At 72.2% G+C, this 56830-nt stretch carries 51 protein-coding genes and 1 pseudogene (1 of these 52 only partly in view); 20 read left to right on the forward strand and 32 right to left on the reverse strand.

Annotation, left to right across the window (positions count from 1 at the left end; all coding sequences use genetic code 11):
* Positions 1–44 precede the first annotated feature (44 nt).
* Positions 45–1712 carry an esterase/lipase family protein gene (locus ACQEVC_RS28280; protein WP_432883316.1) on the reverse strand — a complete coding sequence of 556 codons (1668 nt, stop codon included), beginning with the start codon at positions 1710–1712 and terminating at the stop codon, positions 45–47.
* Between the two features lie 225 nt (positions 1713–1937).
* Here ACQEVC_RS28280 and ACQEVC_RS28285 point away from each other — a divergent pair, with 225 nt between their 5' ends.
* Positions 1938–2930 (forward strand): DMT family transporter, encoded by a 993-nt coding sequence (locus ACQEVC_RS28285; RefSeq protein WP_432883318.1) that lies wholly within the window; start codon positions 1938–1940, stop codon positions 2928–2930.
* A gap of 251 nt (positions 2931–3181) precedes the next feature.
* Here the strand turns inward: ACQEVC_RS28285 and ACQEVC_RS28290 are convergent, their stop codons facing one another.
* Entirely contained in the window at positions 3182–8680 is a 5499-nt protein-coding gene (locus tag ACQEVC_RS28290; RefSeq protein WP_432883320.1) for a carboxyl transferase domain-containing protein, read from the reverse strand.
* Positions 8681–8984: 304 nt separating this feature from the next.
* The gene (locus ACQEVC_RS28295; RefSeq protein WP_432883323.1) at positions 8985–9173 is read right to left on the reverse strand and encodes a hypothetical protein; all 189 of its coding nucleotides are present in this window, start codon (positions 9171–9173) and stop codon (positions 8985–8987) included.
* 387 nt (positions 9174–9560) lie between these two features.
* On the opposite strand from ACQEVC_RS28295, the gene ACQEVC_RS28300 reads away from it, so the two are divergent.
* On the forward strand, positions 9561–9953 hold the full coding sequence (locus ACQEVC_RS28300) for an SCO5389 family protein (RefSeq protein ID WP_432883326.1): 393 nt from the start codon (positions 9561–9563) through the stop codon (positions 9951–9953).
* Between the two features lie 154 nt (positions 9954–10107).
* Here the strand turns inward: ACQEVC_RS28300 and ACQEVC_RS28305 are convergent, their stop codons facing one another.
* The 3 genes from ACQEVC_RS28305 to ACQEVC_RS28315 form a co-directional block, all read right to left on the reverse strand.
* Positions 10108–10878: a TIGR03943 family putative permease subunit gene (locus ACQEVC_RS28305; RefSeq protein WP_432883329.1), complete on the reverse strand. Its 771-nt coding sequence runs from the start codon at positions 10876–10878 to the stop codon at positions 10108–10110.
* Between the two features lie 25 nt (positions 10879–10903).
* Entirely contained in the window at positions 10904–11857 is a 954-nt protein-coding gene (locus ACQEVC_RS28310) for a permease (RefSeq protein WP_432891736.1), read from the reverse strand.
* 187 nt (positions 11858–12044) lie between these two features.
* On the reverse strand, positions 12045–12737 hold the full coding sequence (locus ACQEVC_RS28315) for a hypothetical protein (protein WP_432883332.1): 693 nt from the start codon (positions 12735–12737) through the stop codon (positions 12045–12047).
* 384 nt (positions 12738–13121) lie between these two features.
* Between ACQEVC_RS28315 and ACQEVC_RS28320 the strand changes: the two genes are divergently transcribed.
* Positions 13122–13874: a hypothetical protein gene (locus ACQEVC_RS28320; protein ID WP_432883334.1), complete on the forward strand. Its 753-nt coding sequence runs from the start codon at positions 13122–13124 to the stop codon at positions 13872–13874.
* A 126-nt stretch (positions 13875–14000) separates the two neighbouring features.
* On the forward strand, positions 14001–14231 hold the full coding sequence (locus ACQEVC_RS28325; RefSeq protein ID WP_432883337.1) for a hypothetical protein: 231 nt from the start codon (positions 14001–14003) through the stop codon (positions 14229–14231).
* Between the two features lie 6 nt (positions 14232–14237).
* On the opposite strand, the gene ACQEVC_RS28330 is transcribed toward ACQEVC_RS28325, so the two are convergent.
* Together ACQEVC_RS28330 and ACQEVC_RS28335 are read right to left on the reverse strand one after the other, a co-directional pair.
* Entirely contained in the window at positions 14238–16046 is a 1809-nt protein-coding gene (locus ACQEVC_RS28330) for an Hsp70 family protein (RefSeq protein WP_432883339.1), read from the reverse strand.
* Between the two features lie 78 nt (positions 16047–16124).
* On the reverse strand, positions 16125–16856 hold the full coding sequence (locus ACQEVC_RS28335; protein WP_432883342.1) for a DUF6766 family protein: 732 nt from the start codon (positions 16854–16856) through the stop codon (positions 16125–16127).
* Positions 16857–17190: 334 nt separating this feature from the next.
* Here ACQEVC_RS28335 and ACQEVC_RS28340 point away from each other — a divergent pair, with 334 nt between their 5' ends.
* Positions 17191–18168, forward strand: coding sequence for a DNA topoisomerase IB (locus ACQEVC_RS28340; protein WP_432883345.1), 978 nt, complete (start codon positions 17191–17193; stop codon positions 18166–18168).
* Positions 18169–18273: 105 nt separating this feature from the next.
* Here ACQEVC_RS28340 and ACQEVC_RS28345 read toward each other — a convergent pair whose 3' ends face one another.
* The 7 genes from ACQEVC_RS28345 to ACQEVC_RS28375 form a co-directional block, all read right to left on the reverse strand.
* Positions 18274–18927: a DUF3618 domain-containing protein gene (locus ACQEVC_RS28345; protein ID WP_432883347.1), complete on the reverse strand. Its 654-nt coding sequence runs from the start codon at positions 18925–18927 to the stop codon at positions 18274–18276.
* Positions 18924–19367, reverse strand: coding sequence for a phage holin family protein (locus ACQEVC_RS28350; protein WP_432883350.1), 444 nt, complete (start codon positions 19365–19367; stop codon positions 18924–18926). Before ACQEVC_RS28350 ends, ACQEVC_RS28345 begins: the two co-directional genes overlap by 4 nt.
* Entirely contained in the window at positions 19364–19951 is a 588-nt protein-coding gene (locus tag ACQEVC_RS28355) for a hypothetical protein (RefSeq protein WP_432883352.1), read from the reverse strand. The genes ACQEVC_RS28350 and ACQEVC_RS28355 overlap by 4 nt, the downstream gene beginning before the upstream one ends.
* A gap of 336 nt (positions 19952–20287) precedes the next feature.
* The gene (locus ACQEVC_RS28360) at positions 20288–20896 is read right to left on the reverse strand and encodes a flavodoxin family protein (protein WP_432883354.1); all 609 of its coding nucleotides are present in this window, start codon (positions 20894–20896) and stop codon (positions 20288–20290) included.
* Positions 20897–21055: 159 nt separating this feature from the next.
* Positions 21056–22039, reverse strand: coding sequence for a molybdopterin-dependent oxidoreductase (locus tag ACQEVC_RS28365; RefSeq protein ID WP_432883357.1), 984 nt, complete (start codon positions 22037–22039; stop codon positions 21056–21058).
* A gap of 233 nt (positions 22040–22272) precedes the next feature.
* Entirely contained in the window at positions 22273–23073 is an 801-nt protein-coding gene (locus ACQEVC_RS28370) for an SDR family NAD(P)-dependent oxidoreductase (protein ID WP_432883359.1), read from the reverse strand.
* A 191-nt stretch (positions 23074–23264) separates the two neighbouring features.
* Entirely contained in the window at positions 23265–24449 is a 1185-nt protein-coding gene (locus ACQEVC_RS28375) for a zinc-dependent alcohol dehydrogenase (protein ID WP_432883361.1), read from the reverse strand.
* 298 nt (positions 24450–24747) lie between these two features.
* On the opposite strand from ACQEVC_RS28375, the gene ACQEVC_RS28380 reads away from it, so the two are divergent.
* From ACQEVC_RS28380 to ACQEVC_RS28395, 4 genes are all read left to right on the forward strand, one after another.
* Positions 24748–26091, forward strand: a complete 1344-nt coding sequence (locus ACQEVC_RS28380) for an extracellular solute-binding protein (protein ID WP_432883364.1) — start codon at positions 24748–24750, stop codon at positions 26089–26091.
* A 7-nt stretch (positions 26092–26098) separates the two neighbouring features.
* Positions 26099–27082, forward strand: coding sequence for a carbohydrate ABC transporter permease (locus tag ACQEVC_RS28385; protein ID WP_432883366.1), 984 nt, complete (start codon positions 26099–26101; stop codon positions 27080–27082).
* Positions 27079–28014, forward strand: a complete 936-nt coding sequence (locus ACQEVC_RS28390) for a carbohydrate ABC transporter permease (protein ID WP_432883368.1) — start codon at positions 27079–27081, stop codon at positions 28012–28014. Before ACQEVC_RS28385 ends, ACQEVC_RS28390 begins: the two co-directional genes overlap by 4 nt.
* Positions 28015–28116: 102 nt before the next feature.
* On the forward strand, positions 28117–28533 hold the full coding sequence (locus ACQEVC_RS28395; protein ID WP_432883371.1) for a CBS domain-containing protein: 417 nt from the start codon (positions 28117–28119) through the stop codon (positions 28531–28533).
* A gap of 223 nt (positions 28534–28756) precedes the next feature.
* Here the strand turns inward: ACQEVC_RS28395 and ACQEVC_RS28400 are convergent, their stop codons facing one another.
* Positions 28757–30289, reverse strand: a complete 1533-nt coding sequence (locus ACQEVC_RS28400; protein ID WP_432883373.1) for an FAD-dependent oxidoreductase — start codon at positions 30287–30289, stop codon at positions 28757–28759.
* Positions 30290–30324: 35 nt separating this feature from the next.
* Entirely contained in the window at positions 30325–30852 is a 528-nt protein-coding gene (locus ACQEVC_RS28405; protein WP_432883375.1) for a DUF6098 family protein, read from the reverse strand.
* A 159-nt stretch (positions 30853–31011) separates the two neighbouring features.
* Between ACQEVC_RS28405 and ACQEVC_RS28410 the strand changes: the two genes are divergently transcribed.
* A complete protein-coding gene (locus ACQEVC_RS28410; protein ID WP_432883378.1) occupies positions 31012–31317 on the forward strand; it encodes a hypothetical protein in 306 nt (101 codons plus the stop codon).
* 238 nt (positions 31318–31555) lie between these two features.
* On the opposite strand, the gene ACQEVC_RS28415 is transcribed toward ACQEVC_RS28410, so the two are convergent.
* The 4 genes from ACQEVC_RS28415 to ACQEVC_RS28430 form a co-directional block, all read right to left on the reverse strand.
* Positions 31556–34117, reverse strand: coding sequence for a glycoside hydrolase family 65 protein (locus tag ACQEVC_RS28415; protein ID WP_432883380.1), 2562 nt, complete (start codon positions 34115–34117; stop codon positions 31556–31558).
* Positions 34114–35094, reverse strand: coding sequence for a PfkB family carbohydrate kinase (locus ACQEVC_RS28420; RefSeq protein ID WP_432883383.1), 981 nt, complete (start codon positions 35092–35094; stop codon positions 34114–34116). Before ACQEVC_RS28420 ends, ACQEVC_RS28415 begins: the two co-directional genes overlap by 4 nt.
* A 201-nt stretch (positions 35095–35295) precedes the next feature.
* A complete protein-coding gene (locus tag ACQEVC_RS28425; protein WP_432883384.1) occupies positions 35296–35634 on the reverse strand; it encodes an STAS domain-containing protein in 339 nt (112 codons plus the stop codon).
* A 130-nt stretch (positions 35635–35764) separates the two neighbouring features.
* Positions 35765–36961: an MFS transporter gene (locus ACQEVC_RS28430; RefSeq protein WP_432883386.1), complete on the reverse strand. Its 1197-nt coding sequence runs from the start codon at positions 36959–36961 to the stop codon at positions 35765–35767.
* Between the two features lie 5 nt (positions 36962–36966).
* Here ACQEVC_RS28430 and ACQEVC_RS28435 point away from each other — a divergent pair, with 5 nt between their 5' ends.
* On the forward strand, positions 36967–37497 hold the full coding sequence (locus ACQEVC_RS28435) for a MarR family winged helix-turn-helix transcriptional regulator (protein ID WP_432883388.1): 531 nt from the start codon (positions 36967–36969) through the stop codon (positions 37495–37497).
* A gap of 76 nt (positions 37498–37573) precedes the next feature.
* The gene (locus tag ACQEVC_RS28440) at positions 37574–39349 is read left to right on the forward strand and encodes a glycoside hydrolase family 15 protein (protein ID WP_432883390.1); all 1776 of its coding nucleotides are present in this window, start codon (positions 37574–37576) and stop codon (positions 39347–39349) included.
* Positions 39350–39535: 186 nt separating this feature from the next.
* On the opposite strand, the gene ACQEVC_RS28445 is transcribed toward ACQEVC_RS28440, so the two are convergent.
* The 3 genes from ACQEVC_RS28445 to ACQEVC_RS28455 all read right to left on the reverse strand — a co-directional run bounded on the left by ACQEVC_RS28445 (position 39536) and on the right by ACQEVC_RS28455 (position 41925).
* On the reverse strand, positions 39536–40498 hold the full coding sequence (locus ACQEVC_RS28445) for a nucleoside hydrolase (RefSeq protein ID WP_432883392.1): 963 nt from the start codon (positions 40496–40498) through the stop codon (positions 39536–39538).
* Between the two features lie 248 nt (positions 40499–40746).
* Positions 40747–41589 (reverse strand): S1 family peptidase, encoded by an 843-nt coding sequence (locus ACQEVC_RS28450; RefSeq protein WP_432883394.1) that lies wholly within the window; start codon positions 41587–41589, stop codon positions 40747–40749.
* A 183-nt stretch (positions 41590–41772) separates the two neighbouring features.
* Entirely contained in the window at positions 41773–41925 is a 153-nt protein-coding gene (locus tag ACQEVC_RS28455) for a hypothetical protein (protein ID WP_432883396.1), read from the reverse strand.
* A 67-nt stretch (positions 41926–41992) separates the two neighbouring features.
* Here ACQEVC_RS28455 and ACQEVC_RS28460 point away from each other — a divergent pair, with 67 nt between their 5' ends.
* The 3 genes from ACQEVC_RS28460 to ACQEVC_RS28470 all read left to right on the forward strand — a co-directional run bounded on the left by ACQEVC_RS28460 (position 41993) and on the right by ACQEVC_RS28470 (position 43784).
* The gene (locus ACQEVC_RS28460) at positions 41993–42160 is read left to right on the forward strand and encodes a hypothetical protein (protein ID WP_432883398.1); all 168 of its coding nucleotides are present in this window, start codon (positions 41993–41995) and stop codon (positions 42158–42160) included.
* A gap of 134 nt (positions 42161–42294) precedes the next feature.
* Positions 42295–42828: a chloramphenicol phosphotransferase CPT gene (gene cpt, locus ACQEVC_RS28465; protein WP_432883401.1), complete on the forward strand. Its 534-nt coding sequence runs from the start codon at positions 42295–42297 to the stop codon at positions 42826–42828.
* A gap of 59 nt (positions 42829–42887) precedes the next feature.
* Entirely contained in the window at positions 42888–43784 is an 897-nt protein-coding gene (locus tag ACQEVC_RS28470; RefSeq protein WP_432883404.1) for a LysR family transcriptional regulator, read from the forward strand.
* A 527-nt stretch (positions 43785–44311) separates the two neighbouring features.
* Here the strand turns inward: ACQEVC_RS28470 and ACQEVC_RS28475 are convergent.
* Genes ACQEVC_RS28475 through ACQEVC_RS28490 form a run of 4 tightly spaced genes read right to left on the reverse strand, consistent with a single transcriptional unit; the run spans position 44312 to position 49422 of the window.
* Complete coding sequence (locus tag ACQEVC_RS28475) at positions 44312–45709, reverse strand: XdhC family protein (protein WP_432883406.1); 1398 nt, start codon at positions 45707–45709, stop codon at positions 44312–44314.
* 40 nt (positions 45710–45749) lie between these two features.
* On the reverse strand, positions 45750–47948 hold the full coding sequence (locus ACQEVC_RS28480; RefSeq protein WP_432883409.1) for a xanthine dehydrogenase family protein molybdopterin-binding subunit: 2199 nt from the start codon (positions 47946–47948) through the stop codon (positions 45750–45752).
* Entirely contained in the window at positions 47945–48928 is a 984-nt protein-coding gene (locus ACQEVC_RS28485; RefSeq protein WP_432883412.1) for an FAD binding domain-containing protein, read from the reverse strand. The genes ACQEVC_RS28480 and ACQEVC_RS28485 overlap by 4 nt, the downstream gene beginning before the upstream one ends.
* Positions 48925–49422, reverse strand: a complete 498-nt coding sequence (locus ACQEVC_RS28490; RefSeq protein WP_432891738.1) for a (2Fe-2S)-binding protein — start codon at positions 49420–49422, stop codon at positions 48925–48927. Before ACQEVC_RS28490 ends, ACQEVC_RS28485 begins: the two co-directional genes overlap by 4 nt.
* A gap of 727 nt (positions 49423–50149) precedes the next feature.
* On the opposite strand from ACQEVC_RS28490, the pseudogene ACQEVC_RS28495 reads away from it, so the two are divergent.
* Positions 50150–50854 (forward strand): annotated as a pseudogene (locus tag ACQEVC_RS28495) (AfsR/SARP family transcriptional regulator); the annotation flags it as partial.
* A gap of 287 nt (positions 50855–51141) precedes the next feature.
* Here the strand turns inward: ACQEVC_RS28495 and ACQEVC_RS28500 are convergent.
* On the reverse strand, positions 51142–51942 hold the full coding sequence (locus ACQEVC_RS28500) for a TetR/AcrR family transcriptional regulator (protein ID WP_432883415.1): 801 nt from the start codon (positions 51940–51942) through the stop codon (positions 51142–51144).
* Between the two features lie 86 nt (positions 51943–52028).
* On the opposite strand from ACQEVC_RS28500, the gene ACQEVC_RS28505 reads away from it, so the two are divergent.
* Complete coding sequence (locus ACQEVC_RS28505) at positions 52029–53039, forward strand: ATP-binding cassette domain-containing protein (protein ID WP_432883418.1); 1011 nt, start codon at positions 52029–52031, stop codon at positions 53037–53039.
* Positions 53036–53878 (forward strand): ABC transporter permease, encoded by an 843-nt coding sequence (locus ACQEVC_RS28510; RefSeq protein WP_432883420.1) that lies wholly within the window; start codon positions 53036–53038, stop codon positions 53876–53878. The genes ACQEVC_RS28505 and ACQEVC_RS28510 overlap by 4 nt, the downstream gene beginning before the upstream one ends.
* A gap of 58 nt (positions 53879–53936) precedes the next feature.
* Here ACQEVC_RS28510 and ACQEVC_RS28515 read toward each other — a convergent pair whose 3' ends face one another.
* Positions 53937–54284 (reverse strand): nitroreductase family deazaflavin-dependent oxidoreductase, encoded by a 348-nt coding sequence (locus tag ACQEVC_RS28515; protein ID WP_432883423.1) that lies wholly within the window; start codon positions 54282–54284, stop codon positions 53937–53939.
* 227 nt (positions 54285–54511) lie between these two features.
* Between ACQEVC_RS28515 and ACQEVC_RS28520 the strand changes: the two genes are divergently transcribed.
* Together ACQEVC_RS28520 and ACQEVC_RS28525 are read left to right on the forward strand one after the other, a co-directional pair.
* On the forward strand, positions 54512–55126 hold the full coding sequence (locus ACQEVC_RS28520; RefSeq protein WP_432883425.1) for a TetR/AcrR family transcriptional regulator: 615 nt from the start codon (positions 54512–54514) through the stop codon (positions 55124–55126).
* A gap of 285 nt (positions 55127–55411) precedes the next feature.
* The gene (locus ACQEVC_RS28525; RefSeq protein WP_432883428.1) at positions 55412–55819 is read left to right on the forward strand and encodes a GntR family transcriptional regulator; all 408 of its coding nucleotides are present in this window, start codon (positions 55412–55414) and stop codon (positions 55817–55819) included.
* 39 nt (positions 55820–55858) lie between these two features.
* On the opposite strand, the gene ACQEVC_RS28530 is transcribed toward ACQEVC_RS28525, so the two are convergent.
* Positions 55859–56587, reverse strand: coding sequence for a GntR family transcriptional regulator (locus ACQEVC_RS28530; protein ID WP_432883431.1), 729 nt, complete (start codon positions 56585–56587; stop codon positions 55859–55861).
* A 98-nt stretch (positions 56588–56685) separates the two neighbouring features.
* Positions 56686–56830, reverse strand: the 3' end of a protein-coding gene (locus tag ACQEVC_RS28535; RefSeq protein WP_432883433.1) for a dipeptidase. 1058 nt of this gene lie beyond the right edge of the window; 145 of the gene's 1203 nt are visible here — the last part of the coding sequence; its start codon lies beyond the right edge, outside the window; it ends in the stop codon at positions 56686–56688.

Consider the following 56830-nt stretch of genomic DNA (forward strand, 5'->3'; position numbering starts at 1 on the left):
TCGCCCTGGGCGCGGCGGGACTTCCGTCGTCCATGCTCAGATTGTCACGACGGGGACGGACGGGTCTGCCAGACCGGGTTGAGCGAGAAAGCCAGGCTCGGCGCCTGCCAGGCGGCACCGGCGGCGCGCAGCGCCCGGTACCCGCCGTCCCCACCCGGATCGGGTGAGTGGCCGTCGAGAAACGCGATCAGGAGCCGCTGCGTCCTCGCCCTGCCGTAGTCCATGGCGTGCCGCTCGGGAACGACGACGACCGGGATCCGCGGGTCGGGGCCTGGCGGGTTCGTGAGGGCGTCGACCAGGGGCAGGAACGCGATCATCCGTACGTCGGCCACCGGCTGGAGCATCCGGTCCCGGTACCGCGGCGCCTCGTCCAGCAGTGACCGGGCGAAGGGGTTGTCGCTGCCGAGGTCCGAGCCGCCGGTCGTGGCGACCACCCCGAAGATGATCCGTAACTGCCAGCCGGTCGCGATGCCCCACCCGGCCCGTGCCCGCGCCGGCGGATAGTAGACGCGGGCGGGTTGCGGAAGTGGGCTCAGCAGGGCGACAGCGTCGACGTCGGGGTGCGGGCCGTCGTCCAGGTAGGCACGCACCACCAGGGTCCCCTCGCTGTGCGCGAGCAGCGCCACCGGGCGGTCGGTCCGCCGACGTACCTCGATCACCTGGGCGGCGAGGAGTTTCGCGCTGCGGGTGAGCGGCTGGTGCGTGTCGGCGGGGGAGTAGGGCAACGGCTCACCCTGCCGGTCGAGCCCGGCATAGGAGAACCTGCGTACCGGCAGCGACGCCCGGCCCGCCGGGTCGGGGAGGTGTCCGGTCGAGCCGTCGTAGCGGGAGTCGTACCCGCCGACGTAGAGCAGCGCCTGCTCCGGGGTGACGTCACCGTCCCGCTGCACCAACGCCGGTGGCGGTCGGGCCGCGGCACGGGAGCCCGACCGGGCCAGCAGCCCGCTGCCGGCGAGGGCGAGCAGTAGCACCACCACGACGACCGGTACCGTCGGCAGCCGTGGCAGGCGCGATCGGCCCAGCACCGCGCTTCTGACCAGCGCCTGCCACAGCGGTGCGTTGACCGCGCCGGCGGCGGCGGCCAACGGCACCGCCGCCCAACCGGGGCCGAGGCCGACGACCAGGGCCCCGACGGTGAGCGCCCCGAACGTGGCCGCCGCCCAGAGCACCGCCCCCGGCGGCGGCAGCCCACGCCACCACGCTCCCGTCATCGGCCCCCGTTGCAGCAGCAGGGCCAGGACGAGCAGCGCGAGTACCGCACCGATCGAGAACCACGACAGCGCGGTGGCACCGGCGGCCACGGTGATCGACGTCCACGGCGCGAGCGCGAGCGCGGTCGCCGCGGTGACGGCCAGACCGGTACCGGCCAGCCGGCGTACCGATGGACGGGGTCGTTCCGGCGGCCACGCGACGATCACGATCGCGACCGTGAGCAGCGTCCGGACCACGATCGCGGCGAGCAGCGCGACGGCGAAGGAGAGCCACGAGTCGTGGTACACGAAAACCCAGCGCAGATCGTGGAAGACGCCGAACGGGTTGGCCGCGGCGGCCTGTGGGGCCATCCCGAGCGCGGACCGGTTCGCGGTCCAGCTCAGGACCGCCGCCTCGACCGCGGCGGGACCAGCGGTCAGGGCGAGCAGGAGCGGCACCCGACTCCGCAGCCCGCGCCGCCCGACCACGCTCGCCTCGACCACCCGCTCACGTCCGTCCACCCCACGCCTCCGCCCGGCGAGCCGGCTACCCGCGGCCCGGACGGGTAAACCCGGCGCCGGCCGTGCCGGTCGTGCGAAGGTTTGCCGGCGCTGCGACGGGGAACGCCCCGGGTCGGCCAGCCCGGCGCCGGCGGCGGCCCGGTCGCGTCGGCGTCGTCGGCCGGCCCGGACCATGGCGCGGACACCCGGCCGAGGAGACGCGATGATGCCCGGATCTACCCGTCGGTGAACCAGGGCGCGCAGCTGGCGCTCGGTACGACGCTCGCGGTGGCCGCCGCCGCCGCGTTCGGCACGTCCTCGGTCCTCCAGTACCGGGCGAACCAGGGGGTACCACAGGAGCGGGTGGCCCGACCGAAGCTGCTGTGGCGGCTGCTGCACCGGCGCAACTGGCGGTGGTCCGTCCTGCTGGCAGCGGCGGCCTTCGGCCTACAGGCGGCAGCGCTCACCCTCGTTCCGTTGATACTGGTGCAATCGGTACTGGTGACCGGCCTGCTGTGGTATGTTCTCCTGCTCGCCGCAGTGGAACGCCACCGCCCGGACGGACCCATCGTGCTGGAGTCGCTCCTCTGCCTCGTCGGCCTCTCCGCCTTCCTGCTGATCGCCGCTCCTGCCGCGAACCGCGGCCATGGCCTGGACTCGATCCAGGACGGGGCGTGGCTGGTAGCCGGCCTCGTCGGCGCCGTCGCCGGCTGCCTGCTGCTCGCGGCCCGACTGGGCCGTCGTTGGCGCCCACTTCCCCTGGCGGCCGCCGCCGGCACCTGCTACGGCGTCACGGCCGGTCTGATCAGCAGCCTCGCGCACACCTTCGACGACGGACCCATCGCCGTGCTGGGGCACTGGCAGACGTATGGCATCGTGGTGCTCGGCCCGATCGGCGTGCTGCTGAGCCAGAACGCGTACCAGGCGGGACCCCTCGGCGCGCCGGCACTGGCGACGTTCACCGTCACGGATCCCCTGGTCTCCATGGCAATCGGGCTGCTCTGGCTGGACGAGCGGATCCGGACCGGTGCCTGGAGCCTGGTCGGCGAACTCGCCGCGCTCGGCGGACTCGTCGTGGGCGTCTTTCTGCTCGCCCGACGTGCCCCGCGGGCGAGTGATCGCGCCGCGGCCGCGCGTGGGTCGCCGAAGGCCGTGGATGCCGGTCCGGGGGAGAGCCCGGGCGCACCGGGCGGGGACGTCACCGGTGCCGGTGACCGGGAACGGCGGACCGGAGAGTAGTCCCCGGCGGTCGACGGTCCCGGGCGGCGGCCGTGGCGACATCGACCGGGAAGCGGACGCCAGCAGGCCCAGTGGGGCGTGGCCGATCCCCAGGTCGGCGTCGAGTTGCGCGGCGGCGCGCCGACGGTGCCGGTGTCGGCGCTGTCGAGCGCGAGTACCGCGCCGAGCAGCCGGACGACACGCAGGCGTTCCCGGCCGCCCAGGATCCGATGGTTTCGGTACGCCTGCGCCTCGGAGCCGCCGTCGCCGGTTTACCCGGCTACCGCCGCGCTGTGCCGCTCGCCCTCGACCGGTTGACGCAGACGCGACTCGATGGCCTCGATGACGCGGGGGCGGAGGTCGGCCGCCCGGATGACGGCGTCGACGGAGCCGACCTCGACCGCGCGCTGGATGTTGTGCACGCGGTCGAACTCCGCCGCCACCTCGCCGAGCTTCTCCGTCCGGACCGACGTGCGGAGTTCGTCGAGTTCCGCGGTCAACGCGGCACGGTCGGCACCGGAGGCGGACGCGACCCGGGTCTCCAGGTCCCGTACCCGTGGGTCGGCGGCGGTGCGGGCGTCGACGTCGCCGGCGAACACCACGGCGGCGGCCGGAGCGCCGCCGAGCACCGAGGCGAACGAGCCTTCCAGGGCCAGCACGGTCATCCCGGGGTTCAGCGCCTTCGAGAAGACCACGAACGCGCCGCCGTGGTATCGCGAGATCACGCAGAACACGATCGGTCCGCGGAAGTTGACGATCGCCCGACCGATCTCGGCGCCGTACTCCAGTTGCAGCTTCCGCATCGACTCGGGCGAGCCGTCGAAGCCGGAGAGGTTCGCCAGCACCACCAGCGGGCGGTTGCCGCTGGCCGCGTTGATCGCCCGCGCGGCCTTCTTCGAGGAGGCCGGGAACAGCGTGCCCGCGGTGTAGGTGTCCGGGCCGTCGGTGGGCGGGAAGCCGCGCCGCGGTACCGTCCGGGACTCGATGCCGAGCAGGCACACCGGGATGCCGCCGAGATGCACGTCCTGCACCACCGCGGTCTCCGCGTCGGCCATGCCCGCCCAGCGTTCCAGCACGGGGTGGTCCTGGTCGGCCAGCGCCCGCATCACGGTGCGGATGTCGAACGGCTTCTTGCGGTCCGGGTTGGCCGCCGCGGAGAAGATCTCGCCGACCGTGCCGAAGTCGCTGCCGGGTACGGCATGCGGGAAGTCGGAGATGTCGCGGTCGGTGGGGTCGGTGGTGGTCGCCCGGCGCGGCGCCGCCTCGCCCGGGGCGACGTACGTGTGCTCGTAGTGCGACATCAGCACGTCCCGGGCGGCGGTGAGGTTCGGTGCCCAGTACTGCGCCTGTCCGTTCGGGCCCATCACCCGGTCGTAGCCGCCGATGCCGAAGTTGTCCTCGGCGGAGACGCCGCCGGAGAAGTCGAGGGCCTGCTTGCCGGTGAGCACCATCGCCGAGTCCGGCGTCATCACCAGGATGCCCCTGGTGTGCATGAGCATCGTCGCCTCGGCGTTCCAGTACGGCTGCGCACCGACGTTGATGCCGGTGACGACAATGTTGATCTCACCGCCCTGCTGGGTGAACTCGACGATCCGCTTGAGCGCGGCCGCCACCCAGTCCATGTTCTCGGTGCCCGACGTCATGGAGATCCGGGCGCCGGAGGAGAGCGTGTACCACTCCAGCGGCACCCGCATCCGCTCGGCCAGGTCCAGCGCGGCGATCACGCGACGGCACTCCGGCTCCGACAGCGCACCCAGCGACTTGGTGGGGTCGCCGAGCAGCACGACCCGGGTGACGCCCTGCGGGTGCCGTGCGGTCGGTGTGCTGACCACGCCGGCGACGATCGCCGCGGCGTTGCGCCCCTTCGGCCGGTCGACCGGCACCAGCGTGTGGTCGCCGTCGAGGTCGTACTCGACGAAGTCGCCGAGCAGGCCGGTCAGCTCGTACGGGTACACCGTGTTGCGGCTGCTTGCCCGCAGCACCTTCAGCCGGTAGTCGTCGAGCGGTTCGACCGGCTCGACCGGCGGCTCCCCGACGGTCAGCTCGGCACCGCCCGTGACGTCGAAGGAGATCCGTACGGCGATCTTGGCCAGCTCGCCGGTCCGGCGGTCGCGCTGCCGGGCGATGAACAGGATCTCCTCAAGCCCGGCGCCGGCGGTCGTCGGGCGTACCCGCCCGGCGATCATCTCCATCTCCTCGCGGGTCAGGCCGCTCGGCGGCCAGACGTAGATCACGATCCGGTTGGTGTTGAAGCGGGTCTTCGACGGCCGCCGCGACTGTGCGCGGCGGATCGAGTCGAGGCAGGCCGCCACGGTGTCCTCGGTTGTCGGCAGCGCGACCAGCCGGCCGTCGTGCTCGCGCAGCTCGGTCAGGTCGCGCACCTGCGCGAACGCGACGAGGCGCTGGTCGGACGGGTTCTCCCGGGCCACACACTGGAAGAGGTAGACCTCCTCGTCCGACGACGGCAGTCGGGTCAGGTCGAACTTGTGCAGCCGCTCCAACTGCATCCGCTGCGCGATGTACGGGTGCAGGCCGCGGATCAGCCGCTCCTCGGTCATCCCGCTGCCCGACGGCCGGAACGTGAAGTGATGGTGCATCACCGCCCCGCGCCGCCCCGCCACGGTGGTGGTGAGCCGGCGAACCTGCGGCGGCAGCGGGTGCGCGCCGATGACCTTGAGCAGCTCGGCGACCATCGCGTCGAAGTCCTCCGGCTGGTTCTCCCAGCCGAGGTAGAGGTCGGCGTCGACGGCGTCCCCGCCGGCCGCCAGTTCGGCGAGCCCGCGCAGGGCGCCCCCCAGCGCGTCGAAGCGCACCGCGGTGGAGACCAGGCGCGAACCCGCGCGCTCGGCGACCACGAACGTGCAGCCCGCGACCTCGCGGGTGTTGACGCCGGTGAGCCCCTTGTTGCCGTAGTACCGCCGGGTCAGCACTTCCAGCATGACCGCGTGGTCGAGGTGATCGCGGTGCAGCCGCCGGCCGAGCAGCCGCACGAGTGGCTCGGTGCTGCGTACCATCTCCGCGATCCGCTCGGCGCGGTCCGGCGAGTCCGGCTGCGCGTCCAGGTGCCGCAGGTGGGTGCGGACCCGGTCGTAGACCAGGGCGCGGTTGCGCCGCAGCAGCGGCTGGGCGAACCAGGCGAAGACCACGCCGCGGGCGAGGTCGGCGACCACCGGGAAGCGGACCTGCGTCGCGGCCACCAGCCGCTCGAGCGCGAGACCGGCCGGTTCGCGCAGGGTCTCGTTCGGCGGCGGCTCCCGCAGCCACGCGCGCAGCAGCGTCGCGATCACGGTCGCGTCGGCGGACGCGCGCTGCTGGGCGAGGAAGATCCGGAACACGGCGGCTTCGAGCGCGGGGGAGCGCTCCAGTTCGCTGACGCCGTAGTGTCCGAGCGCCCGGGCGAGCTTGGCCTGGAAGGCGGTCGGCAGTCCGGCCCGCTCGACGTCGAGGCTCCGCAGATAGGCGTGGAAGTACTCGCGGGCGCTGTGCACGTGGGCCTCGCCGCCGCCGTCCTCGCCCGAGGGTCGGTTGCGGCTCAGCTCGGCGAGGTTGGCGAACACGTCGACGAGGTCGAGTTCCTCGGCCAGGGGCCGGTGGCCCTCCTCGATGGCCGCCTGCCGGGTGGCGAGGTAGTCGTCGAGTACCCGGCGGTCGTCGTGCGGGTCGACGTCGAAGCCGAGCAGCAGGCCGCGCAGGTCCTCCTGGCCGCGCCGGGTGCGCTGACGCGCCGGGATCTGCTCGGGCGCGGCCGGCAGGTCCAGCTCGACGGTGGCGGCGGCCGGCGCGTCGTCGGCCCCGTCACCGAGTGGCTCCAGCCGCAGCAGCGGTGCGCCGGCCTGCACCTGGCTGCCCACGGAGACGGCGCACTCCTTCAGCCGCGCCTTGAACGGTGATCGCAGCACCGTCTCCATCTTCATCGCTTCCAGCACCAGCACCGGGGCGCCCGCCTCGACTTCGGCGCCGACCGGCAGCGGCGTGGCGACGACCAGCGCGGGCATCGGGGAGCGGACGACACCGCCCTCGTCCCGGCTGACCCGGTGCGTCACGCCGTCCACCTCGACCAGGTGGATCGGCCCGTGCGTCCCGGTCAGCAGGCGGTACCGGTTGCCGTTGACGACGATCTGTCCGCTGTGCCGGTCGAACCGGTCGAGTTCCACGTCGGCGGTGCGTACGCCGCCGCCCGACTCGATGCCGACCCGGAACCGGTGCGGGCCGATCCGCGCCACGCGCAGGCGGTAGCCGGCGCCGCGCAGCTTGAGGTCCAACGGTCGACCGCCGGAGTGCTGCACCTGCGGGCGTCCGCCGGACGCGGTCTCCAGCAGTCGCCGCCGCTCGGCGCGTTCCTCCTCCTCGTACGTCTCGATGGCGGCCGCCGACAGCGCGACGGCGGAGTGCCGGTGCGCGACCAGCCTGCCCTCACCCCGGACCCGGTCGATCCAGCCGGTGTCCGCGCTCGCGTCGATCACCTCGGGCTGGTCGAGCAGGTCGAGTACGAAGCTCTTGTTCGTCGCGCCGCCCTCGATGACCACCGTGGTCTCCGCCATCGCCCGGCGCAGCCTGCCGAGCGCCTCGCCGCGGTCACGGCCGTAGGCGATGATCTTCGCGATCATCGAGTCGAAGTCGGCCGGGATGGTGTCACCCTCGCTGACGCCGGTGTCCACCCGGATGCCCGGCCCGGCGGGCAGGTCCAGCCGCACGATCCGGCCCGGCGAAGGCGCGAAGTCGCGATCCGGGTCCTCGGCGTTCAGCCGGGCCTCGATGGCGTGCCCGCGCTCCACCGGCGGCGCGCCATCGAGCCGACCGCCCGAGGCAACGTGCAGTTGCGCCTTGACCAGGTCGAACCCGGTGGTCGCCTCGGTGATCGGATGCTCGACCTGGAGGCGGGTGTTGACCTCGAGGAACGCGAACAGGCGGTCGCCAGGGTGATAGAGGAACTCGACGGTTGCCGCACCCCGGTAACCGACCGCCACGGCCAGCCGTTCGGCCGAGGCCTTCAGCTCGGCGGCCTGCGCGGGGCTGAGTACCGGCGACGCCGACTCCTCGACGACCTTCTGGTTGCGCCGCTGCACCGAACAGTCGCGGACACCGAGCGCCCAGGCGGTGCCCTGACCGTCGGCGATCACCTGGACCTCCACGTGCCGGGCACCGGTGACCAGGCGCTCCAGGAACACGACGCCGCTGCCGAACGCCCGCGCCGCCTCCTGACGGGTCCGCTCGAAGGCGTCGGAAAGCTCGGAATCGTTCGTGATTACGCGGATGCCGCGTCCGCCGCCGCCCGCGGTCGCCTTCAGCATCAGCGGGTAGCCGATCTTGGCCGCCGCTGCCAGAGCGGCGTCCAGGGTCTCGACCGCGCCGCGGCTCCACGGCGCGACCGGCACGCCGACCTCCTCGGCGATCAGCTTCGCGCCGATCTTGTCGCCCAGTTGGCGCATGGCGTCCGCGTTCGGCCCGACGAAGGTGATCCCGAGCTTCTCGCACAGCTCCGCGAACGCCGGGTCCTCGGCGACGAAGCCCCAACCGACCCACGCCGCGTCGGCCCCGGACCGCACGAGCGCCCGCTCCAGCGCCGCCATGTCGAGGTACGGACGCGTGGACGCGGGACCGAGGTAGTGGCCGAGATCCGCCTCCCGCACGAACGTGGCGGTGCGGTCGACGTCGGTGTAGAGGGCGACGGTCTCGATCCGCGTCCCGGTCTCCGCAGCCAGCTCTCGGACCGCGTGGATGAGCCGCATCGCGGCCTCACCACGGTTGACGATGGCGATACGGCTGAACACCCGACCGACCCCTCTGGTAGACCCATCCGAACCCGCCGCGGGACGGCTGTCCCCGGCAGTGATCACCCTTCTGCCTGCGGACCGGCAGCGCCATGTCGTACGCACCGAACAGTACGCGGCCCGGTTTGTAGGAACCCGACAAAAGCTTTTGGCTGTCCTCGCCGCAGTCGAGGCTGCGGTCGAGAGCACTGGTGCCGCCCGGCCGCAGATGTGATCATGCTCTCCCGACCCGACCCCGGTGCTCACGCCATGACCGGACACCCCCGTCGCCCGGGTCACGGCGTCAACCGTGGTCAGCCGGACTCTACGCTGACGGACGGGACCGCTCGGCCCGCTCCGGTGGCCGGTGTGGGGTCGGGACGCGGCGGAGGTCGCGGACCGCCGGGGCGGGCGGCAGGGCGGTGCGGCGGAGTGCGCTGACCGCCACCGAGATGACGAGTACCCGTTCGGCGCCGACGAGGGCCGGCCGTCGGGCCGGACAGTGCCTGGCCATCGGCAGGCTTCCGTTCGAGCCCACGACCTCGCGCGAGGTGACCGTACCGCGCCGAGCGGGACCAGCGGGCCGGACGGCATGATCCCGTAGACCCTCCAGACCAGGATGAGGTGCCACATCCAGGTGCGGGACCGGTATTCGCGCCAGCCGTCGGCGAGGTCGCGCAGCATGGACGTCGGTGTGGTCGTGACCCGAGGCCGGAGACCCGCCGACACGAGTTGGCGGTGGACGGGCGGGCCGCGATCAGGCAAGGTGAGAGTCACGAATCGTAGGGCACTGCACGCGAAGCGTAGCGATCGGGGTGGTGCGGCTGGTGCCGAGCGCGAAGAGACGTTGGCATCTGCCCGTGACCGATCCACCGGTTCCGACGACCACGAAGGAGAGTCCATGTCCCTCGACGTACCCACCGCCCTGCTGGAGCGGGCCGAGACCGGCCCGGTCGACGACGCCGAGTTCGTCGCCTGCGTACGCGATTCCCTGCCGTACGCCTGGGCCGTCGTCAGCGAGGTCGCCGGTGACCTCCAGCGTGCCGGCGGGGAGTTCGCCGACCATGCCGTACCGCCGCCGAGCGAGGCGGAGCGGGGCCAGTTGCTCCGAGCCCTGGCCAGCGACGCGATCCGGGGGGCGCTGGAGCGCCACTTCGGGGTGAAGCTGGCATTCCAGAACTGCCACCGGGTCGCCGCGTTCGATCTGTCCGCGGTCGGCGGAGAGCGGTACCGCGCCTTCGTCTCCACCCAGGGGCAACTGCTCAACCAGTCACCCGAGCTGCGTGACTGCTGACCCGCCCGGCGACGCGCGGCCGCCCCAGGCCGCGCGTCGACCTCTTCCTGCCCGCCGGCCAGTTCCCCGGCACCGGTCGCCCTCGCCGGAGAGGCGGCGCTGCTCGACGCAGTCTCCGCCGGACGCTCCGACCTGGACGTGGCCCGATGACGGACTACTCGTACGGTTGCTTCGGCGGGTCTATCCGCCGCCACGACTCGACCTCGACATAGGGAATGTCCACATCGCTCACCGGATCCTTGCCGAGTCGTGTGGTGTACCGGCCGACCACCTCCACCCAGCTGTCCGGTGGCAGCCAGGTCGGCGCGTCCCCGGACATGCCGAGTTTGATCGGGCGGCCGTCCGCGGCGCAGCAGGAGAGGGTCATCCGGGCCAGGATCGCTTCCCCGTCCGGGCCGGGCGCGGTGAACCCGGTGAGCTGGATCCGCCGATTGCCGAGGGTGGTGCCCTCGTCGAGGATGGCGCGACCGGCATAGTCCAGCAGCGTGAGCGGCACCGGGTCGCCGTCCGGCAGCGGCGGGAACTCGTCGATCTCCTGGCCGGTCAACGCGGTGCCGGCCTGCCCGGCCGCGAAGGATCCCAGCGCCGGTGGGGAGATCAGCAGCAACCCGAGCGCGGGCAGGATGAGCAGCCAGCCCACCCACGGCTCGCGGTGGCCGTGCCCGCCGCCGTCCGGTCCCGGCCCGCCGCCGTGCTGGTCCTGGCTGTCGTGGCCGTGCCCGGCGTGCGCGTCGGCATCGTCGCCTCCGCCCCTCAGGTCGTACCAGAGCGTGGTCAGCGCGGCGGCCACCAGCAGGACCCCGGCGGCGATCAGGAACGGGCGCAGCCCCTCCTTGACGTACCGCAGGTAGACGTCGGTGACGCTGGCCTTGAGCACCGAGCCACCGAGCAGCAGCAGCACGACCGCCTGCGCCTGCCGGTTCACCTCGGCACTCCACTTCGACTACCGGTCACAGGATCACCGCTCCCACTCCGACGCTCACCAACACCGCGACGACGAACGTCGCCGGGGCGAACCGGGCCGCGAACCGGCGGCCGAAGACGCCGGTCTGCATCGAGATCAGTTTGAGGTCGACCATCGGGCCGACGACCAGGAACGTCAGCCGGGCCGAGAGCGAGAACTGCGACAGCGAGGCGGCCACGAAGGCGTCGGCCTCGGAACAGATCGAGAGCAGGACCGCCAGTACGGCGAGCGCGAGCACGGACAGCACCGCGTTGTCGGCCAGGCTCTGCAACCACCGCTCGGGCACCAGCACGTTGATGCAGGCCGCCGCCATCGCGCCGATCACCAGGAACCCGCCCGCGTGCACGACGTCGTGCCGGATCGCCGCCCAGAACGCCCGGCCCTTCGACAGGTCCTCCAGCTCCGGGCGGTACGGCAGCCGGATCCAGTCGGCCCGACCCAGCCGCAACCAGAGCCAACCCATGATCATCGCGACGACCAGGCTGGCCACCGCCCGCCCGACCACCATCTCCGGATTGCCCGGAAAGGCGACCGCGGTGGCGGCCAGCACGATCGGGTTGACCGCCGGAGCGGCGAGCAGAAACGCCAGCGCGGCGGCCGGGGTGACCCCGCGCCGGATCAACGAGCCCGCGATCGGCACCGACCCGCACTCGCAGCCGGGCAGCACCACCCCGGCCGCGCTCGCCACCGGTACGGCCAGCGCCGGATGGCGGGGCAACGCCCGGGCCCAGAACGACCGGGGCACGAAGACCGCGATCACCGCGGAGAGCACCACCCCGAAGACCAGGAACGGCACCGCCTGGACCATCACCGAGACGAAGACCGTGGTCCAGGTCTGCAACCGCGGAGTGGACAGCGCCGACGCCACCGGCCCGGAGAACACCACCAGCAGGATCAGCAGCAGGGCGAGTATCTCGATCGAACCCACCCGGTCGCCCAGCCGGCGTCTCCGAGGGCGGTCGGGTTCCTCCGTCCCGTCTGCCGATCCGGCACGCCGAGCGCCCACCTGATCCGGCACGGTCACGGCAACAACATCCCTTCGGCGGGTGGAAACCGGCCACTCACCCTAACCGGCAGCAGGGTGTCCGTCACGGTGTTCGATGCCGGGTCGCCCGGGGTCGTCGAGGCTATCTGCCTTCCGGAGCGCCGTCGGCGGTCAACGCACCCTGACCCGGCGCCGCGGGCAGGAAGACGTGGGCGTGCCCGTGCCCGGCATCGATGTTGAGGACGTCGAGTTGGGTGGCGGCGGTCGACCAGGTGGCGACGGCGATGTCCCGCTGGCGCCCGGCCAGCTCCAGCAGCGCCGGACGGCCGGCCGCCGGCGCGGCCAGCGCGGCCGCGTAGGTGTCGACGGCGAGGTCGAGCGCCCGGACGGCCGCCGTGAGACCGGAACGGGCGATGTTGACACCGGTACCGGCCGACGGCGGATCGGCGAAGCCGTCGACCGCCTTGCCGGTGACCGCCTGCCAGCCGGTCACCGCGGCCGGGGCGGCGAGTGGTCCGGCCGCCGCGCCGACCGGCACCGCCGTGGCCAGCCCGTCGAGGACGGGTACGAGGCTCTGCTGAACCTGTCTGGCCTGGGCGGTGAGGTCGACGATCTGCGCGACGTCCCGCCGGGCCTCCTCGGCGCGTAACTGCGCCACCGGGTCGGCCGAGGACGGGTCGTCGCCCGCCGTGACGGCGCCGATCGGGCCGGCGAGCAGCGCCCCGAGCGCGAACGCCAGGGCGAGCAGCAGCAGTAGCCGGCGTCCGGCGGGTGCCCGGGCGACGGGCGCTGCGGATCCACGCGGTCCCGAACGCAGTTTGGTCCGGTTGCTCATCTCTCTCCCCGACGGTGTGCTGGGGACGCTCGCCGACGCGCACTCCGCGGTGGACGATCGGAGCCCGCCGTCCGAAGCTGGCTCGGGTCCCGGTCGAGGGCAGTCGGCTTGGCTCGACCCGGCCCGGGCTGGGCCGATCGCTCGCCCCTGGCGGCCGCAACCGGGCGGTCCGGGCCGCGCGTCCGGTCGTACATGGCTGGCAGCGTACCGGTCCGGTACGCCGTGCGGTCCAGTTCGTCCTCCACGATCGACGACGGCGCCGACCGGGGACGACCTGACGGCTGCACGGCTCGGACTCGCTCGCCCCGCTGACGACGCCGCCAGGGCGCGCGAGCTGCCCGGGCGGCGGCACCGAGCTGTCGACGGCGTGGCAGGATCGCCGCCATGACCTCACCGCGGTGGCTCGACCGTTATCTCGCCGGGCGGCGGGACCAGGTTTGGCATGAACTGCGCCAGGCCGGTCGCGCCGTTCGACAGGATCCGGACCTTGCCGGCGAAGCGCGGCTGGTCTGCGACGAGATGGCCCGGCGGGCCCGGCAGAACGTCGAGGTACTCGTCGAACGGCTCACCGCCGACGGTTACCGGTTCCACACCAACGACGACGAACAGAACCCGGTGACGCCACACGTCGCCCCGACCGCGACGGCGGCAGAGCACGCGGATTGGCTTGCGGAACGGTTCGGCGACGTCCCCATGACGGTCCTTTCCTGGACCCGGTTGGTCGGAGACGTCTGGCTGGTAGGAAGCCACCCGCAGTGGGACACGTCGGCATCCGGCGACCCCCTGGTCGTCGAACTGGAGGGGGCGCGTCACCCCGACCACCCGCCGATCCGGCACTACTTCGATGCGGAATGGAATGGTTGGCGGGAACATTCCGAGGAGGACCCGGAGGCCGGTCTGTTCGTGCTTCCCCTCGCGCCCGACCGGCTGCACAAGGAGAACGTCAGTGGCGGTCCGCCCTATGGGATCGTGCTTCCCGACGGCTGTGTGGACGGGCTCTTCGCGGGCGAGACGACCATGCCGTTCGTCTGCTATCTGAACCAGGTCTTCAGCCACGGCGGTTTCCCGCGGTGGACGGGATCGCAGGACGAATGGCGCATCAGGCGGGCCCTGGCCAGAGACCTGCTACCGCTCTGATCCGGTCGGCTGTCGCCCGCCGTCGACGCCGCCTCGGAATCGGTCAGGAATCGAGAAGCTCGGGTCGGGAGGCCGCGGCTAGCCTGACCTCATCGGGGTTGCCCGTCGTCGTCCGAGGAGGTCCCGTTGACCTGGAACACGTGGATTCGGCAGATCCACCGCTGGCTCGCCGTCGCCTTCACGCTCTCCGTCATCGTTGTCGTCGTCGCCGTCGGGGCACAGCAGGAACCCGCCGCCTGGGTGTTCTACCTGCCGCTGCTCCCGCTCGTCCTGCTCATGTTCACCGGTCTGTACCTGTTCGTGCTGCCGTACATCACCAGGTGGCGCGGCGGACGGCGCGCCGTCCGCGGGACCTGACCCGGGTCAGCGCGGGACCGGCAATGCCTGGTCCGAGATCCGCCGGTACTCCATCGTGGAGCTTTCCCCGGCGACCCTCAGCAGCTCGGCGGTGCAGTCGTAGGTGCTCGGCGGTCCCGAGTCGTCCCAGCCCATCGCCTTCCGGTCGCGTTGCGAACCGTTGATCTTCCACACCGTCGTGCCGCGCGGGCGGCCGTCCGTGTGGGTGAGCTTGTCGCCGATCGTCAGGTAGCTGAACCGGATCGTCCCGGTGTGGGTCACCCGGTAGCTGCGCCCGCGCGCGGTGCCGCCGGTGGTGACGCCCCTGCGGTGGTCGGTCCACCCGGTGCCGGTCGGGCCGTAGTTGACCTCACCCCGACCCGGGGTCAGCAGCTTCAGGTCGACGTCGGTACCGAAGAGCCCGACGTTGCGCTCGTCCCAGCGGGTCATCCGCCAGCGGCCGACCACGCAGGGGTCGACGCCGGGCGCGACGCTCTTCGACGGTGTCGGGACCGGCGTCGGCGCGGCGGTCGGCGCCGAGGGCACCGCCCCGGCGGTCACCGCTCCGGCACCGGCCAGCAGCCGGTCGCCCCCGCCGGCACGGTTCGGTTCGCCGACCGGATTGAACACGAGCGCCATCGCGGCCGACACCAGTACGACCGCGACCCCGGCGGCGAGGGTGGTCGCCCGGCGCGACATCCGGGGGAGCCGGCGATATCGGGTCCTGACCGGTGTCGGTGGCTCGCCGGCCGGCAGGTCGGCGAGCTGCCCGGTGGGCCGGATCGCGCCTTCGGCGACCGCGAGCTCGGGTTGTTCGATCGCGGTGGGTGTCAGGCCGAAGGACTGGTGCAGCAGGGTGGCGACCAGCGGATAGCGGCTGGCGCCGCCGACCAGGTAGACGCCGGCCAGGTCGGCGGGCGTGACGCCGGCCCCGCCGAGCGCGGCCCGTGAGGCGGTGATCGTACGTTCGAGCAGCGGCCGGGCCAGTGCGTCGAGCTGTTCACGGCCCAGCGGGACGTCCTCGTCGACCAGCGGCAGCGTGATGCGGGCCGACGTCCGTCGGGACAGTGACTCCTTGGCGGTCCGCACGTCGTCCCAGAGCTGCCGCCGCGACCGCAGGTCGGGCTCTGACCCGGGGTGGGTGAGGCGGCGCCACGTGCCGGGGTCGCGGCTGCCGAACACCGCGGTCAGGTAGGCGACGATCGCGGCGTCGAGGTCGAGTCCGCCGGCGCCGACCAGGCCTTCGGTGCCGAGCACGTCGAAGCCCTCGGCGGTGCGCCGGACGACCGAGGCGTCGAAGGTGCCGGCCCCGAGGTCGTAGACCAGCGCGACCGACCCGGCGGGCAGGCGGCTGCCGGCCACGCCGACGAAGTAGGCGGCCGCGGCCACCGGCTCCACGACGAGGTCGACCGAGGGTACGCCGGCCGCGACCGCCGCGCTGCGGAGGATCTCCCGGCGCCGGTTGCCCCAGCCGGCGGGATGCGCGAGCACCATCCGGCCGGGTGGACCGCCGACGATCCGCCTCGCCTCGTCGACGACGCGGCCGAGCACGGCGGCGATCAGGTCCACCACCGGGTACTCCACGTCGGAGAGCAGCACGCTGCCGTCGTCGATCCGCTGTTTCGGGTAGGGCTCGGCGCCGGCCGGGTTGGCGCGGGCGGCCTGCAACGCGTCCCGACCGACCAGCAGGGTGCCGCCGTCGGCGCAGACCGCCGAGGGCAGCAGGGGAGAGCCGTCGAAGAGCACCGGCCGGACCCGGCCGTCGGGCCAGAGCAGTGTCGCGGCCGTGTTGGAGGTGCCGAAGTCCACACCCAGCACGATCCCGTCCGCGCTCATGGACACCACCGTATCCGGGCGGCGCCGGTCGTTCGTGCTTCGACCCCGGCGATCCCGACGGTCGTTCCTGCCGAGCTGTCACGCCCCGGTTTCGCGGTGCGGGGTGTTGACCGGCTTCGACTCCGGTGACCCGTGCTGGCGCAGGAAGACACTGAGCACGATCAGTGTGCCGACGGCGAGGAATTCGCTCTGCCAGTTCTGCATCGACTGGAACCAGAACTCGCTGCTGCCGAGGAACTGCCACGCGGTGATCGGCGGTGCTCCGGTTTCCAGCGCCTGCTGTTCGTTGTACTCGGCGGTGCCGCTGACCAGGTGCAGGACGAAGGAGGCGCCGAAGAGCAGGAAGAGCGCGATGGACAGGCTGTTGCGGTACAGCGCCAGTAGCAGGCCACCGGCACGTACCGGCCAGGGGGAGTTCGACTTCGCCTTGACCGGGTTGTCGCCTGGCCGGTCCTGGTCCGGCTCGGGCTTGGACTCCGCCGACCCGCGTTGCACCAGATAGACCGTGAGCAGCACGTACGCGCCCATCTGGAGGAATTCCGACTCCCAGTTCTCGAACACGGCTTCGGCGAAGTGCCCCGTGCCGAGGTAGTCGAGATAGCCCTCGGGACGCACGCCGGCCTGGACCAGTTCGTCGTTGTGGGTCTGCCAGCCGAAGAGGCTCTGCAGCGCGAGGAAGATCAGGAACGCGCCGAACATCGTCACGGCCAACCCGTGGTCGCGCAGCCAGTGCCGGGCCCGGGTGGCGGGCTGCGGGCCCGCCTGGCGCCGCGCTGTGGTCCGCCCTGGTGTGACGGTCTGTTGTCCCATGCCGGGACCTCCTTTCCCCCCGGAGGTGCCCTTTCCTGGGTCAGGGAAGCCCTCCTGCCCGGGCCTTGCTTCCCTGCACGGGGTCGCGGAAAACCTGGTCACGGCGTGTCGCGGCCGGGGCGGGCGCGGAGGTCGGCCGGGCGGCGCGCCCGGGTGATCGGCGTCGGGTGTCAGCCGCCCGGCGGAAATGGAAGCTATCCAGCAGGCGATACGGGAAAACGGCGATCCATGCTGATAGATATATGTCACCGTACGGGTGAGCGGTCCCGACGGACCTTGGAGTGCCCGAGCGGGTCCGGGGGTAGAAGGGCGGGCATGACAGCGACGGTGAGACATGCGGTTGCGTCGCTCTGACCCCAGCGCCCCCGGTTACCGCCGCCGACGACGGGGACGTGGAGTGACGTTTCTCGACTCCGCAGGGCGGCCGATCACCGACTCGGCACGGCTGCGCCGGCTGCGTGATCTCGCCATCCCGCCGGCCTGGCGGGAGGTGTGGATCTCGCCCGATCCCCGGGGCCACATCCAGGCCACCGGCATCGACGAGGCCGGGCGCAAGCAGTACCTCTACCACCCGGTGTGGCGACAGCGGCGCGATCGCGAGAAGTTCGCGCACGTCCTGGAGGTGGCCGGACACCTCGGCCAGTTGCGGAAGCAGGTCGAGAACGATCTGCGCGAGCGCGGCCTGACCCGGTCGCGGGTACTGGCCGTCATCGCCCGCCTGTTGGACCTCGGGATGTTCCGGATCGGCGGCGACCAGTACGCGGCCGGGGAGGCGCCGACGTTCGGTGTCGCGACGCTGCGCCCGGAGCATGCCCGGGGGGCCGCCGGCTGTGTGGTGTTGGAGTTCCCGGCCAAGGGCGGAGTGGAGCAGAGCCGGCGGGTGACCGATCCGGACCTCTGTCGGGTACTGCGGGACCTGCGGCGCCGTCGTCGGGGTCGGGACCGTCTGTTCGGCTACTGGGCGCGGCGGCGCTGGTGGGACGTACGTGCCGAGGACGTCAACGACTACCTCCGTGAGGCGAGCGGCACCGACATGACGGCGAAGGACTTCCGCACCTGGCACGCGACCGTGCTCGCGGCCACCCGCCTGGCCGCGGCCGGGCCCCGGAACTCGGAGGCGAAGCGGCGACGGGTCGTGGCCGGGGTGATGCGGGAGGTGGCCGAGCTACTCGGCAACACCCCGGCGGTGGCCCGGGCCTCGTACGTCGACCCCCGCCTTCTCGACCTCTACCGGGACGGCCGGCTCGGGCCGCTGGAGGGAACGTCCGGCCAAGCCGCCGAGCAGGCCGTCCTCGGCCTGCTCGGCGACTGATCCCGGCACCCCAGCCATGCGACGCCAGCGGAGGAATCCCACCCGGGCGAGCAACCCCGTCCTGGTGCCCGCTCGACGGGCCGCCCGGAGCGCTCGCCGGCCCGATCAGCGTCGGCGTACCTCGCCCATCGTCTCCTGGGTCTGCCCCCGCAGCTCCTCCGCCGACGAGCGGGCGTGCTCGCGCATCTCGCCCGCGTGCTGACCGGTCCGGGAACGGACCGACTCGACGGCGTGCTGGGCCGGTTCCCGCAGATTCTGCTGTGTCTGCCGGGCCATGCCGCTGGCCTGCTGCTTGAGCTGGTCGGAATGCTCGGCGACCTCGTCCCGGAGCCGGCCGACCACCCGCCGCTCCGCCGGACTGGCCGGCAGTAGCGCGGAGGCGAGCACACCGAGCCCGAACGCGACCAGGCCGGCGGCCAGCGGATGCCCTTCCGGCATCTGCCGGGTCTGCTGTCCCAGCGCCTGAGCCCGATGGCCGGCCGAGGAGAGCCCGGCCTGTGACGCCTCACGAGCCCGCTGCATGCCGCCGCGCGCCTGCTGGGCACCGCCTTGTGCCTGGCCGGCGATGTTCTGGCGGGCGTTCTCGGCGCTACCCATCACCGTCTCCCGCGCCCGCCGCCAGGCGTTCCGGGCCCGGCCCGCCTGGTGCTGCGCCATGTTGCGCGGGTTCATCCGGTCGCCGAGCGCGTTCAGGTTCTCACCCAGGCGATCCTGGGTACGGTCGGCGTCGGCCCGGATCGAGCCTGGGTCCGTACTCATCCTTGTCCCCCCGATCGATGCTGTGTCCGGTCACGCATGGCGGAAGGCATCCGCCGGATCGACTCGGACGTCTGCGGCAGCGGCCGGAGGCTGCGCGCCTGACGCCTGGCCACCCCGACGAGAATCGCGGCGACCACGGCCCAGACTCCCGCGACGACCAGTGCCCCCCAGCCCTGGTCCATCACGTTCGACAACCCCCACCACAGGGCGTACGACAGGAAGAGCAGCACCATCAACGCGCCGATCGCGGCGCCGCCGAACATCCCGGCGACCCGGCCGGCGGTACGCATCTCCTGCCGTAGCTCCAGTTTCGCCAACTGGATCTCCTGGCGGACCAGGGTCGACGTGTCGCGGGTGACGGCACCGAGCAGTTCGCCGATCGAGGCGCGGCTGGGGTCCTGCTCCCGGTCCGCGCCGAGCCCACCCGCCGAGACGCTCATCGCCGTACCTCGCTGGTCCGTCCGTCACCGGACCCGCCACGCTGTCCGGCCCCCGCCTCCGGGAGCGGGTTGCCGTGCGGCTGGCCACCCATCCCGGACGGCTGCCCGAGCATCCCGTCGGGCCGGACATCCGGCTCCGTCCCCCTCCCGTCAGGATGGGGACCGGACGGACCGCCCTGCAACGCGTCCCGGGTCCGGGTCAGTCGGCCCGCGAGCACCCCGGCGACGGCTGCCCCGGCGAGGAAGAGTCCGGGATTGCGGCGGGCGTAGTCGCGCACGTCGTTGAGTACCATCCCGGGTTCGCGCTGGTCGAGCCACTGAGCGGCCTGCTGGACGCGTTCGGCCGCGTGGCGGACCAGGTCCGTGCCGACCCCTGGGCGGTCGCTGCGCTCGGACATGGCCCGCAGTTCGTCGCCGAGGGCCCGCAGGCCGGAGGCGGCCCGCTGCTGCTGCGCGCCCGCCTGTTCCTTGAGCTGGCCCGACGCCTGCCCCATCAGATCCTTGGCCTGGCGGCCCGCCTCGGCTGCGACGTCCCGGCCCCGGTCGGCGGCGTTGTGTGCCAGGCCGCCTCCGGTCTGTGCCAACCGCTGTCCAGTCTCCGTGGCGCCCTGCCGGGCAACCTGGGTCTTCGACCGGTGACCGTCACCAGACGGGTCAGCAATCCTGTCCTGTGTCATCTCCGCCCCCAGCTTCGCCCGCGGTGTCGACCGCCGGATACCCCGCTGACCGGCGGTTATACCGACACGTGCCGGACCGCGGGAGGTCGTGACCGGTGCGGCTGTCGCGAGTCGGGTCCTCCCGCCTCGGGCAGCGGGGGGCGATAGTTTGCAGGGTGGCCCATAGCGGTCGTTATGGGCCGTTGCCACCCACGGAAGGCTGTCGAGGCCGATCGGGTAGACGGCCGGCTCTGACCGTTCAGATCAGCTCGCCGGGTAGGGCTGTGCCGCCAGCAGATGCGCCAGGTGCGCGGCGTTGCGGGCGAGGGCGCTGGTCGCGCTGCCGGTGGTGTCCGGCTTCGGTCCGGCGTCCCGGTAGTCGGTGCCGCCCATGGCCTCGCCGACCCAGTAGGTGGATGCGGCGGCGGCGACGCTGAACCCGACGTCGTTGAGCGCCTGGAGTACCTCGGCGGTGACGTGGTGCGCACCGTCCTCGTTGCCGACGACGGCCACCGCGCCGACCTTGCCGTACGTCCGCAGCCGGCCCTGGTCGTCGGTCTCGGACAGTTCGGCGTCGAGACGTTCCAGCACCATCTTGCAGACGCTCGACGGCTGTCCCAGCCAGATGGGGGTCGCCACCACCAGGATCTGCGCGTCCATCAGCTTGGTGCGGATGGCCGGCCACTCGTCGCCGCCGCCTTCGTCGGTGGATACACCGAACTTCACCCTGTGGTCCACCACCCGGATCAGTTCGCCGTCCACGTCGTGGTCGGCCAGTGCGGTGAGCACCTCCCGGCCCAGCAGTTCGGCGCTGGACGGCGCGGGGGAGGGCTTGAGGGTGCAGCACAAAACGAGGGCACGGACGGTTCCCACAGGTCTGCTCCTGAACTCGATCTTATCGGCTGACCGGTGTCCTCCTACCCCGTACCGTGCGAGCCGAATCGTCCGATTCCACCCTCCCGGCCGGGTGGGGCGACGAAACCGTCGCCGTCGGCTATTCGGCGACGACGAGTGCCTGGGGGGCCGCCTGCTTCATCCGGGTACGCAGCCAGCCGAGCTGGACGCCGGTCTCGGCGGCGCAGGACCGGACGACCTCGAACAGGTCCCGGTCCCGGACGCGTCGAAGCCGAGGGTGTGCGCGGCGACGTAGTCCGGGTCGTACCAGCCGTTGCGGATCACCTCGCGAAGCAGGCCGTTGAGCAGCGCCAGATTGGTGCCGGGACGGATCGCCAGATGCAGGTCGGCCTCGCGGGCCACCGGGGTGGTCCGGGGGTCCACCGCCAGCATGGCCGGCGGATTGGGACCGCGGCGGCGGTCGAGCATCCGGGTCCAGAGCACCGCCTGGGTCTCCGCGACGTTGTGCCCCCACAGCGCCAGCGCGTCGCAGTGGTCCACGTCGCGGTACGAACCGGGTTGCCCGTCGGTGCCGAAACTGGCCTTCAACGCCGAGGCGGCAGTGGCGGTGCACAGTCGCGTGTTGCCGTCCATGTGCGGGGTGCCGATCCCCGCCTTGCCGATCACGCCCAACGTGTAGTAGTCCTCGAGGAAGAGCTGACCGCTGGTGTAGAAGCCGAAGTGACCCCATCCGCCCGGGCTGGCGAGCAACTCCCGGGAGCGGGCCACGATCCGGCCCATCGCGGTCTCCCAGTCGGTCTCCACCAGGTCGTCGCCGTCCCGGACCAACGGCCGCCGGAGCCGGTCGGGGTGGTTGTTCGCCTGCCAGCCGTAGAGGTCCTTCGGATCCAGCCGGCCGTGGTTGACCCGATCCGTCGCCCGGCCCCGCACTCCGACGATCCGGCCCCCGCGTACCGCGATCTCCATCGCGTCACCGTTGGAGTGCAGCACCGACGCCGACCGGACCCACCGCTCGACATCCTCCGCGGATACTCCTGGTTCGAGGAACATGTCGACCCGTACCGGCCAGGCCGGTTCCCCCGACGCCTGCCCGATCCCGCCGGCCTGCTGCGGCCCGTACGGTGTCCGGACGCCCCAAGGATCCGCGATGCGGTCGGTCACCTCAACCTCCACGGCCTGCTCGACCAGGTCGGGCCCGACCCCTCGTCGAGGGACGCCGAAACGGCCCGGCAGGTACAACTGTCTCCGCTACCCCGTCGCCGGCGGACGAAACCGCCAGTCGGTGGCGTCGCGATCGGTGGCTGGACCGCGCGCACCCGACCGGTGACGGCCGGGCGTGCGGGGCGGCGGCGCCCGGCCGGGGCGCTGCCGGGTGGGCCGGGTCGTCGGGCGGCTCAGCCGGCGGCGGAGCCGGGCCTGGCCTGCCTGCCGTGCAGCTCGGCCTTGACCCGCTCGGGGGTCAGCTTGGCCGCGCCGGCCAACATCCGGTTGCGCACCGAACCGGCGACGACGTGGTCCCTGCCGGCCATCATGGCCTCGAATCCGTGCCGGGCCACCTCGGCCGGGTCGTCCTTCGGGCCGGCGCCGAGCCTGGTGTCGCCCATGTCGGCCCGCGCGAAGAACTCGGTGTCGGTGGGGCCCGGCATCAGCGCGGTCACCGTGACACCGGAATCCTTGAGTTCGTTGTGCAGCGCCTCCGAGAACGACAGGAGGAACGCCTTGGACGCCGCGTATCCGGCCTCGAACGGTCCCGGCTGGGTGGCGGCGATCGACGAGGTGAACATGACGCGTCCGGCGCCCCGCGCGACCATCGGCGGTATCCCGAGCTTGGCCAGATGCACCGACGACCGCACGTTGAGGTCGATCAGCCGCAGTTCGTCGGCGAGGTCCGTCTCGGCGAACCTGCCGCTGAGGCCGATACCGGCGTTGATCACCAGGGCGTCGAGCGGGCGGCCCGTCGCGGTGACCCGGTCGTACGCCCGCTGCACCCCTGCGGGTGTGGCCAGGTCGGCCTGGACGGGCTCGACGGTGACGCCCAGCGCCTCGACGTCCCGGGCGGCCGGGCCGATGCCGTCGTCCTCCGCGACGACGACCAGGTCGAAGCCGTGCCGGGCGAACTCCTTCGCCAACTCGTAGCCGATGCCGCTGGAGGCGCCGGTGACCAGCGCGAGCGGCCGGCCGGAGGTGTCGGTCATCTCGGGTGCTCCTTGTGGAGTCGAAGGAGTGCCTCCTCGGCGGAGGAGTGCTCCCTGCCGGGCCGGGAGGAACGGCGGCCGGCTGGCCGGCCGCGCGGTCCGCGGTGAGGTTGCCCTTCATGCCCCGCCGGCCCGGGGCTAAACCAGACCAGACCCGGCACCCGGCGTCGCGCGGGTGGCACCGCCGCCCGTTACGGCGCCAGCACCACCTTGATGCAGCCGTCCGTCTTCTTCTGGAACATCTCGTAGCCTTCGGCCGCACGCCGCAGCGGCAGTCGGTGGGTACGGAGATCCTCGACGCCGAGCGGATCGTCGTCCCTCTCCAGCAGCGGCATGATCTCGTCGGTCCAGCGGCGTACGTGTGCCTGGCCCATCCGCACCTGGACGCCGCGGTCGAACATCTCCAGCAACGGCATCGGGTCGAGTTCACCGCCGTAGACGCCGGAGAGGGAGACGGTACCGCCACGGCGTACCGACTTGACCGCGGCGTGCAGGACGCTGAGCCGGTCCACCCCGAACCGGTCGTTCATGGCTCGGGCCACCCCGTCCGGCAGCAGTCCCACCGTGGTCTGGGCGAGCTTGCCCCAGGGTGAGCCGTGCGACTCCATCCCGACCGCGTCGATCACGGCGTCGGGGCCACGGCCGTCGACCAGGTCGATGAGGGTGCCCGGCACGTCGTCCAGTTCGGTGACGTCGACGGTCTCCACGCCGTGCCGCCGGGCCATCGCCAGCCGTTCGGGCACGAGATCGAGACCGATGACCCGGGCGGCGCCGAGATGGCGGCCGACGCGGGCGCAGAGTTGTCCGACCGGACCCAGCCCGAAGACGGCGAGCGTGCCGCCCGGCGGTACGTCGGCGTACCGCACCGCCTGCCAGGCGGTCGGCAGGATGTCGGAGAGATAGAGGTACCGCTCGTCCGCTCCCGTTGCCGGCACCTTGACCGGCCCGAACTGCGCGTAGGGGACCCGCAGGTACTCGGCCTGGCCGCCGGGTACCGAGCCGTAGAGGGAGGTGTAGCCGAACAGGGCCGCGCCCTTGCCCTCGGACCGGACCTGGGTCGTCTCACACTGGGCGTAGAGCTGGCGCTCGCACATCCAGCACGAACCGCAGGAGATGTTGAACGGCACCACCACCCGATCTCCCGGACGGAGCCGGTCCACCGCCGGCCCCACCTCCTCGACGACGCCCATCGTCTCGTGTCCCAGGATGTCGCCCGGTTTCAGATAGGCGCCGAGTACCTCGTAGAGATGCAGGTCGGAGCCGCAGATGGCGGTCGAGGTGACCCGGATGACCGCGTCGGTCGGCTCCTCGACCCGGGGATCCGGCACCTCCGTCACCCGCACGTCGCGCTTGCCCTGCCAGGTCAACGCCTTCACTGGTTCCGCCTCCCGTCGGCATACTGATGCCAGAACTGCTACCCGGGTGTGTGCTGCGTCAATCGGCGTGGCGCCGCGCCTTCCCGGGACGCCGGTGACGCCGCAGGTCCCGACTGACTCGACGCTGCCAGCACATCGCGGAAAGTCACCGGACGTCGGGGCCGGTCCGCTCCACCGACGGCAGATGGCGCAGATCACGCCGCAACGACGGACCGAGCGTTTCAACCGGACGGCCGGGTGGAAGTAGTCACCCGCTGCGTTGCCCGGGTCGGCCGGAGACGCGGGGAGGGGGCACACCATGCGGAGGAAGTCAGGCTCGGCGGCACTGTTGGCGCTGGTCCTCGGCGTCGCCGGTTGTGGCGGGGTCGGCGGCACCGGCGACGACGGCGGCACAGGCGGATCCGGCCGGCTCACCACTCTCGGGTTCAGCTTCTCCGACGAGATCGCCACCAGCCGGGTCGACGCGTTCAAGCAAGCCCACCCGGAGATCACGGTGGAGGTCACCGAGGGCGGTTTCGACGAGCAGCAGTTCCTCTCGGCCGTCGCCGACGGGAATCCGCCCGATCTCGTCTATCTGGACCGGAAGCTGATCGGCACGTACGCCACCCGGGGCGCGATCACGCCGCTCACCGGGTGCGTCGAGAAGCACGACGTCGACCTCGACCAGTACCGGCCGGCGGCGCGCGAGCAGGTGACCCTGGACGGCGTCCTGTACGGCATCCCCGAGTTCTACAGCGTCCGCGTCGTCTACCTGGACGAGGCCGTACTCCGGCAGGCCGGGCTGACTCCCGACCAGGTCGACCTGGCGAACTGGGCCGACCTTCCGGCCCTGGCCGACCGGCTGGCCCGGGTCTCGGACGGCCGCCTTACCCGGATCGGCATCGACCCGAAGATTCCCGAGTTCCTGCCGATGTGGGCCAAGGCCAACGGGGCCGACCTGTTGTCCGCCGACGGGCGGACCGCCCGACTCGACGACCCGCTGGTGCTCGAAGCCCTTCAGACCGCGCTCGGGCTGCTCCAGCGGCAGACCGGCTGGGACAGGTTCAAGGGCTTCCGGGACACCTTCGACTTCTTCGGCCCCGACAGCCCGTTGGCCCGGCACCAGCTCGGCGTCTGGCCGATGGAGGACTGGTTCCTCAACCAGGTGGCCAAGAACACCCCGGACGCACAACTGGTGGTCAAGCCGTTCGTCGACCGGCAGGGCAACCCGCTCAGCCTGGTCAGCGGCCAGGCCTGGGCGATCCCCAAGGGCGCGAAGAACCCCGAGGCCGCCTGCGAGTTCGCCAAGCAGATGACCGCGACCGACACCTGGGTGGCGGCGGCGAAGGCGCGGGTCGGGGCCCGGCAGGCCAGCGGAGCGCCGTTCACCGGCCTCTACACCGGTAACGCGGAGGCGGACCGCCGGATCATGTCGGAGGTGTACCGCCCCAGCGGCAACCCCCGGTTCGACAACGCCGTCCAGACCATCCTCTCGGTGCAGGAGCACGCCTTCGCCATTCCGGCGTCCCGGGCCGGTGCGGAGTTCGACAAGGCGTGGATGGACGCGGTCAACCGGGTCCTGTCCGGCCAGAGTGACCCGGCGGGGGCGCTGCGCCGGGCGCAGTCCGAGGCGACCGCCGCGCTGGACCGGGCCGCGAAGTAGCCCGACGATGGCGATCAGCACCGTCGATGTCGCGGCCGCCGACCGGTCCGGCGGGACCGGCGTACCCCGGCGGCGCCGCCGGACGAACCCGCTGGCCCGGCACGAGACGCGCTGGGCGTACGTCTTCATCGCGCCCTGGCTGCTCGGCCTCCTGGTCTTCCAGGCCGGCCCGATGCTGGCCAGCCTCTGGCTCAGCCTGACCGAGTACGACGTGGTCAGCGCGCCGACCTGGACGGGTCTGGACAACTACCGGCGGATCGCCGAGGACCCGATGGTGCGACGCAGCCTCACCAACACGCTGTACTACACGGTGCTGCACGTGCCGCTGACGATGGCGGTGTCGCTCGGCCTGGCGATGCTGCTGCTGCGGGTCGGCCGGCTCCAGGGCTTCTTCCGGACGGTCTTCTATCTCCCGGTGATGACCCCGGCGGTGGCGATCGGGGTGCTCTTCCTGCTGCTGCTCAACACCCAGGACGGCCTCGTCAACCGGGGCCTGGCGGCCATCGGTGTCGACGGCCCGGCCTGGACCACCGACCCGGACTGGGTGATGCCGGGAATCGTTCTGATGAGCCTCTGGAGCCTCGGCTCGACCGTGGTGATCTACCTCGCCGCACTACAGAACGTGCCACGCGACCTGTACGAGGCGGCGAGCATCGACGGCGCCGGAGCGTGGGCGCGCTTCCGGAACGTGACCGTGCCGATGATCTCGGGGGCGCTCTTCTTCACGCTGGTCGTCAACACGATCGCCTCGATCCAGATGTTCACCGAGGTCTACACGATGTACTTCGGCAACCGGGAGACGCAGAAGACGTTCAACTCCGACGCCGCCACGTTCTACGTGATCCGGCTCTTCCAGGAGGCGTTCCAGTTCCTGCACATGGGCTACGCCTCGGCAATGGCCTGGCTGCTGTTCCTGGTGATCCTCGCCATCACGGCCGTGCAGGTACGGCTCTCCCGGCGGTTCGTCTACTACGAGGGGTGGGACCGGTGAGCGAGACCGTGTTCCGGGCCGGCGACGCTCCGGTGGTACCGCCGGCCGTTCCGCCACCGCTGTCACCGGACCCGGCCGGGCCGCCCCGGCGCCGGCCGGCGGATCGGCCGTGGTGGCGGCGGCTGCCGTTCGTACTCGCGCTGGTCGCCGTGGCGACGCTGTTCATGTTTCCGTTCGGCTGGCTCGTCAGTGCCTCGCTGCGCCCCCGCGAGTACGTCTTCTCCGCCAGCTTCCTGCCGCTGCCGTGGCGCCCGGAGAACTATTCCGCGGCCTGGTCGGCGATACCGCTGGTGAGCTGGCTGTTCAACAGCCTGCTGGTCGGGGTCGCCGCGGCGGCGGCGGTCACCGTCTCCAGTGCCTGGATCGCGTTCGGCTTCGCCTACTTCCGGTTCCCGGGCCGGAACCTCCTGTTCGGCCTGGTCCTCGCCACCATGATGCTCCCGTTCGCGGTCACCATGATCCCGACCTACCTGATCTGGTCGGAACTGCGCCTCACCGGTACCCAGGTGCCGCTCTGGGCCGGCAACCTCTTCGGGTCGGCGTTCTACATCTTCCTCATCCGGCAGTTCCTGCTCTCCCTGCCGAGGGAGTACTTCGAGGCGGCCCGGGTCGACGGCGCCAGCTATCCCCAACTCTTCTGGCGGCTGGCGTTCCCGCTGATCCGGCCGGCTCTGCTGGTCGCGTTCGTCTTCGAGTTCAAGGCGAGCTGGACCGACCTGATCAAGCCGCTGATCTATCTCCGCGACGAGGAGCTGTACACCCTGCCCAGAGGGCTGAAGGTCCTGCTGGACCGGTTCGGGTACGGCGGCGAACAACAGTGGGAGATCGTCCTCGCCGGCAGCGTCATCGCCACCGTACCGATGATCATCCTGTTCTTCCTGGCCCAACGACACTTCGTCGAGGGCATCGCCACCACCGGCCGCAAGGGCTGACGACGACGAAGAATCGCCTGCTCTCGATGCCGCGACGGGCATCGAATCCCGGGCTTCTGGGTAGAAGGCTCGCAAGGCCGTCCGTAGAGAAGGTGATTGGGTATGACAACCGCACGGGAGATCATGACGCCGAACCCGACCTGTGTCGGCGAAGGCGAGGACATGTTGACCGCCGCCCGCCGGATGTCGGAGCTCGGCGTGGGTTCGATGCCGATCTGCGGCAGCGACAACCGGCTCAAGGGCATGCTCACCGACCGCGACATCGTGGTGAAGGTACTCGCCCAGGGGCGGGATCCGCGCAGTGTGACGGCGGGAGAACTCGCCCAGGGCAAGCCGGTGACCATCGGGGCCGACGACGACGCCGAGGAGATCCTGCGGACGATGGGCAGCCACCAGGTACGCCGGCTCCCGGTGATCGACGGGCACGACCTCGTCGGAGTGGTGGCCGTGGCCGACGTCGCGCGAGCCCTGCCGGACCGTCCCGTCGGTGACCTGGTCGACGCCATCTCGCAGCACTGAACCCGACAGCAGAACGCCGGGCGGTACGGCGGATCCGGCTCGCTCCCATCCGGGCTCGACGGTACCGGCACCGTCGAGCCCGGTTGGCATCTCCGAGCGGCGAGCCGGTCTGCGGCGACGCGCGGCCCGGGGGCGTCGAGGAGACGTCGACGCACCGGACGGGTGGGGCCGGACACGACGACCGGGAGTGGACACCCGGGGCTGGTGCTGAGGTGGGCGGGCGTCAGGTCCCGACATCGCCCGCGGGCGGCAGTGGTGTGCTGGCCGGCCCGTGCAGTACGGCGCCGTCGACGTCGAAACGGGAACCGTGGCACGGGCAGTCCCAGGTCTTCTCGACATCGTTGAACGCGACGACGCAGCCCAGGTGGGTGCAGGTCGCCGAGACCGGGTGCAGGTCGCCGGAGTCGTCACGGTAGACCGCGCACCGCCGCCCGCCCATCCGGATCACGGCCCCGTCACCGGGTGCGAGCTGCTCGGGGGAGTCGGCAAAGCTGGCCGGTCGCAACCGGTCACCGACGAACCGCCTGGCGACCTCGGCCGCGGCTTTGACCAGGGGCACCGCCTCGACCACGGGACGCAGGCGACGTGGGTCGTACAGCGTGCTCCAGGGCGGCGGATCCGTTCCGTCGATGAGAGCGGTCAGCAGCCGGCCGGCCAGTACTCCGTTGGTCATTCCCCAGGCGTTGAAGCCGGTCGCCACGTAGACGTGCGAGGCGCCCGGGTGCAGCAGACCGATGTAGGGGATCCGGTCGGTGCTGGTGTTGTCCTGAGCCGCCCAGTGGTACGCCAGCGAGTCGACCGGGAAGTGCTCACCGGTCCAGTCGGCGAGTCTGTCCAGGCGCTCGCGCACTCCCGGCGTTCCGGGTTGGAACGACTCGCCGGTCACGATGAGCAGCCGGCGCCCGTCGCCGTACGGCGCGGTACGGACCGAACGGGTGTTCTCCTCCGGCGTGACGTACATCCCGGCCGGGTCGTCACCGGCGTCGATGACGGCGGCGACCACCAGTTCCCGGTGTGGTACCAGCCGGGTGAACAGGCCCGCCCGGTCGAAGATCGGGTAGTGGGTCGCGACCACGACGTCCCGGGCCGTCACCGTGGCACCGCTCTCGGTGCCGAGCCGGCACGGTTCGCCCTCGGTCAGGTCGACGACGCGGGTGCGCTCGAAGATGCGCCCGCCCCGGCGGACGAGGTCGGCGGTCAGCCCGAGCAGGTAACGGCGGGGATGGAACTGGGCCTGCCGGTCGACGCGGATGGCGGCACCGATCGGGTACGGCAGCCCGGACTCGGTGACCAGCGACGCCGGCAGGCCGGCGAGACGTGCCGCCTGGACCTCGGCCTCGATCTGGCCGCGTTTCTCCTCGGGCAGGTAGGTGTAGGCGGGCAGCCGCTCCAGGTCGCAGTCGATGCCCAGTTCGAGGGCTGTCGCGGCGACGTGCTCGATGGCGTCGAGTTGGGACGCCGCATACCAGCGCGCGGCCTGCTCGTCGATTTTCGTCCGCAGGTGGGCGTAGACGAGCCCGTGCTGGGCGGTCAGCTTCGCGGTCGTGTAGCCGGTGACCCCGGCGGCGATCCGGTCGGCCTCGAGGACCGCGACCGCAGCCCCGGTCCGGGCCAACTCCCAGGCCGTGCAGAGGCCCGCGATACCGCCGCCGATCACCGCCACGTCGACCTCGACGTCGTCGGCCAGCGCGGCGAACGAGGTCGCCGCGGTCGAATCCATCCAGTACGACTCCGCCGAGCCCGGTTCGTGCACCATGTCGTCGCTATACCCGCACCCGCTGACCGCCACGCTCACGGCGCGGCGCCCAGTTCCCACCCTCGCCGCTCGTCCTCGCCGTCCTGATCCGCGCGGTGCAACGGACCCCATTCGTCGGAGCGTTGTCCCCGGATCGCCAGGTCGGCCTCGCGGAGTGCCTTCTCGCCCACCCACGCGACCGGTCGGCGGCAGATCACCAGCGGTTCGTTGTCCGGTCCCCGTCCGCACTCCTGGCCGGTCAGGACCCAGGGGGAGGCTCCCGGGCCGCGGAGTTCCCGGACATGGCAGTAGTCGTAGAGACGCCGGGCGACCCAGAGATACCGCGAGCGGTCGCCCCACCACGGCTCGACCCGCAGCGGGTTGGCGGACAGGCCCGGCAGTGGCACGCCGGTGAGCGCGTCCCGGCTGGTCTGCCGGGACGCACCCCGACCGACGTGGTCGGCGTCCGGGCCGTGGGACCACCGCACGTACAGTTCCTCGTCCGCCGGCGCCTGCCGCACCAGTTCGGCCAACTGACAAAGATCCTCGATCAGGTACATCCCTGCGGTCGCCTGCTGATCCATGCCGTCCCTCTGCCCCGGCATTGGCCAGGTCATTCCTGGTTCGCCGAGCGGTGCCGTCGTGCGCCGGCCGGGCCGGCGCCAACCGGAATGGCGGCCGGCCGCTCCGCCGGTCGGAGCGTGGGGCGAGTGAACGGATCCGGCGCTGGGTAGTGGGCAGTCATGACGACACGTGACGACGCGATCCTGATCGGCGGCCCGCACGGCGAGAGCCTCGTCGCGGCCGGCGACGCCGGACTTGTCGAACTGGAGCTCGACGGACTGATCCACCGGTACATCCGGACCACCGCGACGAGGGAAGTCGGCGGCGGCACGTACCGGGTCTACAACTACGACGGGGAGGTGGCGCCGGACGGCGGGAGTTCGGGCTCGGAGAACGCCCGGGACCGGGTGGCCTCTCCGCTGGCCGCAGGCCAGGCCACCGAGCTTCCTTCCAGCCGGGACGACCTGTCCGGCTCCCGCTCCTAGCCCTCCGCGTCCTCGCCGCCGTCCGGGCCGCCGCCGGTCCTCCTTCGCAGATCCAGGCGGTCCGGACGGCGGCGGCGCGCCCGCTTCACCCCGGGTGCCGGGGTCGCCGCCCCATTCGCCGGCCGGAGCCTTCGGCCTCATCCGTGTACCGGAGCCTTCCTCATCCGTGTGCTGGAGCCTTCGGCCTCATCCGTGTGCCGGGGCCTTCGGCCTCATTCGTGTGCGGGAGCCTTCGGCCTCATCCGTGTGCCGGAGGCTCCGGACCGGGCTGAGCCGGTGGCGGCCCGGGCTCACCAACACCGGACCGGGCCGCCCGGATGGCGGTCACCGGCTGCCCGGCAGGCCGGCGTCGGGGAGCCCGACCGGGCGGTGCGGCGGGTTCCGGGCCGGGGTGGGGGAGTTCCGGCAGCGGCAGGCGACGGGGGTGGCGCGGTCGGAGGTGTACCCGCGTCCCGTGGTGGCGTAGCCGGATCCCGTGCTCGTCGGTACCCTCCCGCAGCAGGTACGTCGCGGTGTCCCCGGTCACCGTGACCCGAAGCCGGCGGCCCCGCCAGCGGAGCGAGAACTCCAGCCGGGTCAGTGCCGCCGGCAGCCGAGGCGCGAACGCGAGTTCGTCGCCGCCGTCCCGGAGCCCGCCAAAGCCCGTCACCAGGGCCAGCCAGACGCCGGCGAGGGCGGCGATGTGCAGGCCGTCGCGGCTCTGCCCGGCGAGACCGTGCAGGTCCTGTAGGGCCGACTCGGCGAGGTGGGCGTAGCCGAGTTCGAGGTGCCCGAGTTCGGCGGCGAGGATCGCCTGCGCGCTCGCCGACAGCGACGAGTCGCCGACCGTACGACGCTGGTAGTAGGCGAAGTTGCGGGCCTTTTGCTTCGGGGTGAACAGCTCACCGCAGTGCTGCATCGCCAGTACGACGTCGGCCTGCTTGATCACCTGTCGGCGGTAGAGCTCCAGATAGGGGTAGTGCAGCAGCAGCGGGTACTCGTCGGCCGGGGCGCCGGCGAAGTCCCACTCCTCGAGCGCGGTGAACCCGGCGCACTGCTGGTGCACCTCCCGCCCGGCGTCGTACGGAAGGTGCATCGCCTCGGCGGCCGCCCGCCAGGCGTCCAGCTCCGCCTGCTCGACGCCGAGTTGCCGGGCCCGGTCCGGCAGCAGTTCGGCCGCCGCGACGGCGCCGAGCAGGTTGCGCCGGGCCATGACGTTGGTGAACAGGTTGTCGTTGCCGAGCGCGGTGTACTCGTCCGGCCCGGTGACACCGTCGATGTGGAAGCCGCCCGCGTCGTCGAAGTGGCCAACCCGGTTCCAGAGCCGGGCCGTCTCGACCAGCAGTTCCAGCCCGGCGTCCCGGAGGAGGGCACGGTCGTCGGTGACGGCGACGTACCGCAGCACGGCCGCGGCGATGTCGGCGTTGACGTGCAGCGCCGCCGTCCCGGCCGGCCAGTACCCCGAGCACTCCCGTCCGTCGATGGTCCGCCACGGAAAGGCCGCACCGGCCAGCCGCAGCTCGCCGGCCCGCTCCCGGGCCCGGTCGAGGGTGGCATGCCGCCAGCGCAGCGCCGCCGCGGCGGCGTCCGGCCGCAGGTAGCTGAGGACCGGCAGCACGAACGTCTCGGCGTCCCACATGGTGTGACCGTCGTATCCGTTGCCGGTCAGTCCCTTGGCCGGCAGCGGGCGCTCACCCGCCCGGGCGCTGGCCTGCAACAGGTGGAAGAGCGCGAACCGTACGGCCTGCTGGAGCTGCGGATCGCCGTCGACGACCACGTCCGCGTCGGCCCAGAAACCGTCCAGGTAGCCCCGCTGGTCGGCGCGGAGTGCAGTCCAGCCGCCTCGTGCCGCCTCCTCGACCGCCGTTCCCGCCTCGGCGACCAGTTCGTCGAGCGGTCGCTGCCCGGACCAGGCGTACCCGACCAGCTTCGTCACCCGGAGTCGCTGCCCCGGCGGGAGCCGGGTCTCGACGGCGACCCGCACCAGATCCGGGCCGGTGGCCACGTCGACCTCCGCTCCCGCCACGTCGACCTCCGCTCCCGCCACGTCGACCTCCGCTCCCGCCACGTCGAGCAGGTGCGTGACGGCGGCGACGATCCGTTGCCCGCTGCGCCGTGTCCGGTGCGCCAGGACGCCACCGAGGCCGTCGGTCAGGTGCCGCTCCGGCAGCAGGGGCCGTTCGAGGACCGTCGGCGCTCTCGGGTCGTCGGTGTCCCGCTCGGGCAGTGCCGGGTTGGCCCGAAGCTCCGAGTGCAGCCGGATCCGTACCGGCCGGTCGGTGGCGACGACCTCGTAGCGGATCGCCAGCACCGCGGGGTGGACGAAGGAGACCAGCCGGGTGCTGGCTACCCGCACCGCCGCACCGGACGGGGCGGTCCAGCCGAACGACCGTCGAAGGGTGCCGTCACGCAGGTCCAGGATCCGTTCGTGCCGGTCCGTGCCCTCGGCCGCCGGGTCTACCGGGTGGCCGTCCACGAACAGCCGGAACCGGGTCCCCTCCGGCGCACCGACCAGCACCTGGTTCCGGTCCGGAAAGGCGTAGCCGCGCTCCGGGTAGGTCAGCTCGCATTCCTCGTAGCACGAGTTGAGGTAGCTGCCCGGGGTGCTGCTGGCCCCGCCCTCCTCCAGCACGCCACGGACGCCGAGCCGGCCGTTGGCCAGCGCGAAGACGGACTCCAGGTCGGCCAGCGCCGTGTGGTCGAGGCCGTCCTCGCGGACCTGCCAGGTCGACGCATCCGGATCCGGGTGCCCGGTCCGGGCTCGTGGTATCGATATCGTCGGCTGCCGCTCCCCGCTGGTGGGCCCGGTGTCGACGCTCACGCCTCGCCGCCGATCAGCCGATCGTCACCCGGTTCGGGAGCGGGGTCCGCCAGTCGCTTCCGTACCGCGGCGCCGCCGAGCGCGGGGCGGCCGCCGGGATGCCCGACACTGGCCCCGGCGGCGGCCACCGCGTACCGGGCCGCGTCCGGCGGCGGGTCACCGCGCAGCAGTGCCACGGTGAGCGCGGCGGTCAGCGCGTCTCCCGCGCCGGTGGTGTCCACGACCGTCTCCTCGGTGAGCGGCACCAGCAGATGCCCCCGGCCCCAGCGACGGTCGTCCCAGACGAAGAGGTTTCCCGCCGGCCCGAGGCCGAGCACGACCAGGTCCGGGCCGGCGCGGAGGAGCCGCTCGGCAGCGGCACGGACCCGATCCGGGTCGTCGGCGGAGACGCCGGTCAGCAACTCGGTCTCCCGGTCGTCCGCCCGTAGCACGTCGGCGGCTGCCAGCAGCGGCTGGCGGTGCTCGTCGTCGGCCGGCGCGCCGTCGAGCACGAGCAGCCGGCCCGCCTCCCGGGCGAGCCGCGCCGCCGCCAGCGCCGCCGGTGGTGGCTGCTGGAGCTGCACCAGTACGCCGTCGGCGGCGAACGCCTCCGCCGCCTCCCGCACGTCCGCCTCGGTCAGCAGCATGTCGTCGGGCAGGTGTTGCAGGTAGCGCCAGCCTCCCTCGGCGTCCAGCGCCTCCACGATCAACCCCGTGTCCGCCCCGACCCGGCGGCGTACCCACGACACGTCGACACCGTCCCGGCGCGCCTGCGCCAACAGGTCCGCACCGACCCGGTCGTCGCCGGCCACGGCGAGCAGGATCGGACGGGCGCCGAGCTGGGCCAGCGCCACCGCCTGGTTGGCGCCCTTGCCGCCGAGCATCTCGCGGCGGCACCGGACGTCGGCGGCACTGCCGGCCGGTGGCATCCGGTCGACCACCAGTACGAGATCGCGGGCCAGTTGTCCGACCACCAGAACCTGCGGGACAGCGCTCACGGACCTTCAGCTACCCAGAACCGACCCGCGCTACTCGGCCGGGCGTCACGACCGGCGGCCGGCCCGTGCTGCGGTACCGCGTCGGACGAAGCACATCGGGGGGCCGTTGGCGAAGCCGGAGCTGCCGCCGGACGACGGCCATCGCCGCGTCCGGCGGTCCTGGCTGACCTGAAGGGCCGACCGTCTGCCCGGTGCGTGGTCTCAGGTGCCGTCGCTCATGACGGAGAGCAGACCGGTCAATTCCAGGACCCGGCGAACGTTTCTCTGGCAGTTCACCACGTTCAGACCGGCGTCCTGTTTGATCGCGCGGTTGTAGGCGTGCACGAGTGTGGCGATACCGCTGGAGTCCAGGAAGGTGACACCGGCCAGGTCGACCGTGAGTTTGTCGGGCTTCTGGTCCAGCAGTTCGTCCAGACAGTCTCGTAGGTTGTCGGCGGTGCTCATGTCCACCTCGCCGTCGGCTGCCAGCCGGATCCCGATGCCGTCGCGCACCACCGTCAAGGACAGGACGGCCGCGGTGGAATCGAGTTCCGGGGACATCTCCCGCCTTCCGTCCGTCATCGCATCATAATGACACCTGCGGCGGCCCGCGAGGCGCAGGTCGGCGCTGGTCGGCCGATCTGGTCCCACACCCGGACCCACGATGCGGGACCCCGGCATCGTCATTCGATCATGACGGCGCCCCTCGGATGTCCGAATGTGACGATCGGTAACATTCACGTCCGGTCGCGGCCTCAAGGCCCGCACGCTGCCGGTAGGCGAGCGCGAAGCCGGCAATCAGGGTGGTGGACACGAGCAGGAACGCGGCCCTGGTGCCGAACTGGTCGTTGACCAGTCCACTGCTGGCCGAACCTGCCGCCACCCCGAGTTGGCCGGCGGTCTGCTGCCAGCCATAGCTCTCCGCGCTCCGGTGCGGCGGCACGGTCCGGACCATGAGTTCGTCGGTGGTGGCGAGCCACGGCGCCAGCGCGAGGCCGAAAGCCAGCAGGGCGAGGCCCATCTGAGGCACGGTGCGGGGCAACAGCAGCGTGCCGGAGGTGAGCGCCAGTGCCGCCAGCAGGGCCAGGTAGCTGACCACGAGGCCACCGGTGCGACCCCGTTTCACCAGCAGCAGCCCACCCAGCAGGCTCGCGGCCGACCAGACGGAGACCAGCAGCCCGGTCTGGTTCGGACGGCCGTGTTCCGTGGCGAAGGCGGGTAGGAGCACCCACATGGCGCCCATCCCGACCATGTACGCGAAATGCACTCCGACCAGCGTGAGTACGGCCACCCGCGCCGGCCCCGTCCAGGCCCGGGCGCCCGGCTCCTCGCGGCTGCCGCAGGGTGGGATGATCGCGGCGTCGAGGAGCAGTGCGATGGTGCCGACCGCGGTGAACGCCAGCAGTGCTGCGGCCGGACCGACGTAGCCGAGGATCACCGTCACGGCCAGCGGGCCGGCGACGTACAGCAACTCCTGCCCGACCGCGTTGAGCGCGTAGGCGCGACTGAGCGCGGGGGCGGGCACCAGGGTCGGCAGGATCGCGCGGCTGCTGCTGGTGACCGGAGGCGTGGCCAGCCCGGCCACGGCGGCGAGGGTGAGGTAGCCGGCCGGGCTGGCGGCGAAACTGAGCCCGATCAGTGCCGAGGCGTGCAGCATCCCGAAGCCGAGCAGGACTCTCCGATGCCCCAGCCGGGCGAGCAGCCGGCCGGCCAGCGGGGCGCTGATGGCGAGGCCGACGCCGCAGGCGGCGCCAGCGGCGCCGGCGACGGCGTAGCTACCGCTGATGTGGTGACCGAGCAGCACGACCAGTAGTTGTCGCAGGGCGATCGGTAGCTGGGCCAGGTTGGTCGCGGCGATGACGGCAAGGCTGCGACGCGGTAGATTCATGAGTTATGAATGTTCCCGCCGACGACGCGTCAAACCTGCTCGGCGCGCTGAGTCTGCTGATCGAAGGCACGGTCCGGGCAGCCGTGACCGCCGAAGCGGGAGCCGCCGGGGCACTGCCCGAGGCGCTGGTAGTGGTCAAGGACCAGCCGGGAGCCACCGCGGAGTGGCTCGGCCAGGTCCTCGGCCTCTCCCAGCCGGGGACCGCACACCTCGTCCGCCGCCTCGTCCAGTCGGGCTGGATCGAGCGACGACCCGGCAGCGACGCCCGCAGCTACCGCCTGCACCTCACCGCCGCCGGACTGCGGATCGCCGAACAGGTACTGCGGGCCCGACGCCAGGTCCTGACCGAGTTGCTCACTCCGTTGTCCGCCGAGCAGCGCCGGCAGTTGACCGACATCGCCACGGCCCTGCTGCGGCCGCAGCCGGCCGACGAGCGGTGCCTGGCCCGGCTGTGCCGGCTCTGCGATCGGTCGGCGTGCCCGGAGTGCCCGGTCTACGCGGGATACACGGATCGCGGGCCGGACAACTCCGGGTAGCCGACCCCACGGCGGGCGCGCCGACGGCTCGGCCCCGCTGAAGTGCTAACCCCAGCAAATCGGGTATTCGCGCGGAATGTCCGAGGCCGCCATCGCCGACTACGGTCTGCTGTCCGACTGCGCGTCGGCGGCGTTGGTCAGCCGGCACGGCTCGGTCGACTGGTGGTGCCCGGGCCGGTTCGACGCGCCGTCGGTGTTCGGCCGGCTGCTGGACCCGGACGCCGGACACTGGACCCTCTGCCCGGTGCCCGGGTCGGACCCGCGGACGGAGCGGGCGTACGTCGACGGTTCGCTGGTGCTGCGGACCGTGCACCGTACCGGCACCGGCAGCGTCGCGGTAACCGAAGCGCTGTTGGCGGAGCCCGGGGTGCATGCACACGACCTTGGACGGGATTCCCCGATGGTGCTGGCCCGGGTCGTCGAAGGACTCACCGGCACGGTACGGATGTGCTGCGAGTACGTCCCGAGACCGGAATACGGGCTGATAGTTCCGTACCTGCACTGCCGCGACGGGCAGGTATTCACCACCGCCGGTCCGCTGGCCCTGGCCCTGCGCGCCCCGGTGCCGCTGGACTGCGCGCGCGGGCGGGCGGTTGGCGAGTTCGACGTCGCCGCCGGTCAGGTGTTCGGCTTCGACCTCGCGACCGCGACGGCCTACGGCCCGCCGCCACGGCGGCTGGATCCGGTACCGGCGCTGCGGGACACCGTCGAGTCGTGGCGGGCGGGGGAGGACCTGCACCGGTACGACGGCCGTTACCGCGACCTCGTACGGCAACACGCGTTGATCGTGCAGGGCCTGACCTACCGGCCCAGCGGGGCGGTGGTCGCCGCCGTCACCACGTCCCTGCCGGAGCGGCTCGGCGGCACCGACAACTACGACTACCGCTACGCCTGGCTGCGGGACTTCTTCCTGACCATGCGGGCGCTCTGGGTCACCGCCTGCCCCGAGGAGACCGGCCGGCTCTTCGACTGGGCAGCCCGCTCGGCCGGTCGCACCGGTGACGAACCCGTGCCGGTCATGTACGGGGTGACCGGCGAGCGGAACCTGGCCGAGTACTCCCTCGACCATCTGCGCGGCTACGCCGGCAGTCGGCCGGTCAGAGTCGGCAACGGCGCCTGGCAGCAGCGGCAGCACGACGTGCCCGGCGAGGTACTGCTCTGCGCGTACCTGCTCCGCGACCGACTCGGCGACGTCACCGAGGAGCTACGGGCGCTGCTGGTCGGCCTGGCCGAGCAGGCCACGCACTGGCGGGAACCGGACGCCGGCATGTGGGAGGAACGCGGCTCCGGACGGCACTACCTCGCGTCGAAGGCGATGTGCTGGGGCGCGCTGGACAGCGCGGTGAAGATTGCGCCGCTCCTCGGCCCGCGCGCCGATCCCCAGCGGTGGGCCGCCGTCCGCGACGAGATCCGGCGCACGGTGCTGCGCGACGGCTGGAACGAGCGCGTCGGTGCCTACACCGGAACCATCGGATCGTCGGAACTGGATGCCTCCGTGCTGGTCCTGCCGGCCTCGGGCATGGTCGCGGCCACCGATCCGCAGATGCGGGCCACCATCGAGGCCATCGCGACAGGCCTGACGACCGATGGACTGGTCCGGCGCTGGCCCGACGATCCGGCCGGCTTCGTCATCTGCACCTTCTGGTTGGTCGAGTGCCTGGCGATGGCCGGCGAGACCGAACGGGCCGCCGCACTCTTCGAACGCACCGCCGCCCGCGCCAACGACCTCGGGCTGTTCGCCGAACAGATCGACCCGCGCACCGGCGCGCACCTCGGCAACACCCCGCTGGCGCTGTCCCACGTCGGTCTCATCGCAGCCGCCTGGCGGCTCACCAAGCCCACCTTCATCTGAGCCCGCCTGACCGCCTCCGGGAAGTGCGCCGGCAACCGGCGCGCGCGCCTCCTCCGGGACCCTTCGGCGCTCGGACGGCACGGTCGTCACCGGCGGCACGCCGGTGACGCCAGCCGTTCGACCGCGCCGATCACCAACTTCCAGAACGCCTCGACGTCCGGGTGCCCAGCCGTTCGACCGCGCCGATCACCAACTTCCAGAACGCCTCGACGTCCGGGTGCCCAGCCGTTCGACCGCGCCGATCACCAACCCCCAGAACGCCTCGACGTCCAGGTGCAGCGCCACGTTGGCGTTGTCCGGCGTGGCGGTCCGGTGGTGCAGGTCGACCACGGTCGCGCCCCGGGTGTGTGTCCCGGCCAGTTCCACCGCGACCGGCGCCGGTACGCAGGCGACGATCGACGGGTCTATCACCCGGGCAACGGCGATCGGATCGTGCAGCGGCGGATCGGCCAGCCCGAACACGTTCTGGTACGTCGCCGCGAAGAACGTCATGAGGTCGATGCAGATCCGTGCCAGGTCGGTGTCGAGCCGCCGGAATCTCGCGATGACGTCCGGCGTCACCAGGGCCTGGTGCGTGATGTTCAGTCCGCACATCGTCACCGGCAGGCCGGAACGCAGCACGATCTGGGCGGCCTCCGGATCCACCACCACGTTGAACTCACCGTACGGCGTGACGTTCCCGCGTCCGGTCGAGCCACCCATGAACACGATTTCGCGGATCTTCGGCGCTACCTCGGGGTGGTCCCGCAGCAGCGTCGCGATGTTGGTGAGCGGCCCGGTGGGGACGAGCGTGACGGGTTCCGGATGATCGAGCAGGATCCGGCGGATCAGCGCGACGGCGTGCTCGTCGAGGACCGGCACCGTCGGTTCGCCCAGGGTCGGGCCGTCGAGCCCACTCGCCCCGTGGATCTCGGGCGCCACCCGCAGCTCGCCGGCGAGCGGCCCGGCGCACCCGGCGGCGATCGGCACGTCGGTGATGCCGGCGGCGGTGCAGATCCGCCGCGCGTTCACCGTGGTCTTGTCGAGGGTCTGGTTGCCGGCGACCGTGGTGATGGCGAGCAGGTCGATCCGGGGGTCGGCCGCGGCCAGCAGGAGGGCCAGCGCATCGTCATGGCCCGGGTCACAGTCGAGGATCACCGGAGTGGTCACGGAACACAACCCGCTTCCGAGGTCGACGACAGCGGTTCGCCCAACCGTACGGCACGGCGCGCCGCTCGCCGGCTCCGGCCGGCGCGGAGTGGGAATCGAGGGTCAACGAACGGTTGGCGATGCCGCGGCCAGGCCGGAGCCGGAGACCGGCTCGGTGGCTCCTTCGGGACGACTACGCTGACAGTCGCCTTCGACTGTCTCGCGGGATTCTGTGCTCAGGCTGGCGTGCTCTCGGTGCGGGGAGAAGGTCAGGGGATGGTGACGCCGTACGCGGCCAGGATCTCCATGATCGGCTGGTAGTACGTCGTCCCACCGGTGGTGCAGTTGCCGCTGCCCCCGGAGAGGATGCCCAGGATGGTGCCGGTCGACGCGGAGTAGAGCGGGCCGCCGCTGTCGCCCGGCTCGGCGCAGATGTTGGTGCGGATGAGCCCGAAGACGCTGCCCTCGGCGTAGTTCACGGTCTGGTTGAGGCCGGTTACCGTGCCGCAGCGCACGCCGGTGGTGGCTCCACTGCGGCAGACGGCCTGACCGACGTACGCGTTACCGGCGCCGGTGATCGGCAGCAGTTGCGGGTAGGTGTAGACCGCGCTGGGATGGCTGACCGTACCGGTGTAGCGCACGATGCCGTAGTCGTTGCCGGGGAAGCTGCTGCCGGTGTTGGGGCCGAGCGGGATCGTCCGGCTGCCGTCGGCGTACCAGGTCGAGGCGACGCGGGTGCAGTGCCCGGCGGTGACGAAGTAGTACGTGCCGCTGGCGCGTACGTTGGCGCCGAGGGAGCAGCGGCCGGCGCCGCCGTAGATGGCCTCTCCACCGGCGATGAGTAGGCGTAGGCGGCCGGGTTCCCGGCGGAACACCGCTCCGGAGCGCTCGGCGACGACGCGCAGTGCGCGGGCCTGGGCGTTGTCGACCGACTCGTCGACGGTGAGCGTGGTCCGGCCGGTCGCCGGGTCGACACCCCAGGCGGTTCCGGCGGTCTGTACCTCGGCCACGGTGGCCGGACCGGGCGAGGATCTGCCGTGCTCGCGTGCGGTGGCCGGGGCGGCGGGCAGCAGTGCGGTGAGCGTGAGGACGAGGACCGGTACGAGGCGCATCCCGCAACCCCCGACTGTCGACTGTCGATGTACTGCCAGGATCCGTCCTCGCCGCTGTGGTTTCAAGCCCTCGGCGCGGGATCCGGGCGTTGATGGTGGGTACGGACCAGCGGTGTCGGGCCGGCCGGGGCAAGGTCGACGCGTCCAGGTCGTCCCGGCGGGCCATGCCGAGCCGGGGTCCGCTCATCGCGGCCCGGCGGCTCGTCGCAGCCAGTCGGCCCACTCGTCGGCCTCCTCCAGCCGGGCGAACCCGTTCAGCGCCGCGGCAGCCAGCCCGGTCGGCAGCGGACCGGGGTCGCGTAGCTCCCGCCACTGGGCCAGGTCGAGCTCCAACACTCGGACGCCGGGCAGATCCCCGATCCGGTGCAGGTCACTCGCTCGAACCTGTGACCGAGGGATGCGGGTGACGTCGGGGGAGTGGCCGACGACGATTCTGGTGACCCACAGTTGGCCTGCTCTTCAGCGCCGGTGGGCGGAGCGGTTCATCGGGCCGAACCAGCTCAGCGGCGGCGCCGAGCGGGTGGTCGGCGCCGCGCTCGTCTTCGCGGACCGGCGGTTCCCCGGCCGCTGATCTCGTACGCCGCAACGACCGACCCGGGCCGGTCGCCGGGAGCGGTAACCGCCGTCGGTGCTGACGATGCACGGATTCGGCCGGCCTGGTATTCCGTTTCTCGGCGCTACGGGAAGCGGACCTATTGTGACGTGGTGACAACTCAGGTGATCGTGCTGAATGGCGGATCGAGCTCGGGTAAGTCGGGAATCGCCCGGTGCCTGCAGGCGGTTCTACCAGATCCGTGGCTTGCCATCGGGGTCGACACGCTGATCGATGCGATACCCGCATCCATGCAGACCACGGATGCGGGCATCGAGTTCACTCCGGATGGCGGGGTGAAGGTCGGGCCGGAGTTCCGGTTGCTTCAGACCGCGTGGATGGAGGGAGTCGCGGCGATGGTCCGGGCCGGCGCCCGGGTCATCCTCGACGAGGTTTTCCTCGGCGGAGGGGGATCGCAGCAGCTCTGGCAGAAGGTTCTCGCCGGACTGGACGTGTTCTGGGTCGGCGTCCGGTGCGAGGCTCCGGTCGCCGCGGGCCGTGAGGTCGCCCGGGGAGACCGGGTCCGGGGAATGGCAGTGTCGCAGGCGGAGATGGTCCACCAGGGCGTCGTATACGACCTGGAGGTGGACACTACGCATACCGAGTCCCTGGCGTGTGCGCGGACCATCGCCGCACGGCTCAGGTGATCTGAGCCGGACAGCCGGTGTGAGCATGCCCGGCGAGGTCGCCGAGATACCTTACGGCAATGCCGATCGAACTGCGCCTCATCCGGTACGTGATCGCGGTTGCCGAGGCGGGCGGCTTCGAGGCTGCCGCTGAGCGACTGCACATGACCCAACCGCCGCTGAGCCGCCAGATCCGGGAGCTGGAGCGGCAGCTCGGCGTCGACCTGTTCCATCGCCGGCCCACCCGGTTGACCGAGGCGGGCCGGGTCTTCGTCGAATCCGCCCGCGAACTCCTGATCGAGGCCGAGCGGACCGTGGAGCGGACCCGCCGCGCAGGCCGGGCCGAGGGTGGGCAGGTACGCGTCGGTTACACCGTGACCACGGCCTTTGAGGAGATGCCGAAGCTGTTCGCCGCGATGCGTGACCGGCACCCGGGGATCCGGCTCGACGCGTGGGAGGCGTGGGACGTCGATCTCAGCACCGCGCTGCACGAGGGCGAACTCGACGTCGTGCTGGGCCGGCATCTCCCCGTGCCGACCACGTACCAGCGGACCCGACTGCGCCCCGATCCGTACGCCGTCGTGGTCGGCGCCGGGCATCGACTCGCACGGCGACGTACGGTCGCGCTCAGCGATCTCCGCGGGGAGACCCTGCTCTTCTTCCCGCGTCGGCTCGCGCCGCACTACCACGACACCGTGCTGGCCGCGCTGCGCAGCAGCGGCGAGACCTTCGACGTCTGGGAGAACCCGCTGCCGGGCCTGCGTAACCTCAACCTCAACCTGCGCGACCAGGGGTTCATGTTTCTGCCCTGGTCGCTCGGGCGGCAACTGCCCAACGGGGTTGCCTGCCTCTCCACCGCCGACGAGTTGCCGACGATCGACCTTGAGATCGCCTGGCGACGGCACCCGTCACCGCCGGTACGTGCACTGGTCGACACCGCCCGTCAGCTCGCCCGCCGGGAACGCTGGACGTCCTGAGCGGTCCGTTGCCCGGGGCGGTGATCGTCCATCCCACCGTGGCCGGAGATCAGGGCCAGGGTGCCGTCCGGCCGCTCGCCCCGTACTGGGTCACCGACGAGGCGCTGGGTCGCCGCGCAGGCGCACCGTCCGGACGTGATCGCGCTGCCGTTACGAGGCCTGCCGGCGGCCGAGAGCGCCCTGGTCTGGACGACGCTCCAGCAGAAACGGTTGGTGCCGACGCCGGTCACTCCGTCTCCGACGACGATGGCCGGCGGTGAACACCGACACCACCGCCGGCGTGCCGTGTTCCGGGAGCGGGGGAAGGGGCCGACAGCGGCGGATCAGCCGGACCTGCACCGGGAGGGTGCGGCGCGGCCCGACCCGGCGAACGCCTTCGGCGGGCGGCTGCGACGATCACCTCGGGACATGGCCGACGGGCTCGGCTACGTCCCGGCAGCATCCGGTGTACCGATGGATGCCCGGTGTCCCGCTGATCTCGTCGGGGTCCGGGAAGACCGACGGATCCGCCCCGCGTCGGTGGCGGGTCAGGTGGTGCTGGCGGGTTGGCGGTGGATGGGGCCGGTGCCGAGGCTGAGCCGGCCGGTCGTACCACCCCGGGCCAGCGCGATGATCTCGGCCGCGATGCTGACCGCGGTCTCCTCCGGGGTCCGGGCGCCCAGGTCCAGGCCGGTCGGGGCGGCGAGCCGGGCCAGCGACTCGGCCGGTACCCCCGCAGCCCGCAGCCGGCGTAGCCGGTCGGCCTGGGTCCGGCGCGAACCGAGTGCGCCGAGGTAGGACAGCGGCAGCCGCAGGGCAACCTCCAGCAGCGGTACGTCGAACTTCGCGTCGTGGGTCAGCACGCACACCGCCGTCCGGTCGTCGATCCGGCCGGCCGCCGCCTCCGCCTCGAGATACCGGTGCGGCCAGGCCACCACGACCTCGTCCGCGTCGGGGAACCGCGCCTCGGTCGCGAACAGCGGGCGGGCGTCGCAGACGGTCACCCGGTAGCCCAGGAACGCGCCGATCCGGGACACCGCGGCGGCGAAGTCGATCGCGCCGAAGACCAGCATCCGGGGTGGCGGGGCGAAGCTGGACACGAAGACCCGCCAGCTCTCGCCGTCCGGCCCGGTGCGGTACCGGCCGTCCGGCGAGTAGTCCAGCAGCCGACTGTCGCCCTCGGCGAGCAGCGCCCGTGCGTCGGCGAGCACGGACCGGTCCAGCGTCGTGGCGCCGAGCGTGCCCGAGTGCCGGTCCGGCCAGACCACCAACCGTCGTGCCGGCGCCGGGCCGAGCGCCGGCTCCGCCGACTCCGCCGACTCGGAGCTGGCCGACCGGGCCGGCGTTCCGCCCCCGGTCGCACCGGCCGGCCGGTCGACAGGCGTTCCGCCCCCGGTCGCGCCGACCGGCCCGCCGGTAGTCGTTGCGTCGCCGGTCGCACCGGCCGGCCGGTCGACAGGCGTTCCGCCCCCGGTCGCGCCGACCGGCCCGCCGGTAGTCGTTGCGTCGCCGGTCGCCCCGGCCGGCCCGCCGACAGGTGTTTTCGACCGGGGGACTGCGACGCAGGTGGCGATGGCGACCGGCCGGCCGGCGCCGACGTCCCGGGCCACCTCGCCCAGTTCGGGAAACGACACCGGATCCACCCGCTCGACGAAGACGTCCAGGTCGCCGCCGCAGGTCAGGCCGATCGCCAGTGCGTCGTCGTCGGCCACGCCGTACCGCTGGAGCAACGGCCGGCCGGTCCGCACCGCCTCGGCGGCAAGTTCGTACACCGCCGCCTCCACGCAACCGCCGGAGACGCTGCCGACCGCCGAGCCGTCCGGACCGACCAGCAGGGCGGCGCCGGGCAGCCGGGGCGCCGACCGCCAGGCACCGACCACGGTGGCCAGCCCGACCGGCTCTCCCCGGCGCCACCAGCCGGCCAGCTCCGTCAGTACCTCCCGCACGACGTCACCACCGTCCGCCGGGTCACCACCGTCCGCCGGGTCACCGCCACCCGGCAAGCACCTTGTCCGGGGTGATCGGGAACTCCCGTACCCGATGCCCGGTGGCGTGGTAGACGGCGTTGGCGATGGCCGCGCTGGCGCCGGTCGCGGTCACCTCGCCCAGGCCCCGGGCGCCCAGTTCGTTCGCCTCCGGCGCCGGCTTGTCCACGAAGACCACGTCGATGTCCGGCACGTCGGCCTCCACCGGCACCAGATAACCGGCCAGGTTCGCGGTGACGATCCGGCCGTGCCGGCGGTCGACCAGGGTGTGCTCGGTCAGCGCCGCGCCGATCGCCCAGACCGCGCCGCCGAGTGCCTGGCTGCGGGCGGTCGCCGGGTTCAGCACCCGGCCCGCGTCCACGGCACAGACGAGCCGGGTCACCCGGACCTCGCCGGTCACGCCGCTGACCTGTACCTCGGCGAAGGCGGCCCCGTACGACGGCCCGGCGTTGTCGCTGAGATCCGCGCCGCCGGACGCCTCCACCGAGGCGCCGTGCCGGCTCAGTACCTGCCGGTAGCTCTCGCCGCGCCCCGGGTTCTCCCGCAGGAACAGCCGCCCGTCCACCGTCACCACCTCGTCCGGTGCGGCGCCGTGCAGCGGGGACCGTGGGTCGGCGACGGCGAGCCCGACCACCTTGTCCCGGGTGGCCCGGGCGGCGGCCCGGACCGCCATCCCGACCGTGGTGGCGGTCGCCGACCCGCTCGACGACGGGGCGGGCGGGAACCGGGTGTCACCGAGCACGGCCCGTACGTCTCCCGGCCGCACACCCAGCCCGTCCGCCGCCACCTGCACCATGATGGTGTACGTGCCGGTGCCGATGTCCTGGGTGCCGCAGGTCACCCGGACCCGGCCGTCGGTGCTGATCCGCACCGTGGCCTGTGCCACCCCTGGATGCCAGTTGTGCTGCGCCCCGGCCATCCCCCAGCCCACCAGCAGTTCGCCCCGGCGCATGCTGCCCGGTGCCGGCCGGCGGCGGGGCCAGCCGAACCGTTCGGCACCGAGCGCGTAGCACTCGCGGAGGAACCTGCTCTGCGGGCGGTCCGGTGCGCTCGGGTCGACGTCGCTGTAGTTGCGCAGCCGCAGCGCGACCGGGTCCATGTCCAGCGCCTGGCTCAGCTCGTCGAGCGCCATCTCCAGCGCCTCGTTGGTCGGCCCGGACGGTGGCCGGGTGGCGATCGTCGTACCCAGGTCCACCTCGACGACCTGGCTCGCGATCTCCAGGTGGGGGACCGCGTAGACCGACTGGGTCGCGGAGATCGGATTGAACTGGATGATGTCCGACCGCGAGGTGTGCGAGGTGACGTGGTGGGTGATCGCGGTCAGCCGACCGTCCCGGGCGGCGCCGACCTGGAGCCGTTGCACGGACGCGGGCCGGTGGCCGCAGCTCGTGTACTGCTGGGCCCGGGACAGCACCAGCTTCACCGGCCGGCCGACCTGCTTGGCGACGGCGGCGGTCAGGTAGGTGTGCGGCCAGACGAAGCCCTTGCACCCGAATCCGCCGCCGAGAAACGGCGTGACCACCCGCACCCGCTCCAGGGGCATTCCGAGCATCCGTGCGACGGCGTCCTGGGTGAATCCGATCGACTGGGTCGACTCGTAGAGGGTCAGGTCGTCGCCGTTCCAGACGGCCAGGGTGGCGGACGGCTCGATCGGGTTGTGATGGTTGATCGAGGTGCGGTACTCCACCTCGACCCGGACCGCGGCGTCGGCCAGCCCGGCCGCCGGGTCACCCCGGCGCATCTGTAGCGCGCCGGGGGTGCCCTCCGCTGGCGTGTACGCCCGGGACAGGTTCTCCACCAGCCCGATCGTGGGCTGCTCGGCGTCGTAGTCGACCCGTACCAGCCCGGCGGCCCGGGTCGCCTGTTCGAAGCTCTCGGCCACCACGACGGCGACCTGCTGGCCGCCGTGCCGGATCTCGGTGCCCTGCATCGGCACCAGCGTCTGCGCGTGCGGCACCCAGCTCGGCGACTGCTGCGCGAACCGGGGCAGGTTCTCGTGCGTGTAGACGCCGAGTACGCCCGGCGCGGCCAGGGCGGCGGCGCTGTCGATCCGGCGGATCCGCCCCCGGGCGATGGTGCTGGTCACCAGCACCCCGTACGCGAGGTCGGGGATCGGCTGGTCGGCGGCGTACCGGGCCTGACCGGTGACCTTGGCCCAGCCGTCGACCCGGTGCAGCGGCTCTCCGACGTACTGTCTCACTTCCCGCCTCCGAGTTCATCGAGCACGCCGGCCAGCGTGCGGGACACCAGATCGAGCTTGAACGCGTTCTGTTCCCGGGGCACGGCGCCCCGGACCGCGGCCGCCCCGGCCGCCGCGATCGCCGCCTCGGTCAGCCGTCCGCCGCGCAACACGTCCTCGGCCTCCCGGGCCCGCCACGGCCGGGGAGCGACACCGCCCAGCGCGATCCGTACGTCCCGGACCGTCCTGCCGCGCAACTCCACCGCGACCGCGACGGAGACCAGGGCGAACTCGAACGACGCGCGGTCGCGCACCTTCCGGTAGCGCGAGCGGGCGGCCATCGGCGTGGCCGGCACCTCCACCGCCACCACCAACTCGCCGTGGTCGAGCACCGTCTCCCGGTGCGGCGTGTCGCCGGGCAGCCGGTGGAACGTCTCGATCGGCAGCCGCCGCGCACCGGCCGGACCCTCGGTCAGCACCGTGGCGTCCAGCGCGGTGAGCGCCACCGCCAGGTCGGAGGGGTGCACCCGGATGCACCGCTCGCTTCCGCCGAGGATGGCGTGCCAGCGGTTCTCGCCGGCCAGCGCCGGGCAACCGCTGCCGGGTACCCGGGCGTTGCAGGGCAGCGCGGTGTCCCGGTAGTACCAGCAGCGGGTGCGTTGCAGCAGGTTCCCGCCGATGCTGGCCATGTTGCGCACCTGTCCGGAGGCGGAGGCGAGCAGCGCCGCCGAGACCACCGGCAGCCGGTGCCGCACTCCGGCGTCGCGGGCCACCTCGGCCATCCGGGCCAGGGCGCCGATCCGGACCCGGCCCGGCCGCCATTCGATGCCGCGTTCCGCGACCCGGTTCACGTCCACCACCAGCCCGGGTACGTGCACACCGTCGCGCATCAGATTGGTCAGCTCGGTGCCGCCGGCCACGAACGCGGTGTCCGGTGCGGCGCTGGCCAGCGCGACGGCCTCGGCCGGGGTGGTCGCCCGGACGTACCGGATCTCGTTCATCGCCGCTCCCCGTCCCGCTCGTCGGTTTCGTCGCCCGGTCCGCCGCGCCCGTGCGCCACGTCCCGGATCGCGGCGACGATGTTCGGGTACGCGCTGCACCGGCAGAGGTTGCCGCTCATGCCCTCGCGGATCTCGGCGTCGCTGGGACGACTCCGTTCCCGCAGCATGCCGATGGCCGACATGATCTGGCCCGGCGTGCAGAACCCGCACTGGAACGCGTCCCGCCGGATGAAGGCGGCCTGCATCGGGTGCGGGGTGTCCCCGTCGGCCAGTCCCTCGACGGTGGTGATCTCGGCTTCGTCCTGCATCACCGCGAGGGTGAGGCAGGACTTGGCGCGCTGACCGTCGAGCAGCACGGTGCAGGCGCCGCACTCGCCGTGGTCGCAGCCCTTCTTGGTGCCGGTGAGGTGCAGCCGCTCCCGCAGCGCGTCGAGCAGGCTCACCCGGGGCTCCACCGCGAGGCGGTGGTCGGCGCCGTTGACCCGCAACGTGATCTCCACCGGGTCGGGCCCGACGACCGCCGGTCGGCCGGCCTCGACCGCCGGTACCGTCGCGGTCGGCGCAACCGTCGCGGCGGCGCCGGTCCCGTCGACCGCCGCTCCGACGGCGGCGCCGAGCGCCGCGCCGCCGCCACCGGCCAGCACCCGACGCCTGGTCAGCTGGCCATCCGGTCCATCCGGTCCATCCGGCACGGCATCCTCCTTGTCCTCGGCGACCGTGACCTCTCCGCCGTGATCGCCGATCGATGCACGGGAGACTAGGAGAGGCACGGTGCGGGCGTATTGCACGAAATTGCGGGTCTACGGTGTCGGCACGGCGTCCGGGTCGGATCCGCCGTGCGTTGCGGTCGCCCGTGCGCTGCCGCCCCGGCAGGTGGGGGATGCGATCGGGGACCGGCGCCCCGAAGGTACGGAGTTGCGGTTAAAGGTCGGCTAACGCGCCGGCGGCTCGGCCGGGCGGGTCGCGTCGTTCGGGGCGAGGACCCGGCTCAACAGCCCCACCAGGGTTTCCCGCTCGGCGGGCGACGGGGTTCCGTGCGCCGGTGACGACCGGACCGGTACGCCGAAGAGCCGGCATACCCGTGCGGTATGTCCCCGGTCCTTGTCGGTCCTTGCCGGCCGGGGGTGATCAACGGCCTAATGGCAGGGGCGGGTCGGCGCCGTCCGCGCGGGTGCCCACCCGAGTGGGCAACTCGGAGTCGACGGCCGGACGGGGGATCAGATGGTAGGCGGAGCGGTGTTTCGGCTCCTGGGCCCGGTCACGCTCGTCCATGGTGGACGTACGGTGGACCTGGGGCCGGCGAAGCAGCGTGCCGTGCTGGCGGCCCTCGCGCTCGCACCGAACTCGCTGATCTCCACCGAGCGGTTGATCGAGATGGTGTGGGGTGATGCCGCCCCCGCCGCCGCGCGCAAGGCCGTCCAGGTCTACGTGTCGCACCTGCGACGCATCCTGCCGGCCGGCCAGCTGGTCAGCCGTAAGCCGGGTTACCTGCTGGCCGTGCCACCGGAGGCGGTCGACCTGCACAGGTTCCGGGCGTTGGTCGCCCAGGCCCGCAATGCCGACGCCGGGCGCGCCCGCTCGCTGCTGGCATCGGCCGCACAGCTTTGGCGGGGCGAGCCGTTCGACGGGCTCGGCGACGTCCCAGCGTTGGCGAACATGGCGGCGGGACTGCTGGAGGAGCGGCTGTCGGTCACCGAATGGCGCCTGGGTCTGGAGGTCGAACAGGGGCGGGCCGCCGAGGTGATCGCCCAGTTGCGCGCCCTGGTCGTCGCACACCCGCTGCGTGAGCCACTGCACGTCCTGTTGATGCTGGCGCTGCTGCGCGCCGGTCGGGCCAGCGAGGCTCTCGTCGCCTACGGCGACCTCAGGGCAGTGCTCGCCGAGGAACTGGGCATCGGGCCCGGACCGAAGGCGACCGCGCTGCACCTGCGGATCCTGCGCTCTGAGAGCGGCCGAACCCCGACGGAGTTCGCTCCGGGAGCGGTGGAGGAGGTTCGGGCCGCCGACCCGGTGGCGGCGATCGACCCACCCGTCGTGTCGGCCGAACTGCCGTGCGACCTCGTCGACGCGGTGCGAAATCCCTCCCTCTGGCCGCACTGTCACTACCACCTCGGGTGCGCCCACGCCGGGCTCGGCGACGACCGGCTCGCGGAGGAGCAGAGTCCGCAACGGCAGAGCCGACCTATGCCGGCCGACCGGCGCGCCGGGCGGTGTCATGAGCAGCCGGCGGCTCCATCGTCCTCGGTCGGATCGGAGGCCGGGGCCGAGCGGCGGGCGGCGAACAGTGCGGCGAAGCCGTCGAGTAGGCAGTGCAGGCCGAATTCGAAGGTCTCGTCCCAGCCGGTGTCGAACGCGTCCGCGCTGAGTGCGGCCATCGCCGGGTAGTTTCCGGAGGCCATGGCCCGCTCCAGTACCGGGAGGTGCTGGCTCCAGAACTCCTCGTCGCCGACGCCGCTCTCCTCGGCCGCGGCGTCGTACAGGATCCGGTGCCGGGCGTAGCCGGTGACGAAGCCGTCGAGTGTGATCATCACACCGATCCGCTCCTGGCTGGTGAGGCCGAGACCGGTCAGCGCGGCGACGACGATCTCGGCCCCGGCGAGGCTGTTCGGGCCCATCACCGGCCGGGTCCAGTTGACCTGGAGCAGCCAGGGGTGTGCCAGGTGCAGCCGGTAGGAGTCGTGGGCCACCGCCGTCAGCAGTTCCCGCCAGCCCTTCTCCGCGGCCCGGACCGCCTCGTCGCCGGGCCCGCTGACCCTGTCCAGCATCAGCGCGAGGAGTTCCGCCTTGCCGGGGACGTACCGGTACAGCGTCATCGTGCCGACCCCGAGTTCGGCGGCCACCCGTCGCATGGAGATGGCGGCGGTGCCCTCCCGGTCGGCGGCCGCGATCGCCGCGTCGACGATCTTGTCCAGGGTCAGGGTCGGTTTCGGTCCACGGGCGGGGCGTTCGCCGGTGCCCCAGAGTAGTTCGATGCTGCGTCGCAACTGCTCGGTGGGGGTGAACTCGCTCGTCATGGTGCCGTCAGCCTACAATTCGGTTGTGATCTGGGTACAGCGTACGCTAATCTCCGTACACCGTACCCAGTCTAGGGAGGGTTCCCTTGCCCACTTCTGACTACGTCGTCTTCACCGAGGGATTGCAGAAGCGATATCGCGACACCCAGGCACTGGCCGGGCTCGACCTCGCGGTGCCGCGCGGTCTGGTCTACGGCCTGCTCGGCCCCAACGGCGCCGGCAAGACCACCGCCGTGCGCATCCTGTGCACGCTGCTCCGGCCGGACGGCGGGCGCGCCGAGGTCGCCGGCTACGACGTACGGACCCAGCCCCGCCTGGTACGCCGCCGCATCGGCCTGACCGGGCAGAACACCGCGGTCGACGACAACATCAGTGCCCGGCAGAACCTGGTGATGTTCGGTCGCCTGTTCCACATCGGCGCGGCCGCCGCCCGGCAACGGGCTCAGGAACTGCTGGAGCAGTTCGGCCTCTCGCACGCGGCGGACAAGACGCCGAAGAAGTTCTCGGGTGGGATGCGACGCCGGCTCGACCTCGCATCCAGCATGATCCTCGCCCCTGACGTGCTGTTTCTCGACGAGCCCACCACCGGACTGGATCCGGCCGGGCGACGCGAGGTGTGGCAGGCGGTGGGAGAGCTGGCCTCGCGCGGCACCACGGTGGTGCTCACCACCCACTACCTCGACGAGGCGGACCGGCTCTGTGACCGGATCGGGGTCATCGACCACGGCAGGAACCTCGTCGAGGACACCCCGAGCGGGTTGAAGCGCCGGATCGGCAACGAACGGCTCGAGGTCGTCGCGGCCGAACCGGCCGACCTGCCGACGATCGGCGCGCTCGTGGACAAGGTCGCGGCCACCGGGCGTACGGCCACGGTGGACGACGCGGTACTGGCGGTCAGCGTCCCGGTCGACAACGGTGTGGCCGCGCTGACCGAGGTGGCCTCCGAGCTGCGCCAGCGGGGCATCGCCGTGGCCGACCTGGGGCTGCGGCGCCCCACCCTGGACGAGGCCTTCCTGCACCTGACTCAAGAACGCCGGGATGCCGGCGCGCACACCGACGAGATGCGTCCGACCGCACACCTGGAGGCCACCAGATGACGACGATCCACCTCGCGCCGGACCCCAGTGACACCCTCGGCAGCCGGATCAAGTGGGCGGTCGTCGACTGCTGGACCATCCTGATCCAGGAGATGGCGCATCTCGTCCGGCAGCCCTCCAACTTCGCCTGGCAGCTCGGCTTTCCGATCGTCATGGTGCTGATGTTCGTCTACGTCTTCGGCAGCGCCATGGACGTCTCGGGGCAGGGTGCCGGCGCCGGCTACCTGGAGTTCGCCATGCCCGGCCTCTTCGCCATGACGATGGCCTTCGGCTTCATGAACACCGCCTTCGCGGTAACCATGATCAAGGAACGGGGCTTCATCGACCGCTTCCGGTCCATGCCGATGGCCTCGTCCGCAGTGGTCACCGGCCGTGGCCTGGCCGACGTCATCCATGCCACGGTGGACCTGGCCATCCTGGTCGTCATCGCGCTGGTCCTCGGCTGGCGCCCCGGCGGCAGCCTCGCCGCGACTCTGACCGCCTTCGCGCTGCTGCTGTGGCTGCGTACGGCCCTCATCTTCGTCGGAATCCAACTCGGGTTGATGCTGAAGAACACCGAGGCGGCCGGGAACCTGTTCGCGCTCGCCTTCCCGTTCGGCATGGTCTCCTCGGTCTTCGCGCCACCGGACCTGATGCCGGGCTGGCTCGGCGCGGTCGCCGCCTGGAATCCGGTCTCCTCCACCGCCGGGGCGATCCGGGAGCTGTTCGAGTCCCCGGCGGTGGCGGGCGGCTACTGGATCGAGGAGCACGCCGTCACCACTGCCGTGCTCTGGCCGGCGGTCATCACCGCGATCTTCCTGCCCCTGGCGGTACGCCAGTACCAGCGACTCAGTCGCTGACCACGAGCGTCGCGGCCGCGTCGTCCTGCCGGCCGGGCTCCGCACGCACGCCGACCGGTCAGCCTGCGACGAGGTCCATCCGGAGGAACTCGGTGATGCGCAGCAGCCTGGGCGGGCGTGCCACGTCGGCGGGGAGGGACTGGAACGCCTCGTCTTCCCCGACGAGGCGTGGGGCGGTGAGTTCCACCTCCCTCCCCGCGACGCGGAGCCGCGCACCGCCGGCCGCCAGTACGTTCCGCACCCAGTCCGAGCGCGATCCGTAAACCAGAATGAACAGGTAGCCGCCGTCGACCGGGTAGGCGTCGAGCGGCGTGCGGTACGTCGCGCCGGAGACGCGACCGAGGTGAGTCAGCACCGGCCACTTCCCGCCCGCGATCGCCCGAGGGTTGAACAGCCGCTTGTTCACCTGCCCCCACCACCTCGGCATCGGCATCGGGATCTCCTCTCGCCCGGAGGGGCACGTCCGTAGGTCGGGGGTTCGTCGCACTTCCGGTGGGGTTCCCACCTCGGCGGACTTACGCTCGTAAGGCTGACTTACATGTGTAAGCTTGTCAACCCGCCCGCACTCCTGGAGCCGTCGTGTCCCCACCATCGCCAGCACCGCCGCCACGGCAACCGCTCAGCCGAGGACGCGTGCTGGACGCCGCCATCCGGGTCGCGGATCGCGGCGGCGTGGCCGCGATCACGATGCGCCGGGTGGCGCAGGAACTGGGCGTGGAGGCGATGTCGCTCTACCACCACGTACCGAACAAGGACGCGATCCTCGACGGCGTGGTCGATGTGGTGTTCGCAGCGATCACGCTACCCAGCGCCGAGTGCGGCGACTGGCGCGCCGCGATCCGCGCCCGCGCCTCCTCCGCGCGTGCGGTCCTGTCGCGGCACAGCTGGGCTCTCGGCCTGATGGACTCCCGTCGCAACCCGGGGCCGGCGACGCTACGCCACCACGACGCCGTGCTCGGCGTCCTCCGGCAGGCGGGGTTCACACTGCCGATGGCCGCGCACGCTGTCTCGCTCATCGACAGCTACGTCAGCGGGTTCGTCCTGCAGGAGGCGAACCTGCCGGTGGCGACGCCGGACGATGTCGAGGATGTGGCCGGCGGCATCCTCGAACGCCTGCCGGCGGGCGAGTTGCCGTACCTCACGGAGATGATCGTCGACCACGGCCTGCGGGCGGGCTACGACCCCGCGCAGGAGTTCGGCTACGGCCTCGACCTGATCCTGGATGCGCTCGAAGCACGCCGGAGGTAGGTCCGGTACTGCTACGACCTAACTAGGCCGGTCGGCGACCGGGTCGCGGTCAGCCCGCCGGCGCTGGGGCGGGCGACGGCGGTGTCCGGCCGCTGACGGCACCGGCGAGCACCCCAGGTCCACCACCGCGCACCGGCGGTGGCGGACCTGGTCCGCCGGTTCGGCTGCCGCCGGTTCGGCTGCCGCCGGTTCGGCTGCCGCCGGTTCGGCTGCCGGCGACGTCGGCACCGTGGCGCGGAACATGGCGTATCGTCCTGCGACAACGGTTGCTACATGAGCGGAGGCATGGTGGGCAGAGGCTCGTCGGGCGCGGCACCGGGGATCGTCATCGACGCGTCGTCGCCGGTGCCGCCGTTCGAGCAGTTGCGTGTGCAGTTCGCCCGGCAGATCCAGGATCACACCCTGGTCGTCGGCACCCGCCTGCCGCCGATCCGCCAGCTCGCCACCGATCTCGGCCTGGCCGCCAACACGGTGGCCAGGACCTACCGGGAGTTGGAGGAGGCGGGACTGATCGAGACCCGGGGCCGGGCCGGTTCCTTCGTGTCGGCAGCCGGTGAGCAGGGGCGCGAACGCGTGCGCCGCGCCGCCGCCGAGTACGCGGCCGTGGTCACCAGCGCCGGCATCGACCCGGACGAGGCTGTCCGGATCGTCCAGGCGGCGTTGAGCACGGGTACGCCGGCCACTGCCGGATGACCCCGTCGCCTACGGCCAACGTGCTGCCGGGGGCGAGGCTCAGGCGCCCCGGGTGATCCGTAGGGTCAGCACGTCGGTCCGGACCGTGATGTGTCCGTGGAAGAGGGCCAGCCCCTCGGCGTTGTAGCCGATCTGGGTGGCGCTGACCAGCGGGTGCCCGATCGGCACCTTGAGCCGCCCGACCGCTGCCTCGTCGGCGAGTACGGCGGCGAACTCGATCTCGGCCCGGCGTACCGGCATGCCGGTGGCGCCGGCCAGGAACTCGAACATGTCCAGGTCGATGCTGACCAGGCCGGACGGGTCGAGTTCGCGGTCGCCGACCCGCAGCGGCAGGTGATCGCGGATCCAGGCCGCCGCGACGCCGTCGACGGCGAAGAGCCGGTCGACCCGCCAGACCGGTGAGCCGACGTCCAGCCCGAGGATCTTGGCGCAGTCGTCCGGGCACTCGGCCCGGCTCACCGCCGCGTCCTGCAACGCCGGCCGGTGCCCGGAGGCGGTGATCCGGTCCCGCAGCGCGGTGACGTCGCCGATCGACACCGGTACCCGTTCGGCCGGCTCGCTGACGAAGGTGCCGACACCCCAGGTCCGGGTCAGCACGCCCTCGGCGGCGAGCTGGCCCAGCACCTCCCGTACGGTGGCCCGGCTGACCGCCAGCCGGTCGGCCAACTCCCGCTCGTTGGGCAGCTTGTCACCGGTCCGGAACTCGCTGCCGATCAGATCGCGCAGTTGGCCCTGCGCGGCCTGTAGCGCGGTCTCGCGCCGAGCCATCAACCCTCACCTCTTCGCTCCGCCGCGCCAGCTACGGCGTACGGAGTGTAGTAGTTGGGCGCCCACCCGAGCGGGTGCACGCCAACCACCCGACGTCGTTACCAGACCTGTTCCAGTACCCGGATGGTGTTGCCACCGATCACCTTGGCGATCTCGTCGTCCGAGTAGTCGTGCTTGACCAGCCAGCCGACGATGTTGCCGAACGCCTCGCCCGGGTTCTCCACCCCGGAGACGTACTCGACC

It is taken from the genome of Plantactinospora sp. CA-294935 (genome assembly GCF_050936445.1).
Taxonomy (GTDB): Bacteria; Actinomycetota; Actinomycetes; order Mycobacteriales; family Micromonosporaceae; genus Plantactinospora.

Excerpts from the sequence above, each read along its gene's own strand:
- ACQEVC_RS28295 (WP_432883323.1), bottom strand. The coding sequence starts at position 9,173 with ATGGCCAGGCACTGTCCGGCCCGACGGCCGGCCCTCGTCGGCGCCGAA.
- ACQEVC_RS28300 (WP_432883326.1), top strand. The coding sequence starts at position 9,561 with ATGTCCCTCGACGTACCCACCGCCCTGCTGGAGCGGGCCGAGACCGGC.
- ACQEVC_RS28315 (WP_432883332.1), bottom strand. The coding sequence starts at position 12,737 with ATGAGCAACCGGACCAAACTGCGTTCGGGACCGCGTGGATCCGCAGCG.
- ACQEVC_RS28320 (WP_432883334.1), top strand. The coding sequence starts at position 13,122 with ATGACCTCACCGCGGTGGCTCGACCGTTATCTCGCCGGGCGGCGGGAC.
- ACQEVC_RS28330 (WP_432883339.1), bottom strand. The coding sequence starts at position 16,046 with ATGAGCGCGGACGGGATCGTGCTGGGTGTGGACTTCGGCACCTCCAAC.
- ACQEVC_RS28335 (WP_432883342.1), bottom strand. The coding sequence starts at position 16,856 with ATGGGACAACAGACCGTCACACCAGGGCGGACCACAGCGCGGCGCCAG.
- ACQEVC_RS28340 (WP_432883345.1), top strand. The coding sequence starts at position 17,191 with ATGCGGTTGCGTCGCTCTGACCCCAGCGCCCCCGGTTACCGCCGCCGA.
- ACQEVC_RS28345 (WP_432883347.1), bottom strand. The coding sequence starts at position 18,927 with ATGAGTACGGACCCAGGCTCGATCCGGGCCGACGCCGACCGTACCCAG.
- ACQEVC_RS28350 (WP_432883350.1), bottom strand. The coding sequence starts at position 19,367 with ATGAGCGTCTCGGCGGGTGGGCTCGGCGCGGACCGGGAGCAGGACCCC.
- ACQEVC_RS28370 (WP_432883359.1), bottom strand. The coding sequence starts at position 23,073 with ATGACCGACACCTCCGGCCGGCCGCTCGCGCTGGTCACCGGCGCCTCC.
- ACQEVC_RS28380 (WP_432883364.1), top strand. The coding sequence starts at position 24,748 with ATGCGGAGGAAGTCAGGCTCGGCGGCACTGTTGGCGCTGGTCCTCGGC.
- ACQEVC_RS28385 (WP_432883366.1), top strand. The coding sequence starts at position 26,099 with ATGGCGATCAGCACCGTCGATGTCGCGGCCGCCGACCGGTCCGGCGGG.
- ACQEVC_RS28395 (WP_432883371.1), top strand. The coding sequence starts at position 28,117 with ATGACAACCGCACGGGAGATCATGACGCCGAACCCGACCTGTGTCGGC.
- ACQEVC_RS28400 (WP_432883373.1), bottom strand. The coding sequence starts at position 30,289 with ATGGTGCACGAACCGGGCTCGGCGGAGTCGTACTGGATGGATTCGACC.
- ACQEVC_RS28405 (WP_432883375.1), bottom strand. The coding sequence starts at position 30,852 with ATGGATCAGCAGGCGACCGCAGGGATGTACCTGATCGAGGATCTTTGT.
- ACQEVC_RS28410 (WP_432883378.1), top strand. The coding sequence starts at position 31,012 with ATGACGACACGTGACGACGCGATCCTGATCGGCGGCCCGCACGGCGAG.
- ACQEVC_RS28425 (WP_432883384.1), bottom strand. The coding sequence starts at position 35,634 with ATGTCCCCGGAACTCGATTCCACCGCGGCCGTCCTGTCCTTGACGGTG.
- ACQEVC_RS28430 (WP_432883386.1), bottom strand. The coding sequence starts at position 36,961 with ATGAATCTACCGCGTCGCAGCCTTGCCGTCATCGCCGCGACCAACCTG.
- ACQEVC_RS28435 (WP_432883388.1), top strand. The coding sequence starts at position 36,967 with ATGAATGTTCCCGCCGACGACGCGTCAAACCTGCTCGGCGCGCTGAGT.
- ACQEVC_RS28440 (WP_432883390.1), top strand. The coding sequence starts at position 37,574 with ATGTCCGAGGCCGCCATCGCCGACTACGGTCTGCTGTCCGACTGCGCG.
- ACQEVC_RS28450 (WP_432883394.1), bottom strand. The coding sequence starts at position 41,589 with ATGCGCCTCGTACCGGTCCTCGTCCTCACGCTCACCGCACTGCTGCCC.
- ACQEVC_RS28470 (WP_432883404.1), top strand. The coding sequence starts at position 42,888 with ATGCCGATCGAACTGCGCCTCATCCGGTACGTGATCGCGGTTGCCGAG.
- ACQEVC_RS28485 (WP_432883412.1), bottom strand. The coding sequence starts at position 48,928 with ATGAACGAGATCCGGTACGTCCGGGCGACCACCCCGGCCGAGGCCGTC.
- ACQEVC_RS28500 (WP_432883415.1), bottom strand. The coding sequence starts at position 51,942 with ATGACGAGCGAGTTCACCCCCACCGAGCAGTTGCGACGCAGCATCGAA.
- ACQEVC_RS28510 (WP_432883420.1), top strand. The coding sequence starts at position 53,036 with ATGACGACGATCCACCTCGCGCCGGACCCCAGTGACACCCTCGGCAGC.
- ACQEVC_RS28525 (WP_432883428.1), top strand. The coding sequence starts at position 55,412 with ATGGTGGGCAGAGGCTCGTCGGGCGCGGCACCGGGGATCGTCATCGAC.
- ACQEVC_RS28530 (WP_432883431.1), bottom strand. The coding sequence starts at position 56,587 with ATGGCTCGGCGCGAGACCGCGCTACAGGCCGCGCAGGGCCAACTGCGC.